At 72.5% G+C, this 56,626-nt stretch carries 52 protein-coding genes (1 of these 52 cut by a window edge); 25 read left to right on the top strand and 27 right to left on the bottom strand.

Features of this window, described 5'->3' with window-relative positions:
• The 7 genes from DEJ01_RS12070 to DEJ01_RS12040 form a co-directional block, all read right to left on the bottom strand.
• Nucleotides 1–243 carry the beginning of a cell wall metabolism sensor histidine kinase WalK gene (locus tag DEJ01_RS12070; RefSeq protein ID WP_111093103.1) on the bottom strand. 1,380 nt of this gene lie to the left of the window's left edge, so only the first 243 of its 1,623 coding nucleotides appear in the window; it begins with the start codon at nt 241–243; its stop codon lies beyond the left edge, outside the window.
• Nucleotides 240–962, bottom strand: a complete 723-nt coding sequence (locus tag DEJ01_RS12065) for a response regulator transcription factor (RefSeq protein ID WP_111093102.1) — start codon at nt 960–962, stop codon at nt 240–242. The genes DEJ01_RS12070 and DEJ01_RS12065 overlap by 4 nt, the downstream gene beginning before the upstream one ends.
• A gap of 35 nt (nt 963–997) precedes the next feature.
• Nucleotides 998–3,169: a glycosyltransferase family 39 protein gene (locus tag DEJ01_RS12060; RefSeq protein ID WP_258375705.1), complete on the bottom strand. Its 2,172-nt coding sequence runs from the start codon at nt 3,167–3,169 to the stop codon at nt 998–1,000.
• A gap of 476 nt (nt 3,170–3,645) precedes the next feature.
• Nucleotides 3,646–4,458, bottom strand: coding sequence for a fructosamine kinase family protein (locus tag DEJ01_RS12055; protein WP_111093101.1), 813 nt, complete (start codon nt 4,456–4,458; stop codon nt 3,646–3,648).
• 100 nt (nt 4,459–4,558) lie between these two features.
• Complete coding sequence (locus DEJ01_RS12050; protein ID WP_111093100.1) at nt 4,559–5,293, bottom strand: response regulator transcription factor; 735 nt, start codon at nt 5,291–5,293, stop codon at nt 4,559–4,561.
• Nucleotides 5,281–6,495 (bottom strand): sensor histidine kinase, encoded by a 1,215-nt coding sequence (locus DEJ01_RS12045; RefSeq protein ID WP_111093099.1) that lies wholly within the window; start codon nt 6,493–6,495, stop codon nt 5,281–5,283. The genes DEJ01_RS12050 and DEJ01_RS12045 overlap by 13 nt, the downstream gene beginning before the upstream one ends.
• Before the next feature lie 83 nt (nt 6,496–6,578).
• Nucleotides 6,579–7,427, bottom strand: a complete 849-nt coding sequence (locus DEJ01_RS12040; protein ID WP_071406548.1) for a LysR family transcriptional regulator — start codon at nt 7,425–7,427, stop codon at nt 6,579–6,581.
• A gap of 71 nt (nt 7,428–7,498) precedes the next feature.
• On the opposite strand from DEJ01_RS12040, the gene DEJ01_RS12035 reads away from it, so the two are divergent.
• The 3 genes from DEJ01_RS12035 (at nt 7,499) to DEJ01_RS12025 (ending at nt 10,974) form a co-directional block, all read left to right on the top strand.
• Entirely contained in the window at nt 7,499–8,404 is a 906-nt protein-coding gene (locus DEJ01_RS12035; protein WP_083404362.1) for a DMT family transporter, read from the top strand.
• Between the two features lie 71 nt (nt 8,405–8,475).
• On the top strand, nt 8,476–10,062 hold the full coding sequence (locus DEJ01_RS12030; protein ID WP_111093122.1) for a long-chain fatty acid--CoA ligase: 1,587 nt from the start codon (nt 8,476–8,478) through the stop codon (nt 10,060–10,062).
• Between the two features lie 42 nt (nt 10,063–10,104).
• Nucleotides 10,105–10,974, top strand: coding sequence for a UbiA family prenyltransferase (locus tag DEJ01_RS12025; RefSeq protein ID WP_111093098.1), 870 nt, complete (start codon nt 10,105–10,107; stop codon nt 10,972–10,974).
• 90 nt (nt 10,975–11,064) lie between these two features.
• Here DEJ01_RS12025 and DEJ01_RS12020 read toward each other — a convergent pair whose 3' ends face one another.
• The 3 genes from DEJ01_RS12020 to DEJ01_RS12010 form a co-directional block, all read right to left on the bottom strand.
• Complete coding sequence (locus DEJ01_RS12020) at nt 11,065–12,258, bottom strand: NAD(P)/FAD-dependent oxidoreductase (RefSeq protein ID WP_258375704.1); 1,194 nt, start codon at nt 12,256–12,258, stop codon at nt 11,065–11,067.
• 84 nt (nt 12,259–12,342) lie between these two features.
• The gene (locus DEJ01_RS12015) at nt 12,343–13,578 is read right to left on the bottom strand and encodes an acyltransferase (RefSeq protein ID WP_111093097.1); all 1,236 of its coding nucleotides are present in this window, start codon (nt 13,576–13,578) and stop codon (nt 12,343–12,345) included.
• A gap of 66 nt (nt 13,579–13,644) precedes the next feature.
• Nucleotides 13,645–14,217: a TetR/AcrR family transcriptional regulator gene (locus tag DEJ01_RS12010; RefSeq protein WP_111093096.1), complete on the bottom strand. Its 573-nt coding sequence runs from the start codon at nt 14,215–14,217 to the stop codon at nt 13,645–13,647.
• A gap of 93 nt (nt 14,218–14,310) precedes the next feature.
• On the opposite strand from DEJ01_RS12010, the gene DEJ01_RS12005 reads away from it, so the two are divergent.
• Nucleotides 14,311–15,225: an SDR family oxidoreductase gene (locus tag DEJ01_RS12005; RefSeq protein ID WP_111093095.1), complete on the top strand. Its 915-nt coding sequence runs from the start codon at nt 14,311–14,313 to the stop codon at nt 15,223–15,225.
• A gap of 324 nt (nt 15,226–15,549) precedes the next feature.
• Here the strand turns inward: DEJ01_RS12005 and DEJ01_RS12000 are convergent, their stop codons facing one another.
• The 3 genes from DEJ01_RS12000 to DEJ01_RS11990 all read right to left on the bottom strand — a co-directional run bounded on the left by DEJ01_RS12000 (nt 15,550) and on the right by DEJ01_RS11990 (nt 18,061).
• Nucleotides 15,550–16,848: an NAD(P)/FAD-dependent oxidoreductase gene (locus DEJ01_RS12000; protein ID WP_071406544.1), complete on the bottom strand. Its 1,299-nt coding sequence runs from the start codon at nt 16,846–16,848 to the stop codon at nt 15,550–15,552.
• 103 nt (nt 16,849–16,951) lie between these two features.
• Nucleotides 16,952–17,500 (bottom strand): dihydrofolate reductase family protein, encoded by a 549-nt coding sequence (locus DEJ01_RS11995; protein ID WP_027466037.1) that lies wholly within the window; start codon nt 17,498–17,500, stop codon nt 16,952–16,954.
• Nucleotides 17,501–17,521: 21 nt separating this feature from the next.
• Nucleotides 17,522–18,061 (bottom strand): hypothetical protein, encoded by a 540-nt coding sequence (locus DEJ01_RS11990; RefSeq protein WP_111093094.1) that lies wholly within the window; start codon nt 18,059–18,061, stop codon nt 17,522–17,524.
• A gap of 82 nt (nt 18,062–18,143) precedes the next feature.
• On the opposite strand from DEJ01_RS11990, the gene DEJ01_RS11985 reads away from it, so the two are divergent.
• Both DEJ01_RS11985 and DEJ01_RS11980 read left to right on the top strand, forming a co-directional pair.
• Complete coding sequence (locus tag DEJ01_RS11985; protein ID WP_146247605.1) at nt 18,144–18,917, top strand: alpha/beta fold hydrolase; 774 nt, start codon at nt 18,144–18,146, stop codon at nt 18,915–18,917.
• Nucleotides 18,914–19,717 (top strand): alpha/beta hydrolase, encoded by an 804-nt coding sequence (locus DEJ01_RS11980; protein WP_309147061.1) that lies wholly within the window; start codon nt 18,914–18,916, stop codon nt 19,715–19,717. The genes DEJ01_RS11985 and DEJ01_RS11980 overlap by 4 nt, the downstream gene beginning before the upstream one ends.
• An 88-nt stretch (nt 19,718–19,805) precedes the next feature.
• Here DEJ01_RS11980 and DEJ01_RS11975 read toward each other — a convergent pair whose 3' ends face one another.
• The 3 genes from DEJ01_RS11975 to DEJ01_RS11965 are packed head-to-tail and all read right to left on the bottom strand — an operon-like array spanning nt 19,806 to nt 22,894.
• Nucleotides 19,806–20,819 carry a LacI family DNA-binding transcriptional regulator gene (locus DEJ01_RS11975; protein WP_111093092.1) on the bottom strand — a complete coding sequence of 338 codons (1,014 nt, stop codon included), beginning with the start codon at nt 20,817–20,819 and terminating at the stop codon, nt 19,806–19,808.
• 27 nt (nt 20,820–20,846) lie between these two features.
• Nucleotides 20,847–21,875 (bottom strand): Gfo/Idh/MocA family protein, encoded by a 1,029-nt coding sequence (locus DEJ01_RS11970; protein WP_111093091.1) that lies wholly within the window; start codon nt 21,873–21,875, stop codon nt 20,847–20,849.
• The gene (locus tag DEJ01_RS11965; protein ID WP_111093090.1) at nt 21,872–22,894 is read right to left on the bottom strand and encodes a Gfo/Idh/MocA family protein; all 1,023 of its coding nucleotides are present in this window, start codon (nt 22,892–22,894) and stop codon (nt 21,872–21,874) included. Before DEJ01_RS11965 ends, DEJ01_RS11970 begins: the two co-directional genes overlap by 4 nt.
• A gap of 80 nt (nt 22,895–22,974) precedes the next feature.
• On the opposite strand from DEJ01_RS11965, the gene DEJ01_RS11960 reads away from it, so the two are divergent.
• Nucleotides 22,975–23,604 carry an SRPBCC family protein gene (locus DEJ01_RS11960; RefSeq protein ID WP_258375703.1) on the top strand — a complete coding sequence of 210 codons (630 nt, stop codon included), beginning with the start codon at nt 22,975–22,977 and terminating at the stop codon, nt 23,602–23,604.
• Complete coding sequence (locus DEJ01_RS11955) at nt 23,601–24,272, top strand: DUF4166 domain-containing protein (RefSeq protein WP_110864088.1); 672 nt, start codon at nt 23,601–23,603, stop codon at nt 24,270–24,272. Before DEJ01_RS11960 ends, DEJ01_RS11955 begins: the two co-directional genes overlap by 4 nt.
• Here the strand turns inward: DEJ01_RS11955 and DEJ01_RS11950 are convergent.
• Nucleotides 24,262–24,918, bottom strand: coding sequence for a CatA-like O-acetyltransferase (locus DEJ01_RS11950; RefSeq protein ID WP_111093089.1), 657 nt, complete (start codon nt 24,916–24,918; stop codon nt 24,262–24,264). The two genes, DEJ01_RS11955 and DEJ01_RS11950, sit on opposite strands and share 11 nt — an antisense overlap.
• A 41-nt stretch (nt 24,919–24,959) precedes the next feature.
• Here DEJ01_RS11950 and DEJ01_RS11945 point away from each other — a divergent pair, with 41 nt between their 5' ends.
• Nucleotides 24,960–25,517 (top strand): YbaK/EbsC family protein, encoded by a 558-nt coding sequence (locus tag DEJ01_RS11945; protein WP_071246993.1) that lies wholly within the window; start codon nt 24,960–24,962, stop codon nt 25,515–25,517.
• On the opposite strand, the gene DEJ01_RS11940 is transcribed toward DEJ01_RS11945, so the two are convergent.
• The 7 genes from DEJ01_RS11940 to DEJ01_RS11910 all read right to left on the bottom strand — a co-directional run bounded on the left by DEJ01_RS11940 (nt 25,498) and on the right by DEJ01_RS11910 (nt 35,974).
• Nucleotides 25,498–25,866 carry a VOC family protein gene (locus DEJ01_RS11940; protein ID WP_110860834.1) on the bottom strand — a complete coding sequence of 123 codons (369 nt, stop codon included), beginning with the start codon at nt 25,864–25,866 and terminating at the stop codon, nt 25,498–25,500. The genes DEJ01_RS11945 and DEJ01_RS11940 overlap by 20 nt on opposite strands.
• Before the next feature lie 19 nt (nt 25,867–25,885).
• Nucleotides 25,886–29,737, bottom strand: a complete 3,852-nt coding sequence (gene hrpA, locus DEJ01_RS11935) for an ATP-dependent RNA helicase HrpA (protein WP_111093088.1) — start codon at nt 29,735–29,737, stop codon at nt 25,886–25,888.
• A 39-nt stretch (nt 29,738–29,776) separates the two neighbouring features.
• Nucleotides 29,777–31,609, bottom strand: coding sequence for a thioredoxin domain-containing protein (locus DEJ01_RS11930; RefSeq protein ID WP_111093087.1), 1,833 nt, complete (start codon nt 31,607–31,609; stop codon nt 29,777–29,779).
• Nucleotides 31,610–31,700: 91 nt separating this feature from the next.
• A complete protein-coding gene (locus DEJ01_RS11925) occupies nt 31,701–32,231 on the bottom strand; it encodes an ATPase (protein ID WP_111093086.1) in 531 nt (176 codons plus the stop codon).
• Nucleotides 32,232–32,235: 4 nt separating this feature from the next.
• Nucleotides 32,236–33,303, bottom strand: a complete 1,068-nt coding sequence (locus DEJ01_RS11920) for an NAD(P)-dependent oxidoreductase (RefSeq protein ID WP_111093085.1) — start codon at nt 33,301–33,303, stop codon at nt 32,236–32,238.
• Between the two features lie 51 nt (nt 33,304–33,354).
• Nucleotides 33,355–34,215 carry a sulfurtransferase gene (locus tag DEJ01_RS11915; RefSeq protein ID WP_181438434.1) on the bottom strand — a complete coding sequence of 287 codons (861 nt, stop codon included), beginning with the start codon at nt 34,213–34,215 and terminating at the stop codon, nt 33,355–33,357.
• Between the two features lie 217 nt (nt 34,216–34,432).
• The gene (locus DEJ01_RS11910) at nt 34,433–35,974 is read right to left on the bottom strand and encodes an MFS transporter (RefSeq protein WP_027466052.1); all 1,542 of its coding nucleotides are present in this window, start codon (nt 35,972–35,974) and stop codon (nt 34,433–34,435) included.
• 171 nt (nt 35,975–36,145) lie between these two features.
• Between DEJ01_RS11910 and DEJ01_RS11905 the strand changes: the two genes are divergently transcribed.
• On the top strand, nt 36,146–36,808 hold the full coding sequence (locus DEJ01_RS11905; RefSeq protein WP_181438433.1) for a TetR/AcrR family transcriptional regulator: 663 nt from the start codon (nt 36,146–36,148) through the stop codon (nt 36,806–36,808).
• Between the two features lie 187 nt (nt 36,809–36,995).
• Here DEJ01_RS11905 and DEJ01_RS11900 read toward each other — a convergent pair whose 3' ends face one another.
• On the bottom strand, nt 36,996–38,627 hold the full coding sequence (locus tag DEJ01_RS11900; protein ID WP_111093082.1) for a dolichyl-phosphate-mannose--protein mannosyltransferase: 1,632 nt from the start codon (nt 38,625–38,627) through the stop codon (nt 36,996–36,998).
• A 121-nt stretch (nt 38,628–38,748) separates the two neighbouring features.
• On the opposite strand from DEJ01_RS11900, the gene rsmI reads away from it, so the two are divergent.
• The 4 genes from rsmI to rsmA all read left to right on the top strand — a co-directional run bounded on the left by rsmI (nt 38,749) and on the right by rsmA (nt 43,056).
• Nucleotides 38,749–39,570: a 16S rRNA (cytidine(1402)-2'-O)-methyltransferase gene (gene rsmI, locus DEJ01_RS11895; RefSeq protein ID WP_111093081.1), complete on the top strand. Its 822-nt coding sequence runs from the start codon at nt 38,749–38,751 to the stop codon at nt 39,568–39,570.
• Between the two features lie 134 nt (nt 39,571–39,704).
• Nucleotides 39,705–41,273, top strand: a complete 1,569-nt coding sequence (gene metG / locus DEJ01_RS11890; protein ID WP_111093080.1) for a methionine--tRNA ligase — start codon at nt 39,705–39,707, stop codon at nt 41,271–41,273.
• Nucleotides 41,270–42,202 carry a TatD family hydrolase gene (locus DEJ01_RS11885; protein WP_111093079.1) on the top strand — a complete coding sequence of 311 codons (933 nt, stop codon included), beginning with the start codon at nt 41,270–41,272 and terminating at the stop codon, nt 42,200–42,202. Before metG ends, DEJ01_RS11885 begins: the two co-directional genes overlap by 4 nt.
• 2 nt (nt 42,203–42,204) lie before the next feature.
• The gene (gene rsmA, locus DEJ01_RS11880) at nt 42,205–43,056 is read left to right on the top strand and encodes a 16S rRNA (adenine(1518)-N(6)/adenine(1519)-N(6))-dimethyltransferase RsmA (protein ID WP_111093078.1); all 852 of its coding nucleotides are present in this window, start codon (nt 42,205–42,207) and stop codon (nt 43,054–43,056) included.
• A 154-nt stretch (nt 43,057–43,210) separates the two neighbouring features.
• On the opposite strand, the gene DEJ01_RS11875 is transcribed toward rsmA, so the two are convergent.
• Nucleotides 43,211–43,951 (bottom strand): SDR family oxidoreductase, encoded by a 741-nt coding sequence (locus tag DEJ01_RS11875; RefSeq protein ID WP_111087864.1) that lies wholly within the window; start codon nt 43,949–43,951, stop codon nt 43,211–43,213.
• Between the two features lie 101 nt (nt 43,952–44,052).
• Between DEJ01_RS11875 and DEJ01_RS11870 the strand changes: the two genes are divergently transcribed.
• From DEJ01_RS11870 to DEJ01_RS11850, 5 genes are all read left to right on the top strand, one after another.
• Nucleotides 44,053–44,895 (top strand): helix-turn-helix transcriptional regulator, encoded by an 843-nt coding sequence (locus DEJ01_RS11870; protein WP_111030775.1) that lies wholly within the window; start codon nt 44,053–44,055, stop codon nt 44,893–44,895.
• 227 nt (nt 44,896–45,122) lie between these two features.
• Nucleotides 45,123–46,121: a RimK family alpha-L-glutamate ligase gene (locus tag DEJ01_RS11865; protein WP_111047263.1), complete on the top strand. Its 999-nt coding sequence runs from the start codon at nt 45,123–45,125 to the stop codon at nt 46,119–46,121.
• 86 nt (nt 46,122–46,207) lie between these two features.
• Nucleotides 46,208–47,248, top strand: coding sequence for an LLM class flavin-dependent oxidoreductase (locus DEJ01_RS11860; protein ID WP_071406522.1), 1,041 nt, complete (start codon nt 46,208–46,210; stop codon nt 47,246–47,248).
• A complete protein-coding gene (locus DEJ01_RS11855; protein ID WP_111093077.1) occupies nt 47,248–48,567 on the top strand; it encodes an O-acetylhomoserine aminocarboxypropyltransferase/cysteine synthase family protein in 1,320 nt (439 codons plus the stop codon). The genes DEJ01_RS11860 and DEJ01_RS11855 overlap by 1 nt, the downstream gene beginning before the upstream one ends.
• A 9-nt stretch (nt 48,568–48,576) precedes the next feature.
• Nucleotides 48,577–49,509, top strand: coding sequence for a 4-(cytidine 5'-diphospho)-2-C-methyl-D-erythritol kinase (locus DEJ01_RS11850; protein WP_111093076.1), 933 nt, complete (start codon nt 48,577–48,579; stop codon nt 49,507–49,509).
• Nucleotides 49,510–49,572: 63 nt separating this feature from the next.
• Here DEJ01_RS11850 and DEJ01_RS11845 read toward each other — a convergent pair whose 3' ends face one another.
• A complete protein-coding gene (locus tag DEJ01_RS11845) occupies nt 49,573–51,225 on the bottom strand; it encodes a glycosyltransferase family 39 protein (RefSeq protein ID WP_111047261.1) in 1,653 nt (550 codons plus the stop codon).
• Between the two features lie 95 nt (nt 51,226–51,320).
• On the opposite strand from DEJ01_RS11845, the gene DEJ01_RS11840 reads away from it, so the two are divergent.
• Genes DEJ01_RS11840 through DEJ01_RS11815 form a run of 6 tightly spaced genes read left to right on the top strand, consistent with a single transcriptional unit; the run spans nt 51,321 to nt 56,612 of the window.
• Nucleotides 51,321–52,379, top strand: coding sequence for a ThiF family adenylyltransferase (locus DEJ01_RS11840; RefSeq protein WP_181438432.1), 1,059 nt, complete (start codon nt 51,321–51,323; stop codon nt 52,377–52,379).
• Between the two features lie 59 nt (nt 52,380–52,438).
• On the top strand, nt 52,439–52,855 hold the full coding sequence (locus DEJ01_RS11835) for a molybdopterin-binding protein (RefSeq protein WP_111093074.1): 417 nt from the start codon (nt 52,439–52,441) through the stop codon (nt 52,853–52,855).
• Complete coding sequence (modA, locus tag DEJ01_RS11830) at nt 52,852–53,658, top strand: molybdate ABC transporter substrate-binding protein (protein WP_111093073.1); 807 nt, start codon at nt 52,852–52,854, stop codon at nt 53,656–53,658. The genes DEJ01_RS11835 and modA overlap by 4 nt, the downstream gene beginning before the upstream one ends.
• A gap of 3 nt (nt 53,659–53,661) precedes the next feature.
• Nucleotides 53,662–54,462 (top strand): ABC transporter permease, encoded by an 801-nt coding sequence (locus DEJ01_RS11825; protein ID WP_111093072.1) that lies wholly within the window; start codon nt 53,662–53,664, stop codon nt 54,460–54,462.
• A complete protein-coding gene (locus tag DEJ01_RS11820) occupies nt 54,459–55,499 on the top strand; it encodes an ABC transporter ATP-binding protein (RefSeq protein ID WP_258375702.1) in 1,041 nt (346 codons plus the stop codon). The genes DEJ01_RS11825 and DEJ01_RS11820 overlap by 4 nt, the downstream gene beginning before the upstream one ends.
• A gap of 12 nt (nt 55,500–55,511) precedes the next feature.
• Nucleotides 55,512–56,612: a calcium:proton antiporter gene (locus DEJ01_RS11815; protein ID WP_017888287.1), complete on the top strand. Its 1,101-nt coding sequence runs from the start codon at nt 55,512–55,514 to the stop codon at nt 56,610–56,612.
• The last annotated feature ends 14 nt before the right edge of the window (nt 56,613–56,626 follow it).

Below are 56,626 nucleotides of genomic sequence, written 5' to 3'. Positions count from 1 at the left end.
GGACGACGACCCCGGCGGCGGCCCGGAGGCCCCGCGCGGCGGTTCGGCCCCGTCCCGTCCGCCGACGGTCCGCATCGCCGCCGTCGACAGCTCCGCGTCGAGCCGGTCGACCAGGTACCCCCGGAAGGCGACGACGGTCACCGCCCCCACGACGACGTTGGTCGCGACGAGCAGCAGGGCCACGGCCGCCACGATCCGCCAGCGCAGCGACGGCACACGCCCGGTGCGCCCGAGGCGGCTCACGTCGCCGGCCGGAGCACGTACCCCGCCCCACGGACGGTCTGCAGCATCGGCTCTCGTCCGGCGTCGAGCTTCTTCCGCAGGTACGACACGTACATGTCCACCAGGTTCGACGACGTGCCGAAGTCCATGCCCCACACGCTCGCCAGCAGCTGCTCGCGGGACAGCACCCGGTTGGCGTTCCGGGCCAGGTGCCGCAGCAGCTCGTACTCGGTCGGCGTGAGCTCGATCCGGTCCCCGGCACGGCTGACCGAGCGGGCGTCCTCGTCGAGGCGGAGGTCCCCGACCACGACCTCGGCGCTCGCCCCGGCCGCGGCGACCCGGGCCGAGGTGCGCGCCAGGATCCGCGCACGGACGAGCAGCTCCTCGATGCCGAAGGGCTTGGTCAGGTAGTCGTCGCCGCCGCCGGTCAGCCCGGCGAGCCGGTCCTCGGGGGCGTCGCGTGCGGTGAGGAACAGCACCCGCACGCCGTCGCGGGCGTCGCGGAGCCGTTCGAGCACCTCGAACCCGTCGATGTCCGGCAGCATCACGTCGAGCACGATCACGTCGGGCTGGAACTCCCGGGCCGCGAACAGCACGTCGCGCCCGCGGTGCACGGACCGCACGGCCCAGCCGTCGCCCGCGAACGCCAGGGCGACGGCCTCGGCCAGGGCGTGCTCGTCGTCGACGACGAGGGCGCGGACGGGGGAACCGTCGGTGCGCTGCAGCGGGGCGGCGGGCATGTCCCGGAGCCTATCCACCGCGCCCTCGTCGCCGGTCACTCCGTGCTGCTCAGGTCGTAGACGGTCTGGCCGCCGACGGTCGTCGACTCGTAGTTCGCTGCGACCCACTCCTGGATCGCCGACGCGGTCGACGAGCCGCCGCCCATGCCGCCGCCGGAGCCGGACGACACGTAGTACCCGATGTCGCCGTCGGCGACGTACGCCTTGAACTGCGCGAGCGTCGGTGCCGGGTCGCTCGACCAGCCGCCGATCGCCATCACGGCGGTGTCGGTGTCGAGTTCGAGCTGCGCGGCCGACTGCGATCCGTTGACCGCGGCCGCCCACTTCGCGTCGGATGCCTCGAGCAGCTCCTGCAGGGCGGACGAGGTCGACGCACCCTCGCCACCACCCCCGGCCTGGAGGCTCGTCCCCGACCCACCCTCGGAGGTCGCGTCGTCCGTGCCGTCCTGCCCACTGCCCGGTGCCGTGCCGGACGTGCCGTCCGGCATCTCCGGCGCCTCGCCGGAGGCGCCCTCCGGCGGGGTCCCGCCGGGACCCTGCTGGGAGTCGGACGTGCTGTCGGAGCCGCCGTCGTCGGAGCCGGAGGTCGACCCACCCGGTCCGCCCGTGCCTCCCGGGAAGCCACCGGTGCCGCCGCCCATCCCACCGGAGCTGCTGCCCGCCGGACCGACGCTCGGGATCGAACCGGAGTGCGCGACGGTCGTCGTGGCGAGGGCGTAGGCGGTGGTGCCGGACAGGCCGAACAGGGTGCCGGCGAGGACGCCGACCGTGACGAGCCGGCGCAGCGACGGCACGCTGCCGATGACGATCAGTGCCGCGGACAGCAGCCCACCGGCGAGCATCACCCAACGCAGCCACGGCAGCCAGGTCGGGTTCTCGTTGAGGAGGCACCAGCCCCAGAACGCGGTCACGCCGATCATCGCAGCGAGGCCGAGGCGGCCGACGAACCGGGCTCGTGCGTGCCAGAGCAGGGCGCCACCGGTGCCGACGAGTCCGGCGATGGCCGGGGCGAGGGCGACCGTGTAGTACGGGTGGATCGTGCCGGACATGTACGAGAACACGAGGCCGGTGACCAGGAGCCAGCCGCCCCACAGGACCAGTCCGGCGCGTGCGGGATCGGCCAGGTGCCGACGGCCGACGACGACCAGCCCGACGACCAGGGCGATGAGCGCCGCGGGCAGGAGCCACGAGATCTCGAGCCCCATCTCGGACGAGAACAGGCGGTTCAGGCCCGTCGAGCCGCCGAACGAGCCTCCGGCGGTGCCGCCGGTCGTGCCGCCGCCTCCGCCGCCGTTGCCCGAGCCTCCGAAGATCCGGCCGAGGCCGTTGTAGCCGAACACCAGGTCGAGCACGGTGTTGTTCGTCGAGCCGCCGATGTAGGGGCGGGACTCGGCGGGCCAGAGCCACACTGCGACGACCCACCAGCCCGCGGCCACCACGAGGGAACCGGCGGCGACGAGCAGACCGATCACCCGTCGGCCCCAGCCGGTGCGGGCGGCGAACAGGTAGACGAGGCCGAAGGCGGGCAGGACGAGCAGGCCCTGCAGCATCTTCGTCAGGAACGCGAACCCGAGGGCGACCCCGGCGAGCGCGATCCACTTCCAGCTGCCCTTCGGCAGCGCCCGCACCGTGCAGTACGCCCCGGCGGTCATCAGCAGGACGAGCAGGGCGTCCGGGTTGTCGAAGCGGAACATCAGCGCCGCCGCCGGGGTCGCTGCCACGACGAAGCCCGCGAGCAGCGCGCCGACGTTCGCGGTGGTGGCACCGAGTCGGGCCAGGGTGCGGCGGACCGTGCCCCAGACCAGGGCGACGGAACCGACGGCCATCAGCGCCTGGGGGAGCAGCAGGCTGGTGCTCGAGAAGCCGAACAGCCGGGCCGACAGCACCATCACCCACAGTGAGGCGGGTGGTTTGTCGACCGTGATGAAGTTCGACGAGTCGAGGGAGCCGAAGAAGAACGCCTCCCACGACTTCGTGCCGGCCTGCACGGCGGCGGCGTAGAAGCTGTTGGCGTACCCGGAGACGCTGAGGTCCCACAGGTACACCACGGCGGTCACGGCCAGGAGCGCCCAGAACGCCGGCCGGAGCCAGCGGGCGTCCTCGCGCTCGCCGAGGAACAGCCGGGCGAGGGGTGGGCGGCGCCGATCCCGCGCGGCACTGCGCGCGGGGTCGCGTCGGTCGGTCACGGGTATCGGGTACGTGGTCATGTCGATGAGCATCCGGGGCGTTCCCCGACTGCTGCACTGCGCCGGCTATGCGCGGGCTAAGGACGCACGGTGCGCGGTTGGCCGGCGGGCGGCGGCGCGGCGCACGGTGCGCTGTTGTTCGGTCCGTGCGGGGTCGCCTGCTCGGTGCGCGGTTGTAGCGCTGCACGGTGCGGGCAACCCCGCACGGGTTGAGCGAGGCAGCACGGTGCGCGGTTGGCCGGCGGGCGGAGGCGCGGCGGGCGGCGGCGCGGCGCACGGTGCGCTGTCGTTCGGTCCGTGCGGGGTCGCCTGCTCGGTGCGCGGTTGTAGCGCTGCACGGGGCGGGCAACCCCGCACGGGTTGAGCGAGGCAGCACGGTGCGGCGCCGGCACCGGGGCGGGCAACCCCGCACGGGCTGAGCGAGGCCGCACGGTGCGGCGCCGGCACCGGGGCGGGCAACCTCGCACGGGTTGAGCGAAGCCGCACGGTGCGAGGGGTCAGGCGTACCGCTGCGCTGCTCGGAGTGCGGCCCCGGAGTACGAGCCGCCGAACAGGAACACGTGCAGCAGCAGCGGCGCGAGCTGGTGGAGCTCGACGCGCTCCTGCCAGCCGTCGGCCAGCCGTGACTCCCGGTCGTAGGCGGCGAGCACCGTCTCGAGCCGGGGGAGCCCGAACAGCCCGAGCAGTGCCAGGTCGGTCTCCGCGTGCCCGCCGTGGGCGATGGGGTCGATGAGCACGGCGCCGGTCGGTTCGGACGAGTCCGTCGGCCAGAGGACGTTGCCGGCCCACAGGTCACCGTGCAGGCGAGCGGGTCGGTCCCCGACGAGCGCGGGCTGGGGCGACCCGAGCGTGCCGTCCTGCACGCGTGCGGCGACCCGCTCGAACACGGCGGCCTCGGCGTGGTCGAACCCACCGGCGTCGACGATGCGGCGGACGAAGTCGCGGATCCGGTACTCGGCGAAGAACTCGCCCCAGGTCGCCGGTGCCTGCTCGGCCGTGACGAACGGCGTGCGCGAGCGGCCCATCCGCAGCGCCGCACCGCGGGTCCAGCCAGCGGGCGGTGCACCCCAGTGGTCGGCACCGGCCGCGTGCGTGTGCGCGAGGGAGCGGCCGAACCGCTCCGCCTGGGCCGCGGTGGGGGAACCGTCGGAGATCAGCTCGAGGTCGAGCACGGTCGGGCCCGGACGCCCCAGCACGCGGGCGATGCGGGTGCCGCCGGTGTCCTCGGCCTCGGCGAGCCAGGCGAGTCCGGCGGCTTCGGCTGCCGCTTCGTCCGCGGTGGTGAACGTCTTCACGTGCGTCTCGGCCATCGGTCCATCCTGCCGAGGGGGCACCGTCGACCGTTCAGCCGACGATCACCCGGCGACCCGGCGACCCGGCGACCCGGCGATCCGGTCGCCCGGCGCCCGGTCACGCGCTCGGCTCTCCCCGCCGGGCCGCGTGCACCACGAGTGCCAGCTGCACCCGGTTCTCGACGCCGAACTTCTCGTACACGTGCCCGACGTGCGTCTTCACGGTGGCCAGGCCCACGTACAGGTCGGCGGCGATCTGCGCGTTGGACGCCCCGTTCGCCACGGCGAGTGCGACCTCCCGCTCCCGCTCGGTCAGCAGGGCGAGCAGCCGGCGTGCCTCGGTGTCGTCCGCAGCGGCATCGACCGGTGGCCCGGCCGGTGCGCCGCCCGGACCACCGGCCGCCTGGCCCGAGCGGGGTCCGGCCGCGAACGCGATGACCCGGTCGAGCACGGACGGGGACAGGATCGAGCGCCCGGCCGCCACGGTCCGCACGGCCTGCACGAGTTCGTGCGGCGGGGTGTCCTTGAGCAGGAACCCACGGGCGCCGGCCTGCAACGCTCCGAGCACGAGGTCGTCCCCCTCGAAGGTCGTCAGCACCAGGACGGCCAGGTCGGGTCGGCGGCGCAGTTCGCGTTCGGTGGCGACGAGTCCGTCGCACCGGGGCATCCGGATGTCCATGAGCACGACGTCGGGCGCGGTCGACGCGATGACGCCCTCGGCCTCGAACCCGTCGCCCGCCTCGCCCACGACCACCAGGCCGTCGTCGCCGCTGAGCAGCATGCGGAGCCCGACGCGCACGAGCTGGTCGTCGTCGACCAGGACGACGCGGACGGGAGCGGTCACGGAGTCCACGGCAGCACCGCCTCGACCACGTGCACGCGTCCGTCGTCGCTGCCGGCGCGGAAGCTCCCGCCGACGAGCCGGGCGCGTTCGGCGAGCCCGCGCAGGCCGTGCCCGGCGGTCTTCCCGGACGCGTCCGCGTGCGCAGGTCCGTCGGTCAGCGTGTTCGACACCACCACCCGGACCCCGGGACCGGGGACGGTCTCGACCACCACGTCGACGGGTTGTCCGGGGGCGTGCCGACGGGCGTTCGTCAGCGATTCCTGCACGATCCGGTAGGCGTGCCGGCCGACTGCCGTCGGCACTGCTGCGCCGTCGGTGTCGACGCGCGCCCGGACGGTCGCACCGCCGGCACGTGCCTGGTCGAGCAGGGCGGGCAGGTCGACGAGCGTCGGCTGCGGAGGCGCGGTGCCGGTCACCTCGTCGCCGCCGGTCGCCGCGGGGTCGCGCAACACCCCGAGGACGTCGCGCAGGTCGGTGAGCGCGGAGTGCGCCTCGGCCCGCACGACCCCGGCCGCCGCGGCGGTCTCGTCGGGGGTGAGCCCCGGGCCGCGGTACTCGAGGGCACCGGCGTGCAGCGCGACCAGGGACAGCCGGTGGCCCAGGACGTCGTGCATCTCGCGGGCGATGTGGGCGCGCTCCTGCTCGCGGGCACGGTCCTCGCGCAGCTGCTGGTCGCGTTCGAGCAGAGCCGCGCGCTCGCGCAGGGACAGCAGGAGCGCCCGGCGCTGCCCGATCGCGATGCCGATGACCACGAGCAAGGCGATGCCGACGACGCCCGCGATCAAGATCTGCCAGAGCGGCATGTCGTCGGCCGGGGGCGCCAGGACGACGTCGTAGAGCACCGTGGCACCGAGCAGCACCGCACCGGCGACGGCGAGCTCGACGGCCCGGCGCCGGGTGGCGAGCGACACCGTGGCGATCGCGGCCGCCCCGACCGCCAACGTCGACACCGAGCTGAGGGCACCGATGACGACGGTGATCACCAGCGGTGCCCGGTGCCGGAACGGCAGGAGGACGAGGGCGGCCAGACCGGCACCCACGTCGCCGAGGATCAGTGCGCCGACGTGCAGGTCGCTCCACCCACGGGTGTCCATCGTAGGCCACACGAGCCCCGCGGTGAGCAGCCCGGTCAGGGCCGCGACGGCGACACGCCAGGTCTGGGACCACACACGCTGCCCGAGCGGCACGGCGGGGAGCGCGGTCGAGGTCATGCTCCGAGCCTAGGGAGCCGGGTCGACGAGCGGATCCGCCGAAGGTCGGAGGTCGGAGGTCGGAGGTCGGAGGAGCCCCCGTCTCAGACCGCGTCCACCAGGGCTCGTGCCAACGGGTGCCATGCACGGGACGACGGCCCGCTCAGCACCAGGGTCCGTTCGAGCCGCCGGGCCATCGGGATCATCACGAGGTCGGGCGGCAGCATCCCGCGGCCCAGGGTCGGCACGATCGACACACCCTCGCCCCGCTGGATCATCCCGAACATCGTGCTCATCTCCCGCACCCGGTGGGCGTACCGGAACGGCCGGCCGTCGAGTTCGTGGAGCTTCTGGATCTGGTACTCGCAGCCACCGCCGCCCGCCACCAGACCGTCCTCGTGCAGGTCGTCGAGGGTGAGCGCGGGCAGCTCGGCGAGGGGGTGGTCGCGGCGGATCACGGCGGCCATCTCGTCCCGCGCCACGACCACGCCGCCGTCGGGCACCGGCGAGGGGTCGACGAGCACGGCGGCGTCGACGGTGCCGGCCTCGAGCCACTCCGGCATCTCGTCGTCGTCCCCCTCGTAGACCTGCACGTCGACGTCCGGCAGGGTCACCGCCCACAGCTCGCGGAGCCGTGGCAACAGGCCCTGGCAGACGGTGGGGACGGCCGCGAGGCGCACGGTGCCGCGCGCCGTGGCGGGCCGGACCACCGCCTCCAGGGCTTCGACCGAGGCGAGCACGCTGCGGGCGTGGGCCAGCAGGCGGTCGCCCAGCGGTGTGGCGGCGGCGACCGTGCCGCGGCGCACCACGGGGCCGCCGACCTCGCGTTCGAGCCCGGCGACGGCGTGGGACACCGCGGACTGCCCGACGCCCAGCGCGGCGGCCGCTGCGGTGAAGGACCCGGCGTCGAGCGTGGCGACGAACGCGCGCAGTTGCTGGACCGAGACGGTCATGCGTCCTCCTCATGGCGGCATGAGTGACATGCGTTTGCCGCATGTCACCCGGTGGTCCGACACTAGGCCACGTGAACGCCCTCCTCTACGCCCTCGTCGCACTGACCTGGGGATCGAGCTTCCTCTTCGCGAAGATCGGACTCGACGGTCTCGCCCCGCAGCAGGTCGCCACCGTGCGGACCGTGCTCGGTGGGGTCACGCTGGTCGTGGTGCTCCTGGCGACCCGTCGCCGGTGGCCCCGGGAGCCGCGGACCTGGGCGCACCTGGCGGTCGTCGCGGTGTTCCTCAACGCGGTGCCGTCGTCGCTGATGGCGTGGGCCGAGCAGACGGTGCCGTCCGGGCTCGCGAGCATCTACAACGCGACGACGCCGATCATGACGCTGGCCGCACTCGCGGTGCTCGTGCCGTCCGAACGGCTGCGCGGACGGCAGGTGCTCGGGATCGTGCTCGGCATCGTCGGGGTGCTCGTGCTGGTCGGCCCGTGGGACGTGCTGACCGACCCGGAGGTCCTGGCGAGCGTGCCGGGGCAGGTCGCGCTGCTCGGCATGACCGCGTCCTACGGCATCGGGCTCGCCTACCTGCGCCGGGTCGCCGTGGCGAGCGCGTACGACCCGGTCACGCTGGCGACGGTCCAGCTGACGCTGGCCTCCGGGATGCTCCTGCTGGTCGCGCCCGTCATCGCGACCGGTCCGGTGCAGCTGGACGGGAGGATCGTGGCCGCGATGATCGCACTCGGTTGCGTCGGCACGGGGCTGGCCTACGCCTGGAACACCCGGCTCGTGCAGGCGTGGGGCGCCGGTCGCGCCTCCACCGTCACGTACCTGACGCCGGTGGTCGGGGTGGCGCTCGGTGTGCTCGTGCTGGGGGAGCGGGTGCGGTGGAACGAGCCCGTCGGCGGACTCGTCGTCCTGCTCGGGATCGCCCTGGCGTCCGGGGTGCTCCTCCGTCGGCGGGAACCCGCGGCGTCCGCCGCCTGACCGGTCCGCCGGGTCGAGCCGTAGGATCGGCGGTGACGACGACGAGGTCGTCGACGAAGACGGAGACCGGCATGCACGACACCCACACCACCCGCGCGACCGCGTCGGTCGCAGCGATCCTCGCCGAGTCGGCGGCACGCTACCCGGACGACGTCGCCGTCATCGTGGGCGACGTCCGCACGACCTACGCCGAGCTGTGGGCGCAGACCCTGGCCTACGCCGGGGCACTCCGCGCGCGGGGCGTGACCGAGGGGTCGAAGGTGGCGATGCTCGTGCCGAACGTCGCGGACTTCCCCCGCGTGTACTACGCCACGCTGGCCCTCGGCGCGGTGGCCGTGCCCGTGCACGCGCTGCTGAAGCGCCGCGAGATCGAGTACGTCCTGCGCGACAGCGGCGCGACGCTGCTCGTCTGTGCTGCCCCGCTGCTCGGTGAGGGTGCCGCCGGTGCCGAGCTCGCCGGGGTCGACGTCGTCACCGTGCTCGCACCGGCGACGACCGACGACGGGTCCGCGGCCGGCCCCGACCGACTCGAGGCCCTGGCCGCGCAGAGCGAACCGCTCGACACCTACGTGCCGCGGCACCCGTTCGACACCGCCACGATCCTGTACACGAGCGGCACCACCGGCCAGCCCAAGGGTGCCGAGGGCTCGCACTTCGCGCTGCTCGAACAGGTCAACACGAACCTGATGACGACGTTCGACATGCACCGCGGGGACGTCCTGCTCGGCGCCCTGCCGCTGTTCCACACGTTCGGGCAGACCTGCACGATGAACACCGGGTTCCGGACCGGCGCGACGCTCGTCATGCTGCCGAAGTTCGACGGTGACACGGCGCTCGCCGCGATGGTCGAGCACGGCTGCGGCATCTTCATGGGCGTCCCGACGATGTACATGGCGCTGCTCGACGCCGCGACCCGGTCCGAAGCCCGTCCGACGCTCCGGTACGCGATCTCCGGCGGGGCCTCGCTCCCGCTGGCGGTGCTCGAGCGGTTCCAGCAGGTCTTCGACGCGCCGATCCACGAGGGGTACGGGCTGACCGAGACCTCGCCGGTCGCCACCTTCAACCACGTCGGGCAACCGCCGCGGCCCGGCACCATCGGCACCGCGGTGTGGGGCATCGACGTCGAGATCGCCGACCCCGAGGTCCGCGACGCGATCGTCATGCTGCCGCACGGCGAGATCGGCGAGCTCGTCATCCGCGGGCACAACCTGATGAACGGGTACCTCGACCGGCCCGAGGACACCGCCGAGGCCATCGTCGACGGGTGGTTCCGCACCGGTGACCTGGGCACGAAGGACGACGACGGGTACCTGACGATCGTCGACCGCACGAAGGACATGATCATCCGCAACGGCTACAACGTGTACCCGCGGCAGGTCGAGGAGGTCCTCGCCACCCACCCCGACGTCGCGATGGCCGCGGTGTTCGGCGTGCCGCACGCCGTGCACGGGCAGGAGGTCGAGGCCGCGGTGGTCCTGCACGCCGGCGCGTCCGTCGAGCCGCAGGTCCTGGTCGACTTCGTCGCCGCCGAGATCGCCGCGTACAAGTACCCGCGGGTGGTGCACGTCCTCGACGCGCTGCCCCTCGGCCCGAGCGGCAAGGTGCTCAAGCGCGAACTCGTCGACCGGTTCAGCGTCGAGGTGACGGCGGTTCCGTGATCCGCCCCACGACCGCGCAGGGGCGATCCGTACGCTGACCGGGTGACCGCCAGCCGCACCCCGTCGACCGCGCGTCTGCTGTTCGCGTCGTCCCACCCCGGACCCACGGTCACCGTGACCGTCCTCGCCGCGGTGATCGCCGCCGCCGTGGGGCACTCCGTGTGGCTCGTGGTGCTGGTGGCGCTGACGGTCGTCGCCGGGCAGCTGTCCATCGGGCTCGCGAACGACTGGATCGACGCGGACCGCGACCGGGCCGTCGGGCGGAGCGACAAGCCCGTCGCCCGCGGCCTCATCGCCGTCGGCACCGTCCGCACCGCCGCCTACGTCACGGCCGGGATCGCCGTGGTGCTCTCGCTGTTCCTCGGGCCGGTCGCCGCGGTCGCGCACCTCGTGCTGGTCGCCGCCGGGTGGGCGTACGACGCCGGGCTGAAGCGTTCGGTGTGGTCGGTGGCGCCGTTCGTCGTCGCCTTCGGGCTGCTGCCCGTCGTGTCCGTCGCGGCCGGGCCCGAGGGACAGTGGCCGGCGTGGTGGGCGATCGCCACGGGGGCCGTCTTCGGGATCGCCATCCACTGCACCAACGTGCTGCCCGACCTGGTCGACGACGCCGCCACCGGGGTGCGGGGCTTCCCACACCGGCTCGGGCTCCGCGGCGCGGGGATCGTCGCGTTCGCCTCGCTCGTCGTCGCTGCAGCGCTGGTGCTCGGCGGACAGGTGCTCGGCGACGACCCCGTGCAGGGGCTCGGGGTCGTGCTCGCGGTCCTCGGTGCCGTCGTGGTGGCCGTGCTCGCCGTCGTCGGCGTCCGGTTGGTGCTCGCGGGGCGGGCGTCACGCACCCTGTTCCGGCTGGTCATCGCGTCGTCCCTCGTGCTCGTCGTCGAGCTCGGCTTCGCGGGCGCGCGACTCGTCGCCTGACGACGCGGAACAGACTGCGCGACTGCGCGACTGCGCGACTGCGCGACTGCGCGACTGCGCCGGTGCGCCGGTGCGCCTGGACGCGAGCCGTCAGGCCCAGCGCATCGCGTAGAGCCGGGCCAGGCCGTGCGCGGTCGGCAGGGACAGGGCGGTCCGGAGCAGCGCCTCCCGGCCGGTCGCCGTGACGGGGCCGAGCGGACGGCCCAGTGCCATGTTCGCCTCGGCCTGCCGAGCCGCGCGGCGGGCGGCTGCCTGGCGGCGGGCGGCGTAGCCCGGCCACGGCCCGGCCGTGCCGGTGCGGACCGCTCCGGCGAGCAACGGCGCGAGCTCGGCGGCGTCGAGCCACCCCAGGTTCATGCCCTGCCCGCCGATCGGACTGATCTCGTGGGCGGCATCCCCGACGAGCACGGCTCGGCCGACGCCCACGCGGTCGGCGGTGCGGCGGCGCACCCGGAAGCCGCTGGTCATCGAGCAGGTCGCGGGGTCGGGGACGACACCGGTGCGCTCGGCGACGAGTGCGGCCAGGCGTGCGACGACCGCGGGGTCCGGCGTGCCCGTCCAGCTGCCCTCGGCCGAGGCGAACGCGTCGTCGTCCGGCACCAGGGCGACGTACCGGCGACGCGCACCCGGCAGTGGGAAGGACTCGACGACGCCGTCCGGGCCCACGTCGACCAGCGCGGCCGACCGGGCCGACGGTGCCTCGGGGTCGGCGAAGTCGCCCATCACGTAGCGGTCGGGGTACTCGCGCCCGGACGTGCCGATGCCGAGCAGGTCGCGGACGGCGCTCCGGGCACCGTCGGCCCCGACGACGAAGGCCGCACGGACCGTCACGGTGTCGCCGTCCGGTCCGGTCCCGGTGGCGTCGACGTGGTCGGGGTGCCGGGACAGCGCCGTCAGGGTGGTGCCGGTCCGCAGGGCGCTCGGTGCGCTGGCCCGGAGCCGGTCGCGGAGCAGGGACTCGGTGCGGTGCTGGTCGAGGGTGGCCACGTACGGGTGGGTCGGCGACGCACGGTCGAAGCGCAGGGTGCCCAGGGTCCGGCCACGGCTGCGGGCCACGCCGGCATGCACCAGTGACGCCTCGGCGAGCACCGCGGTGTCCAGGCCGATCGCGGCGAACGCGTCGAGGGATGGCGGGTGGATGCCGATGGCCCGCGAACCGGTCGGCGGCTCGGCCCGTCGTTCCCACACCCGGACGTCGACGCCCCGCGCCGCCAGGAGTGCCGCCAGGAACAGCCCGACGGGGCCGCCGCCGCCGACGAGGACGTCGACGCGTTCGATGGGCACGGAGTGAGCCTACGGTGACCGATCGCCGCGGCGTTCAGTGAGCAGAAGGCGTCGGGTCAGCGGGCCGTACTCGACACCTTCTGCTCACCCGATGCGCTGCGCGAGCGCGGGCGGGACCGCGGGCGCTGCGGCATCGCGACCCGCTCGGACCCGTGCGCGGAACCGCTCGACGGGCACCTCGACGGCGTACGCGGCTCCGATCGACACGATCACCACCGCGCCGACCAGGCTGACCGTGCCCCACGGGCCGATCGCGAAGGTCCCGAGCAGCGCGATCACCAGCGGGTGCCAGAGGTACGCCGAGTACGACACCCGGCGGCCGAACCACGACACCGGCGTCCAGGCCAGGGCGGCGGACACGGGGGAGCGGACCGAGACCAGCCCGCCGATCGCCACCGCCGCGATCAGCCCGGTCAGCGGGAGCACGATGCCGAACGTCGACGCGTGCTGCGTCCAGTCGTCGTCGATCCAGAGGAGCACCCCGACCAGCAGCACGAGACCGAGCCAGGTCGCCACGTGCCCGAGGACCCCGGCGGCCCGCACGCGCACCCGTTCGTCGTCGAGCAGCAGGGCCAGCCCGCAGCCGATCGCCAGCGGCACGACCCCGAGCACGGGCGAGAAGTAGACGTCGGGCGTGGCACCGCCGCTCGGGCTGCGGTAGCTCGCCCACGACGACGCCGACGCTCCGACGACCAGGACCCCGAGCCCCGCCAGGAGCCAGCGACGGCGGGCCCGGAGTGCGGCGAGCAGGACCAGCACCGGCGGCCAGACCAGGTAGAACTGCTCCTCCATCGACAGGCTCCACGTGTGCGCGAAGACGCCTTGCGAGGTGTCCCAGAAGGCGCGAAACAGGTTGCCCGTGTAGGTCAGCGCGATGAACGCCGCTTCGCCGGACTGCAGCGAAGCGCCCTTGTAGTCACCGACCCAGTTCCAGAGCAGGAGCCCGACGACGACGAACGCGAGCAGTGCCGGGTACAGGCGGAGCAGCCGCTTCACCCAGAACGAGCCGAGGCGCACCCGACCGGTGCGACGCCGTTCGCCGAGCAGCAGCGTCGTGATGAGGAAGCCTGACAGCACGAAGAACACCGTCACGCCGATGAAGCCGCCCTCGAACTGCGGCACGTGCAGGTGGTACAGGACGACGATCAGGATGGCGAGGGTCCGGAGTCCGTCGAGCGCGGGTGCGCGGTGCGTCAGCGGGGGTGGCGGAGCCTGCTGCGTGCCTGCTCCGGAGTGCGCCGGAGTGCGCCGGGGTGGCCGTGCGGTGCGGTGCTGTGGCTGCGCCTGCGTCGGCGCGTGGGTCAGCGTGGTCGTCGCCATGGTCCCTCCCCGCGCTGCTCGGTTGTGTGTCGCCGACCAGGGTCCTCCTCGCGGGTAAGAGGAGTCTCAACGAGCGGGGCGCACCAGGCTCGTCAGCGCATCGAGTCGCTCGTGCGCGATCGCGGCGAACGGGCGGTCCTCGCCGGGTGCGATCCACTGGGCGAACGACAGGTGGAACACGGTGACCGCGGCCTCGGCGGCCATCGTCGCGACCGGCTCCGGCACCCCTCGCTCACGCAGGACCTCGCCGAGGCGGGCCTTCAGGGTGGCGAGCTTGCCGAGTTCCCGCTCCCCGAGGGCCGCGTTCGCGTCGATGATCTGCTGGCGGGCACGGGACCATGCCCGACGCTCCTCGGGGAAGAAGTCGGCGCTGGCGTCCAGTGCGAGGCGGATGAGGTCGAACGGCGCGGTGCCCTCAGGAGCGGCGGTGATCGGGTCGACGAACATGGCGAGGAATCCGTCCTGTCCCGCGAACAGCACCTCGGGCTTGTCGGCGAAGTGCCGGAAGAAGGTGCGCTCGGTGACCTCAGCCGCCGCCGCGATCTCGGCCACCGTCGTGCGGTCGTACCCCTGCTCGGCGAACAGCTGCAGGGCGACCGCCTGGAGACGCGCGCGGGTGCCGGGTTGCCAACGAACCATCCCCGCAGTCTACTGATGACAGTAACTGACATCGAGTGTACGGTGATGTCAGTTCATGACATCAGGTTGTGGACACTGCGGAAGGGAACGCTCATGCACGTGTTCGTCACCGGAGCCTCCGGCTGGATCGGCTCACACACCGTCGACGACCTGCTCACCGCCGGTCACGTCGTCACGGGGCTCGCTCGCTCCGACGCCTCGGCCGCGGCACTCGCGGCGAAGGGCGTCGAGGTGCTCCGCGGCGACCTCGACGACCTGGACGTGATCCACCGTGGTGCCGCGGAGTCCGAGGGCGTCCTGCACCTCGCCAACAAGCACGACTTCGCGAACCCGGCGGTGTCCAACGCCGCCGAACGCGCATCGATCGAGACGATCGGCGGTGCGCTCGCCGGCAGTGATCGTCCGTTCGTGTTCGCCGCCGGGGTCGCCGGGCTCGCCTCCGGGCGTCCGGCCACCGAGGCCGACCCCAACCCGTTCGTCGGTCCCGACGCTCCGCGCGGTGGCGGCGAGAACCGCGGCTTCGACTTCGTCGAGCAGGGCGTCCGCGCCGTCGCAGCACGCTTCAGCCCGACCACGCACGGCACGGGGGACCACGGCTTCGTCGCGTACATCGTCGCCACCGCCCGGCAGCATGGGGTTTCCGCGTACATCGGCGAGGGCACCAACAGCTGGTCCGCCGTGCACGTCACGGACGCCGCGCGGCTCGTGCGGCTCGGCCTCGAGCAGGCACCGGCGGGCACACGGATGCACGCCGTGGCGGAGACCGGCATCCCCACCCGGGCCATCGCCGAGGCCATCGGTGAGGGCCTCGGGCTCCCCGTCACCTCGATCGACCCTGCCGACGCGCCAGCGCACTTCGGGTTCATGGCGTCGTTCTTCGGCATGGACATGTCCGCCACGTCCGAGGCGACGCGCGAACTGCTCGACTGGCAGCCGACCGGTCCGGGGCTCCTCGAGGACATCGCCGCCGGCGCGTACTTCGACGTCCGGGTGGCGTCGGCCGGCTGACGTCGCGCGACGTCGCGCGACGTCGACAAGGTCGTTCGTTGCACGCGCGCGCTGTTGCGAAGCGCGCGCAGCGACGATGTCGCTGTCGTACGACAGCGACATGGTCGTTCCGCGTCGGCCGGCCCCCGCGGTACGCACCACGCGTCGGCGCCAGCCCCGCGCACGACGCGCCGGCCGGGAGGCCCGTGGCCGGCCCGCACCGCGCCTCCAGGCCGTCGCGCCCCGCGTCCACCGCACGCACACCGTGAGCAGGAACGGTCGGGTCCGACGTGCGGACCCGACCGTTCCTGCTCACGAAGCGAGCGTGCGAGCGAACGCGCGCGGCTACTCGGCCTTCTGCAGCTGCCAGGGGTCCGGCTCGCGGTCGCCGTTCGGGCGCACCGGGCGCACGTCGCCGACGATCGGGATCGAGCGCTTCCGCATGAACCACACGTAGCGGACGAAGAAGTGCGTCAGGGTCGACATCCGGTTGCCGGCGCCGAGCAGGCTCGTGATGTGCACGAACACCCAGGCGAGCCAGGCGACCGGGCCGACCATCGTGATCCCGCCGCGCAGCTGGGCGACCGCGGCGTTCGTGCCGATCGTCGCCATGGTGCCCTTGTCGAAGTACTTGAAGCGCTCGGTGGCCTTGCCCTCGAGCAGGCGCACGATCTGCCGCGCCGAGTGGCGTCCGCCCTGCAGCGCGGGCTGGGCGAGCTGGGCGAGGGCGTCGTCCTGCGCGGCGATGTCGCCGGCGGAGAAGATCCGCTCGGCGCCCTTCACGCTCAGGTCGTCGTTCACCTGGATGCGGCCACCGTGGGTCTGCGGCAGGCCCCAGCCGGAGACCTCCTTGTGGGCGGCGACGCCGGTCGCCCAGATCACCTGCGACGCGGGGATGAACTCGCCGTCGGCGGTCATCACGCCGTCGCGCTTGACCTCGGAGACGCCGGTGTTCAGCCGCAGCACGACACCGCGCTTGCGGAGCACCTTGGCGGCGTAGCGGCGCAGGCGCGGGGCGAACGGCTTGAGGAGCTCGCCGCTGCGGTGCACGAGCGTGATCGAGATGTTGCCGCGTTCGATCTCCGGGTACGCGCCGACGAGTGCCTGGTCGCGGAGCTCGGCGAGCGCGCCGGCCATCTCGACACCGGTCGCACCGCCACCGACGATCACGATGCGGATCTCGTCGGGGCCCTGGTTGGCCGCCGCTTCTTCGAGCCGGGTGAACAGCTCGTCGCGGATGCGGAGTGCCTGCGAGCGGGAGTACATCGAGTACGCGTACTCGTACGCACCGGGGGTGCCGAAGTAGCTCGTGTTCACGCCGTTGGCGAGGATCAGGTAGTCGTAGTGCAGGTGCTCGCCGTCGGACATCTCGGCGATGCGCTCGTCGGTGCGGATGCCGGTGAGCAGGCCGTGACGGAACTCGGCGTTCGACTGGCGGGCCCGGAGCGAGCGCAGGAAGTACGTCACGTCGCCGGCGTTCAGTCCGCCCGTTGCCACCTGGTACATCAGGGGCTGGAACATGTTGTAGACGTGGCGGTCGACCAGGGTCACCCGGACCGGCGCGTCGGCGAGCTCCCGCATGGCGGCCACACCGGCGAATCCACCGCCGACGATGACGACGTGCGGGCGGGTGTCCTGGGTCATGCTTGCTCCGGTGTTCCTCGGGTGCGGATGGTCACCCACGAGGGTACGCGCGGTTTGCCGGGGCGCATGACGGGCAGAGGCCGGGAGGCCCGTGGTGCGTCCGTCAGGCGTCGAACCGCCCGTAGGTGTTCAGCACGTTCCCCTTGCTCGTCACGGTGCTGTCGACCAGACGCAGGCGCGTGGGCGGGTCGGTCGGTTCGAACAGTCGCCGGCCACGGCCGGCGATCGCCGGGTGGATCATGAGCTGCAGTTCGTCGAGGACCCCGGCGAACAGCAGGCTGCGGACGAGCGTGACACTGCCGCACACGGCGATGTCCGCCCCGTCGCGCTGCTGCAGGTCGCGCACGAACGCGGGAACGTCGCCGGGGATCCGCGTGCTGTTCTGCCAGGTCAGGTCGTCGCCGAGCGTGGTGGAGGCCACGTGCTTCTCGATCGGGTTGATCCACTGCCCGAAGGGGTCCTCCGGGTGGGCGGGCCACCACTCGGACCACTCGAGGTAGCTGTTCCGGCCGAGCAGCACGGTGTCGGTGCGGGCCATGAAGGCACCCATCGCCGCGCCGAGCTCGTCGTCGAAGCTGTCGTACTGGAACTCGTAGGGGTCCTGCACGACGCCGTCGACCGACGTGAACAGACCGGCAGTGGTCTTCCGCATGGGACGGATCGTACCCGCCGGTCAGCTCCCGGTGCCGTCGGTGCTGCTGCCGTCGCTCGTGCCGTCGCTGCTGCTCCCGTCGCTGCTGCCGGAGCCGTACCCGGGGGCCTGACCGGTGCCATTGCCCGGGAACCGGTTCGTGCCGGGCACCTGCGTGGTCGACTGCGTCCGGTCCGCACCGATCGCGTGGCCGATGGCGAACCCGACGCCTCCGCCGACGAGCAGCGCGGCGAGCCCGACGATCGCGGCGAGGAGCGGCCAGAACCACGGGGGCTTCGGGCCGGTGCTGCGGCGGTTGGTCGGGCTCGCGGCGCCGGCTGCGGCTCCGTACCAGGGGGTGGCGCCGTTCGGGGCGGTGGAGTCCCAGCCGCCCGGGGCGCCGGCGCCGGCGTCCGCACGGTACGGCTGCTGCTGCTGCTGTGGTTGTTGCGGCGCGGGGGCGTCGAGCGTGGAGGTCGACGTCGGGGTCGGGGCGGCGCCCCAGCCGGTCGGCGTCGTCGCCCGGTTCGCCGGGTCGGAGCCGTCCGGTCCGTGGCCGTTGGTGGGAGTGGTGTCGCTCATGCCAGGAGTGCACACGGCCCGGCTATGCACAGCCGATGACGAGGCTGACCCGGTGCTGCGAACCGCCGCGTAGCCTCGGCTCGTGCGCGCTGCTGTGGAGACCGTCCGGATCGACGGGTTGCCCGTGCGCCTGCACACCATGGCGGCGCGAGAGCCGGTCCGCGACGACACCGACCCCACCGTCGTGTTCGTCCACGGCATCGGGATGTCGCACCGGTCCTTCGCTCGGTCGCAGCGCGCCGTCGCCGCCGAGCACCGCACGATCAGCGTCGACCTGCCGGGGTTCGGCTGGCTGCCAGCGGCCGGTCGTCGGCTGCCCATCGAGGAGCTCGGCGACGTGGTCGTGCGGGCGGTCCGCCACCTGGTCGACGGCGACCTGGTGCTCGTCGGGCAGTCGATGGGTGCCCAGGTCGTGGTCGAGTCCGCCCGGCGCCACCCGGAGACCGTCGCGGCGATCGTGCTCGTCGGTCCGGTGATCGACTCCGAGCGGCGATCGCTCCCGCTGCAGGCGCTCGACCTGGGCCGCGACGGGTTCGTCGAGGGGGTCCGGATGAACGGCGTTCTCGTCACCGACTACCTGCGGAGCATGCGGCAGTACACGCGTGAGCTCGGGCCGATGCTCCGCTACCCGACCGAGCAGACGATCACCGAGGTGATGCAGCCCGTCCTCGTCGTCCGCGGCACCCAGGACCCGATCGCGCGGCAGGACTGGTCGGCTCGGGTCGCGGCCGCTGCGCCGAACGGCACCTTCGTGGAACTGGCCGGCCCGCACCACGTGCAGGAACGGCAGCCGGACGCCTTCGCACGCCTCCTCGAGACGTTCCGCAGCGCCGAGCGCCTGGAGGGGCTGCGATGACCCGGCCGACCACGTCGGGGACGGAGGCGGCGCGGACGGCGCGATCCGGGCCTCCAGGCCGTGTCCCGCTGGTGCGACGCGCGTGGTGGGCCGCACTCGACTGGGGGTACGCCGCCAGGTGGCAGGTCCGGAGCCTCGGGCCGACCACCGCGGACGACTACCGGACCGGCGCCGGGCAGCCCGTCGTCGTGGTGCCCGGCGTCTACGAGACCTGGCACTTCATGCGGCCGCTGATGGACGCGCTCCACGACCGGGGGCACCCGGTGCACGTGCTGCCCGTCCTGCGGCACAACCTGCGGCCCGTGCCCGACTCGGCGCGCGAGGTGATCGCGACCCTGGAGGAACAGGACCTGCGGAACGTGCTCGTGCTCGCGCACAGCAAGGGCGGGCTCATCGGCAAGTACGCGATGACGCAGCTCGACCAGCACGAGCGGATCGACCGGATGGTCGCAGTGTCGACGCCCTTCGCGGGGTCCGTCTACGCGCGGCTCGCGCCGGTGCCGCACCTGCGGGCGTTCCGGGCGGCCGACCCGGTGCTGGCGGGGCTGGCACGGGAACTCGACGCGAACGCGCGGATCACCTCGGTGTACGGGGTGTTCGACACGCTCATCCCCGAGGGGAGCGAGCTCCAGGGGGCGACGAACGTGCGGCTGCCGGTGGGTGGGCACTTCCGGATCCTCGGTGATGCGCGGACGCGGTCGGCGGTGCTGGCGGCGGCGGCGGACCCGGGCGGGGGCGGCTCCGGGTCTGGCGGCGCTGGCGGCGGCTCCGGCGGCGGTGCTGGCGGTCTTTCGCGCTGACCGACACTTCGTGGGCGCGCGGCCGCGTGAGGTGTCGGCCAGCGCGAAACGGCGCGGCGGCCGCAGCGGCAGCGGCGCGGCAGCCGCGTCAGCGCGGGCGGTCGGCGACGCTCGCGCGCTCGACGATCCGGTGCGGCACGACGACGGTCTCCGGCGCGGCACTGCGGTCCGCGATCCGCCGGGTCAGCAGGTCGAGCGCCGCCGTCGCGAAGGCCCGACGGTCGAACGACACCGTGCTGAGCGACGGGATCGCGTACGCGGCCGCGTCGACGTCGTCGAACCCGATGACGCTGACCTGCTCGGGAACCCGGACCCCGCGGGCGGCCAGGACGTGCAGCACCCCGAACGCGATCGAGTCGGTGAAGGCGAAGACGGCGTCGGGCAGGTGGTGCTCGTCGAGCCAGGCCGCGAAGGTCGTCGCCGCGGAACTCGTGGTCCACGACGGCAGCGGGACACGGAGCGAGGGATCGGGCGTGATGCCGGCGGCGGTGAGCGCGGCGGTGTACCCGCGTTCCCGGAGCTCGCTCGTCGCCGTCGCGGCGCCCTCGGGTGACGCCCCGACGATCGCGATGCGCCGGTGCCCGCGGGCGATGAGGTGTTCGGTGACCTGCTCGGCCGCCGCACGGCTGTCCACGTGGACCTGGTCGACGTGCTCGGGCTCGACCTCGCCGATGACGACGGTCGGCGGCAGCCCCTCGGTCGAGGCCAGGACGCTCGCGCTGAGCGACACCGGGTTGAGGATCAGCCCGTCCACCAGGTGTGCCCGGGCACGGGAGACCAGTTCGCGTTCGCGGGCCGGGTCGTTGCCGGTCTGCTCGAGCTGCACGACCCAGCCGCGTTCGCGGGCGAGTTCCACGAAGGACTGCGCGAGTTCGGCGGAGTAGGCGCTGCCCATCTCCGGCAGCGTCAACGCGATGGCTCCGGAGCGGCCGTTCCGGAGCCCGCGGGCGGACAGGTTCGGCACGTAGTCGAGCTCGGCGACCGCCCGCTCGACGCGTTCACGGGTCTCCGGGCGCACGACCACGCCGCCGTTGACGACGTTGGAGACGGTCTTCGGGGACACCCCGGCGAGGGCGGCCACGTCCCGCACGGTTGCGCGCATCGGGACGAGCGTAGCGCGGGGCGGTGCTCAGTCCGCGACCTGCACCGGCACCGTCCTGCCCGTCCGCACCGACTCCTGCGCCGCCAGCACGATCGACAGCGTCCGGAGTCCGACCCCGACGTCAGGCTGCGGCTGCTCCCCGGACTCCACGGCCGCCAGGAACGTCCGGAGCATCGGCACGTCGTGGTCGGGTCCGTACCGGAGTTCGATCGGCCGGCCCCCGACCGCCTCGAGCCCCCGAGCAGCCGCCCCGAAGAAGTCCACCGACACCGTGCCACCGGTCCCGGCGACGTCGAGCGTCAGCCCGCCCCACACCGGCGACGTGTCCGGTCGGCTCCACGAGCAGTCGATCGCCGCGATCGTGCCGTCGTCGTAGGTGATGGTCACCAGCCCCGCGGTCTCGGCGTTCGCGCGGTCCGCGTGCAGCACCCGGTTGGCGACGGCGGTGACCGACACCGGCGCCGCTCCGGTCAGCCCGTCGATCAGGTCGGCGACGTGCACGACGTGGTCGACGAGGGCGCCGCCTCCGCTCAGTCGGACGTCGGTGAACCAGTCCCGGGCGATCGGGAGCATGCCGTTGTTCGCGCCCCGCACCGAGAACACCGTGCCGAGTGCGCCCGAGTCCCGCGTCGCGCGCAGCCGGTCGAACGCCGAGGCGAAGCGCACCGGGAACGCCATCATGAGCAGCACCCCGGCGCGGTCCACCGCATCGCGGATGGCGAGGCCGTCCTGCCACGAGGTCGCGAGCGGCTTCTCGCAGAGCACGTGTGCCCCCGCTGCCGCCGCGAGCTCGACGAACTCTCGGTGCCGCGCGTTCTCGCTCGTGACGATCACGGCGTCCGGGCCCCAGGCGAGCAGCTCGTCCACGGAGTCCGCGTACCCGGCGCCGAGCGCGCGTGCCAGTTCGGCGCCGCGCAGGTCGCCGAGTTCCGTCCCCGTCGAGGTCCCGCCCGGGTCCGTGCCGCGCACCTCGACGTCCGGCATCGCCGCCAGGGCACCGAGGTAGCTGATGGCGTGCGTGTGGGCGAAGGAGAGCACCCCGACCCGGAGCGTCACCGCGACACCTCCACCGGCTGGCCGGACTCGATCGAGGCGATCGCCGCGTTCGCGATCCGCACCGCAGCGATGCCGTCGTCCACGGTCACCCGGGGCGGTGCACCACCGTCGAACGCGGCGAGGAAGTCGGCGAGCTCCAGCGCGTACGGGTCGTCCGCCGGGTCGACCGTCGGCAGGAAACCGTCCACGGAAGCCGGTGCCGCCAGGTCACTCCGGGTGTCCTCCTCGGCCCGGGACGAGTGCGACAGGCTGCCGAGCGTCCCCGTCACCGAGTACTCGGTCGTGAAGGCGAGGTGCTGCGGCCCCCACAGCCCGGCGACGTGGCTGATCGCGCCCGACTCGTGCGTGAGCAGGACGTGCGCCGCCTCGACCGGCTCCGCCTCGGAACCCGCGCGGACGCTCACCGCCGAAACCCGGGTCACCTCGCCCGCCACCCAGCGCGCGATGTCCAGGTCGTGGATCATCTGGTCCATCACGATCCCGCCCGACAGGGCGCGGTCGCCGAACCAGGGGACGTGGGTGGGGAAGGCACCGGACCGCGAGAACCGCAACACCGCCAGGTCGCCCAGGAGGCCCGTGGTCGCGGCCTCGTGCAGGCGCGCGTACGCGGGGAACCAGCGCACCACCTGGGCCGGGTAGAGCTGCACGCCTGCGTCCGCAGCGCGCGCCGCCAGGTCCGCCGCGTCCGCGTCGGTCCGGGCCAGGGGCTTCTCCGAGACGACGTCCTTGCCGGCCGCGATCGCCGCACGGACCACCTCGGCGTGGGCGTGCGTCGGGACCACCACATCGACGACGTCGACCACGGCGAGCAGCTCGTCGAGGCTGCCGGCGACGGTGATCGTGCTGCCCTCGGCCCGGGCGGTGTCGGTGAACGCGGCGACGAGTTCGTGGGCGCCCTCGCGAGCGTGCACCACCACGTCGCCCAGGCGGAGCAGCCCGGGCAGGTGGGCGACCGAGATGCCGCCCGCGCCGACGAGCCCGATGCGTTTGCGGGCGGGGGAGTCCGACTGCGACGTCATGGGGTCAGCGTAGGAGATGCGGTGGGACGGCGGGGTTCGCCAGCGGTGACCGGTTGCCAGTGGTGTCCTACGCTCGGGGTGTGGGCAACCGGGGCATCTACGTCGAGACGATCATCGACGCGGGCGTCGAGCGGGTCTGGGAAGCGACGCAGGATCCGCGACAGCACGTGCGGTGGGACGTCCGGTTCTCCGAGATCGTCCCGGAACCGGCCGACGCCGACGGAGCAGCCCGCTTCACGTACGTCCGACGGTCCGCCGTGCACGACGTCCACGGCACGGGCGTGAGCCTCGGCGAGCGACTCCGGTCGGACGGCACACGGACGTCGGCTCTGCGCTTCTCCACCCGGGACCGCCTGTCGCCGATCCGACACGGTCGTGGGTACTGGAAGTACGTCCCGACCGAGGACGGCCGCACCCGTTTCATCACGGGGTACGACTACGACCCGGGATGGGGGCCACTCGACGTGGTCGTCCGGCCGCTGCTCGGTTGGGCGACTGCATGGAGCTTCGACCGGCTCCGCGTCTGGCTGGAAGGCGGCGGCGACCCCGAGACCTGGCAGTTGGCGAGTGTGCTGCAGGTGTGGCGCCGGGGCCGGCCACGGGCCTCCCGGTCGTCACGAGCACCGCGTGGGGGCACCCGACGAGGCGACCACCTGCGCGACGCGCCCGCGACCCTCGCCGTCCTGCCGGACCCGGCGGAGCAGCGATGACCTCGGTGTTCCGAGCGGCGCTCGGCGCAGACTTCCACCGACTGCACCCGATGATGCAACGGCGCTTCGACGTCGGCTTGGATGCCGCCGAAGCGTGCATCGGGCGCGGGGTGATGACCTCCATCCGCCGGGGTCCGTGGTGGACCGTTCCGTTCCTGCAGATCGGGCGGCTCCGGAACATCCTGGTCCCCGACGTCGGCGACGACGTGCCCTTCACCATCGAGAACTACCCCTACCGGGACGCTCACGGACGCGAGACCGTCACCTTCGTCCGCACCTACACGACCCGCCCGGGGCGCACCGCGCGCTTCGACGCCACGATGGTCCTCGTCGGTGGGCGGGTGCTCGACTACCTCGGTTCGCACCAGCACCTGGCGGTGGACCTCGACCTCGTCGTCGACGACCGGGGTGGGCTGGTGCTCACCTCGGACGCCCAGCGCTTCTACGAGGGGCCGATCGCCTTCCGGTTCCCGATGCTCTTCAGCGGCCGGGCGACGTTGCACGAGTACTGGTCCGACGAGGACGAGTCGTTCCACGTCGACCTCGAGGTGCGCAACGCGCTGTTCGGGTTCTTGTTCGGCTACCGCGGGACCTTCACGTGCGAGTGGGTACCGGCAACGGACGCACCCGACCGCCTGAAGCCCCGCCGGACCGAACTCAGGACCTGAGCCACGAGGGATCGGCGAAGAGCTCCTCGAGCTCGCGCAGCAGCCGGGTCGTGTGGAAGCCGTCGGCAGCCGCGTGGTTGACCTGCAGCGCCAGCGGCAGCCGCGTCCGGTCACCAGCGGTCCGGTACCCGCCGAGCGTGATGATCGGCAGCAGGTGGTCCCAGCCGTCGCGCACCTGGAGCGAGAAGCCGGTGAACGACGCCCCCGGCAGGGTCGAGACGTCGAACACGTTGCCGGGCCGGTCGTCCTGCGGGAACATCCGCGTGTCGTCCCGGTACTCCGTCATCGTCGACACCGCAGCGTCGTGGAAGGTGCCGAAGTCGTCGTCGTACGGCACGACGAGGGCGGAGAACGTCTCGGTGTCCGCGTGGAACACGGTGAACATCGGGTGGACACGGTCCCACACGGCGGGGGAGCCGTCGTCCAGCAGCTGCATCCGGAACTCGTCGTGCCGGTTCACCACGGTCGCGATCGCCCAGAGCTGCGACGCGTAGGTCCGACGGCCGGTCGCTCGGACGCGCTCGACGAAGGCGGTGACGTCGAGTTCGACGGTCACCTCGTACGCGCAGGGCACCCGGCGCCGGTAGTGCTCGAAGTGCTCCCGGCGGGGCCACTGGTCGACGTCGATCGCCCGGAGTTCGGTCATGGCTCCACCCTCGTGCGGGATCGCTTCCCTACGGTGGAGCCATGCCGACGCTCGAACGTGTTCCCGCCCTGGTCGCCACCGGATTCCTCGCGATCCCCGTCGCCGAAGCCCTCGTCGCGTTGCCGACCGAGGTCGTCATGAAGATCGAGGGGGCCCCGATCGACGCGGACCTCGCCGACACGGCCGCGTTCTCGGAGGCGTACGGCTACCCGCTGGCCGGCGGCGCGAACTGCATCGTCGTCGCGGGGAAGCGCGGCGACGAGGTCCGCTACGCCGCCTGCGTCGTCCTCGCATCCACGAAGCTCGACGTGAACCGCGTCGTGAAGCAGCTGCTCGACGTCCGGAAGGCGAGCTTCGCCCCGATGGACGAAGCGGTCGAGCTGACCGGCATGGAGTACGGCGGCATCACCCCGATCGGGCTGCCGTCGTCGTGGCCGCTCTACATCGACGCGCGCGTCCTCGACGCCCCCGAGGTCGTCATCGGCGCCGGGCGCCGCGCCGCGAAGCTGTTCCTGCCCGGCGCAGCACTCACCGCACTGCCGAACGTCACCGTGGTCGAGGGCCTGGCGACCGAACCGGTCAGTCCGACGGCCGGATGAGACAGAACGGGTGCCCCGCGGGGTCGAGGTAGACGCGGAACGTCTCCGTGCCCGACCCCGTGGCCGTCGCACCGATCGCGAGCACCGCGGCCTCGCCGTCGTCGAGGTCGTCGACCTTCACGTCGAGGTGGCTCTGCTGCGGCACCGCCTGGCCGGGCCACTCCGGCGCCCGGTAGTCGTCGACCTGCTGGAACGCCAGGATCGGACGGTGGTCGGTGAACGGGAGGGCGAGCTCCGCCCAGTCCTCGTCGAAGCCGACGATCTCACCGCCGAGCAGCTCGGCGTAGAAGCGGGCGAGGGCGCGGGTGTCCGGGCAGTCCAGGACGACGACGTCGAGTGTGCCGATCATGGCCGACACGGTAGACCCATCAGCGTGCGGCGGTCAGGGCCTTCGTGATCCGCTGCAACGAGACGGTCTCAGCGGTCCCGAGTTCCTGCGCGAACAGGCTCAGCCGGAACTCCTCGAGCATCCACCGAGCGTGCACGAGCTCCGGGTGCGCCCCGACCGCGGGCGGGAAGGTGCCGCCGGCGTCGGTGTAGCGGTCGGTCGCCACGGTGACCTCGCGCATCCAGGTCGCGTCTCGTCCGGGGTTCTGCAGCAGTTTCTGCACGCGCGCCTCGATGCCCTGCAGGTACACGCGGATGCGACGCAGCCGGTCGAGCCCCGCGACGGCGACGAACCCGGGGAACACCAGGCGCTCCATCTGCTGCCGCATGTCGCTGAGGGCGGCGAGCAGCGACATCGAGTTCGCCTGCTTGAGTGCCCGTTCGGCGGAGCGCTGCGCTGCCAGGACCGCCGCGACCTCGGACACGGCGGTGAACATCGTGTCGACGACGGAGGCCGACACCGCATCGCGGACCGACTCGAACTCGGCCTTCGTGAAGACGAGGCCGTCCGGGTGGGCCCGACGGATGCCGGCGTCGACCACGGCGGCCAGGACGTCGTCGAACAGCGCGGCGGTCGACGGGTAGGGGCTGGCGGCGAGCGCGAGCTTCTCCTGCGCGGTCAGGTGCGACTGGATGTACGAAACGGGCGACGGCACCGCGTGCATCACCAGACGGCGGACCCCGGCAGGCATCCGGACGACCCGGTCCGACGGAGTGGCGAGCAACTGCACGCCGACGGTCGCCTTCGGACCCGTGCCTTCCTCGACCAGGGACGGGTACGCGCGGATGACGCCGCCCGCCTGCTTGGTGTCGAGGGTCTGCGGCAGGTCCTGGTCGGGCCAGGCGGTGAGTCCGGACTGTTCCAGCGGGCGACCGGCACCGGCGGACGCGACGCGAGCCGCGCCTCCTGTCCGTCCTGCGCCCTTCGCCGTGGCGGAGGCGACGCTCTGCTGGGTCCGGTCCTTGAGCTTGGTCTGCAGGGCCGACAGGTCCTTGCCGGTCTCGACCCGGCGACCACGCTCGTCGACCACGGCCCACGTCGGCAGCAGGTGCGCGGGGACGCGGGACAGGTCGAAGTCGGACTCGGAGACCGGGACGTAGGTCATGCGCTGGATCGCCTTGGCGAGGGTGGCGCGGAACGACTCCGTCGGCTCGGTCGGGGCATCGTCGGGGAGCTCGGCGACGATCTTCTCGGCCCAGTCCGCAGCGGGCACGACGTTCTTGCGGATCTGCTTCGGCAGCGACTTGATGAGCGCGGTGACGAGTTCCTTGCGGAGGCCGCGCACCTGCCAGTCGAAGCCCTCTTCACGCATCCGGGGCAGGAGCGCGAGGGGGACCTGCACGCTGACGCCGTCGTCCTGTGCGCCGGGCTCGAAGCGGTACTGGATGGCGAGACGCTGATCGCCGCTCCGCCACTGGGTCGGGTACTCGACGTCGTCCTCGGCGGCCTCGGCCGCTGATTCGTCCAGCAGGTCCGACCGGCGCATCGTGAGCAGGTGCGGCTGCTCACGGCGGGTGGTGCGCCACCACCCCTCGAAGTCGCGGGTCGTGGCGACGTCGGTCGGGATGCGGGCGTCGTAGAACTCGTAGACGTTCTCGTCGTCGAGCAGGATGTCCCGGCGGCGGGTGCGTTCCTCGAGCTGCTCGAGTTCCTTGCGGAGCTTCCGGTTGGCGCGGTCGAAGGCCTGCTGCGATTCCCACTCACCCTCGACCAGGGCGTGCCGGATGAAGAGCTCGCGGGAGTGTTCCGGGTCGATCCGCGAGTACTGCACGCGGCGGCGCTGCACGATCGGGACGCCGAACAGGGTCACGCGCTCGTAGGCGACGACCGCCCCCTGCTTCTTCTCCCAGTGCGGCTCGCCGTAGGTGCGCTTGAGCAGGTCACCGGCGAGCGGCTCCACCCAGGCGGGGTCGATCCGGCCGACGGTCCGAGCGAACAACCGGCTCGTCTCGACGAGTTCGGCGGCCATCACGGCGTCCGGCTGCTTCTTCGCGAGCACGCTGCCCGGGAACACCACGAACCGGGTGTTCCGCGAGCCCAGGTAGTCGCGCTTCTCGCGGTCGCGCAGCCCGATCTGGCTGAGGAGTCCGGAGAGCAGCGCGCGGTGCACGGCGTCGCCGTCGTCGGAGCGGGCCTGCCCGACTCGGACGTCGACCTGCTTCGCGGCACGGGAGAGCTGCCGGTACAGGTCCTGCCACTCGCGGATGCGCAGGTAGTTCAGGAACTCGGCCTTGCACAGCCGGCGGAACGCGCTCGACGACAGTTCCTCCTGCTGCTCCTCGATGTGGTTCCAGAGGTTCAGCAGGGTCAGGAAGTCGCTCGTCGGGTCGGCGAAGCGGGCGTGCAGCTGGTCGGCGTGCGCGCGCTTCTCGAGGGGGCGCTCGCGGGGGTCCTGGATGCTCAGGGCGCTGACGATGGCGATGACCTCGCGCCCGACACCCTGCCGCCCGGCCTCGAGCACCATCCGACCGAGCCGGGGGTCGATCGGCAGCCGGGTCAGCTGTCGCCCGGACTTGGTGATGCGGCCGTCCTTGTCGACGGCGCGGAGCTCGCGGAGCAGGTCGAGGCCGTCCTTCACGCCCCGGCTGTCCGGCGGTTGCAGGAACGGGAACGACTCGATGTCCCCGAAGCCGAGCGAGATCATCTGCAGGATCACCGCGGCGAGGTTCGTGCGGAGGATCTCGGGGTCGGTGTACTCGGGGCGTCGGCCGAAGTCGTCTTCGGAGTAGAGCCGGATCGCGATGCCGGCACTCGTGCGGCCCGCTCGACCGGAGCGCTGACTGGCGCTGGCCTGGGAGATCGCCTCGATCGGCAGGCGCTGCACCTTGGCCCGCGGGGAGTACCGCGAGATGCGTGCCGTCCCGGTGTCGATCACGTACTTGATGCCGGGCACGGTCAGTGAGGTCTCGGCGACGTTCGTGGCGAGGACGACACGACGGCGGATGCCCGGGGTGTGCCGGCGCTCGAAGACCCGGTGCTGGTCGGCGGCGGACAGGCGGCCGTACAGCGGCAGGACCTCGGTGCCCGGGTAGCGCTTGCCCTCGATCGCGTCCTGCGCGTCGCGGATCTCGTTCTCGCCGGACAGGAACACGAGCACGTCGCCCGGGTCCTCCTGCGCCAGCTCGTCGAGGGCGTCGGTGATGCCCTGCAGGGTGTCGCGGTCGTCGGCTGCGTTGCCGCTGTCGCCGGTGCGGGAGTCCGACTCGTCGTCGGCGTCGTCGTCCTGGTCTTCGGCGACGAGGGGGCGGTACCGGATCTCGACCGGGTAGGTGCGGCCGGACACCTCGATGATGGGGGCGTCGTCGAAGTGCTTCGAGAACGACTCCGGGTCGATCGTCGCACTCGTGATGATGAGCTTCAGGTCGGGGCGACGGGGCAGCAGCCGCTTCAGGTAGCCCAGCAGGAAGTCGATCGTCAGGGACCGCTCGTGCGCCTCGTCGATGATGATCGTGTCGTACCGCTTCAGGTCGCGGTCGAAGTGGATCTCGTTCAGCAGGATGCCGTCGGTCATCAGCTTCACGCGGGTCTCGGAGCTCACCTTGTCGGTGAACCGGACCTGGTAGCCGACGAGCCCGCCGAGCTCCCCGCCGCCCAGTTCTTCCGCCACACGCTCGGCGATGGTCCGCGCCGCGATCCGGCGGGGCTGGGTGTGCCCGATGTGCTCACGACCGAGCTCGAGGCAGATCTTCGGCAGCTGCGTCGTCTTGCCCGAGCCGGTGGCCCCGGCGACGATGACCACCTGGTTGTCACGGATGGCGGCCGCGATGTCGTCCCGCCGCTGCGAGACCGGCAGTTCGGGCGGGTACGTGATGACGGGCAGCGGAGAAGACATGAGCATTCCAGGATACAGGCGCGCCGGGCGGGAGGCGCGTCAGGCGATCTGCTGGGCCAGGGCGTCCGCCGACCGGGACGGCAGTTCGCACACCCGGTCGTGGCAGACGTACGCGGCAGGGTCGAGCACGTCGCGTCCCTCGAACACCGAGAACCCCGCCTCGGCCCAGTCGCGTGCCTGCTCCGGCGTCGTGGTGGCGACGACCGTACCGGGGCGCCGACCACGGTGTGCCACGGCCCGCATCGGGTCGTCGGTGCCGCTCGTGACGACGACGATCTCGCGCGACGGCCGTTGCAGGGCGAGGGCGACACCGAGGGCATCCGCGTGACCGAGGGGTCGCTCGGTCCCGGTGCGGGCGCGGTCGGCGATGAGTCGTGCCGCGGCGACCCGCAGTGCCTCGTCGCCCGTCAGCGCCCCGAGCGTCGCGGCGGCCGACGCCAGCGCCACGGTGCCGGACCGCATCGCCGTCTGCGGCTGTTCGCCCGTGGCCGTCCCCGCTGCGGCCAGCACCGGGTCGACGTCGAAGCGCTCGGCCAGGCCGTCGTCGACGAGCGAGCGTGCGACGGTCGCGTAGGAGACCTCGCCCGTCACCAGGGCCAGTTCGAGCAGCCCTTCGGCGAGCAGTCCGACGTCCTCCACGGTGGCCGGAGCAGAGGACGCCCCGCGCGGTGTGCTGGACCGCACCGTCACGTGGCCGTCCTGCACGTGGGCGGCGAGGACCGCGTCGGCCGCGCCCCGCGCGAGCGCGACGAGTTCCGGGTCGCCGTGCCGTGCGCCGGCGATCGCGAGCCCCCGGATCGCCAGGCCGTTCCAGCCCGTGAGCACCTGGTCGTCCAGCGGTGGCGGGTCGAGCTGGGCGCGCTCGGCGATCGGCCGGCGGTACCACTCGCCCTCGACCCGACGGCCGTCGATGGTCGACTCGCTGTCTTGCGCGGCGACGAAGGCCCCGTCGGCACGGCGCAGGGTGTCGCGGAGGAAGTCGGCGATGCCGCGGGCCTGTTCGGCACCCGCGATCGCGAGCAGCCCCGCGTTGTCGTAGAGCATCCGTTCGTAGTGCGGCACGCTCCAGTCGCGCTTGGTTGCGTACCGGAAGACGCCGCCGTCGGCGTCGGTCAGCTCGGACGCGCGGATCGCGTGCAACGACCGGTCGAGCAGCCCGTCGGCCTCGGCGTCGCCGTCGGCCGCCGCGTCGGCGAGGAACTCGAGCAACGGTGTGCTCGGGAACTTCGGCGCGCCGCCGAAACCGCCGTAGGTGGTGTCCTCTGCCTGGGACAGCTGGTCCGTGACGGCCCGGATGGCATCGACGGACGGGAGGCCCGGGTCGGCTCCGGCACCGCCCTCGCCCGAGCGGGCGGTCGCGTCCGCCACGGCACCCTGCCGGATCGCCGTCGCGATGGCCGACGCGTTCGCGTCGACCTCGTGCCGACGCTCGGTCCAGGCGTCGAGCACCGCGGCCAGGATCTGCCGGAACGCCGGGACCTGCCCGACGGGAGTGGGTGGGAAGTACGTCCCCGCGAAGAAGACGTGGCCGTCGGGCGTCAGGAACGTCGTCAGCGGCCAGCCGAGCTGTTGCGTGAACGCACTCGCCGAGGCCATCAGGCTCGCGTCGACGTCCGGCCGTTCTTCGCGGTCGACCTTCACCGACACGAAGTCCCGCCGGAGCAGCTCACCGATCTCCGGGTCGGCGAAGCTCTCACGCGCCATGACGTGGCACCAGTGGCACGTGGCGTACCCGACCGACACCAGCACCGGGACCCCGCGCTCGCGCGCTTCGGCGAACGCCTCGGGACCCCACTCGCGCCAGTCGACAGGGTTGTCGGCGTGCAGACGCAGGTAGGGGCTGACCGAGGTGCCGAGGCGGTTGTCGTTCATGGCTCCAGCGTGCCCGCCCCCGACTGGGCGGACCACCGCCCGGGGACAACTGTGGACGGAAGGCCCGCTCTGCACAGGCCGTGCGGGGAGATCAGCGCTCGAGCCACCCTGTGATCGACGCGAGCCGTGCGGCCACCTGGGCGGGGCTCTGGCCGTCGGTGTCCACCCGGGTGACCGTGTCCGCGGTGGCCGAGTCGAGCCTCCCGGCCGTCCGCGTGCTGTGCGCGAGCTGCGCCTGCGGGACCGCGCCACCCGCTCGTCGTGCGAGCCGGTCGGCGGTCGCGCCGTCGGATGCGCGGAGCAGGACGACGCGCACCAGCGGATCGTCGCCCATCGCCGCAGCGAGGCGCTCGTGCTCGAGCACGGACACGGTGTTCGTGTAGACGAGCCGGTGGTGCCCGATCGCCCGGTAGCCGGCCCAGATCGTGGCCAGGTTCCGCTCGGCCAGGTGGGCCTCGGGGTGTTCGACGTGCGGTGCCGGGTGCGCGAGGTCGAGCAGGTCGCCCTCGATCACCGCGTGCCGGACGTCCGCCGCGACGAGCAGGTCGTGCAGGGCCTCGGCGGCGGTGGATTTGCCCACGCCGGAGCGCCCGCCGATGAACAGGACCTCGGACCGGGGCACCGTGTCAGCCCAGGTTGAGGGAGAGGAGTGCGAGTGCGGCGTCCTCGGGGCCGTAGTCGAACATGTGCTCCCAGAACGGGTCGTCGGCCCACGGGACGTCGCCGTCGGCGGGCGTCGCGTGGGCGGTCTCGACCAGCCATGCCAGTTCCGGGGCGACGGCGGTCGCGAACTGCGGCGGTTCCCAACCCAGGGCGCGTGCCGCCGTGGTGTCGAGGACGAACGGCGGTCGTGACGACCACGGCGTGCCGCCCACGAACGCGGGCGCGTCCTCGTCGAGCAGGACCTCGTCGAACCGGTGGTCCAAGTGTCCGGCGATCGTCCGCACGATCTCGAGCGCGGTCGGGGCCGAGGCGTCCGCGACGTTGAGGATCCGGCGGTCCGGCGCGTCCGCGACGAGCCGGACGAGCGAACCGATGCCGCTCGCCGCCGTCGTGTGGTCGACGCCGCGGCCGTGGTCGGCGAGCAGGATGCGCTCCCGGCCGTCGAGCACACGGCGGACGACGAACCACTCCCGCGGGCGGCCGATGCCGACGCCGTACACCTTCGACGGGCGGAGCACCGTGACCGGGGCGCCGTGGTCGAGCAGGACCTGCTCGGCCGCCACCTTCGCGGCGCCGTAGCCGTCACGACTCGTCGGGTCCCCGTCGCCGGCGGTGACGGTCGGCTGGATCTCGGTGACCGCGCCGCCGAACACCGGCTTGTCGAGCGAGTTCGCGTGCCGTCCCTGCTCGTCGGCGTACACCGACCTGGACGAGACGAAGACCGTCGAGCCGACGTCGTCGAGGAACGGCAGGAGCTGCTGGGCGTCGTCGCGCGTCGCACCGACGGTGTCGACGAGCAGGTCGGCTCCGGGGCGGAGCAGGTCGCGCAGGACGGACCGGTCGCGGCGGTCGCCGGACGTGAACGTGGCGCCGGAAGCGGTCAGCGCATCCGCTGCGGGGCCGCCTCGGCGGGCGAGGACGTCCACCTGCCAGTCGTCGCCGCCCCTGCCCGAGGCGTCGAGGAGCTCTCGTGCGACGGCTGAGCCGATGCCGCCGGTGCCGCCGAGGATGACCGCGCGTCTGGTGCTCATGGTGCAACGGTAGTGCGGCCCGGCGCGGCCGTCGTTCCGCGATCGGTTCCGTCAGGAGGCGAGCTGCTCGTGCCGCCACCAGTCGGCCAGCGAACCGTCGTAGACCTTCACCCGGTCGTGTCCGAGCACCGTCAGGGCGAGGGCGTCGACGCACGCGGCGCTGCCCACCCCGCAGTACGTGACGATCTCGTCGGCACCGATCACCGCGGCGAAGGCCCGCTCGAGCTCGGCGCCGCGCAGGTACGCGTTCGTCTCGGGGTCCACCAGGGTGTCCGCCGTGATCGGGGTGCTGCCCGGCACGATCGGCGGGTGGTCGTCGCCGAGGGCCGCCCAGGGCGCGGCGAACACCAGGGATGCCGGCTCTTCGCCGGAGACCGCACGGGTGACGCGATCGTGGTCGGCCCAGAGCGCACGTTCTTCGCCGGCCAGGAACGCACCGGCATCGGGGTCGGACGGCGTCGCGCGAGTGTGGAGCGCGCCCACGCGGACCGGGCGGCCCTCGTCGCGCCACTTCGTGAAGCCGCCGTCGAGCACCGCGACGGAGTCGAAGCCGAACGAACGGAAGATCCACCACAGGCGTGCCGACCACTCGCCGACGCTGTCGTCGTAGACCACCACGGTCGAGGTGTTCGTCACGCCCAGCTGTGCCGCGGCGACCTCGAAGCGCTCGGCGCCGGGGCGAGTGAACGGGACGTCGGCGTCGGCGGCGGAGAAGTCGTCGATCAGGTCGGCGAAGCGGGCGCCGGGCACGTGGCCGCGCTGCTCGTGGGCGTCCCGACCGGGGAGCCAGGTGGTGTCGAACCCGGCCCCGACCGTGTGCACCGAGGCGTCGAGCACGACGAGCTCGTCAGCACCGAGGTGGTCTGCGAGCCACTGCGTCGACACGAGTGGTGAGGTCAGGACGGGGGCCATGTCGCACACCATAATCCGCACCCCTGACGTGGGCCAGGGACGTGGACACACGGCGCAACCGCAGGCACCGAGTGCGTGCGCATCGATCGACGATGCACGCGTCGTTCGACAGGTGGATCGTCGTGGAACGGGTGTCGCCGCCCCGCAGCCCCACACGCACGACGGCCCGCCCCGGCAGAACCGGAACGGGCCGAAGACGCGGAGCGAACCGCCAGCGTCAGTGCGCTGCGGCGGGGATGCTCCCGGTCGTGGCGGACCCGGCACGGGCGAGCCGCTCGACCCGCACCGACTGCCGGTTGATGAGCAGTCCGCCGGCCAGGGCGACGAGCACGAGCACGCCGGCCGAGATGCCGAACGCCACGTGGTACCCGTCGAGCGTCGCCTGGGCCTGCTGCAGCTTGGTCGGGGCGGCGGTCAGCCCGGACAGGCTGTTCGACACCACGTCGGCGAAGATCGTCGACAGCAGCGCCGTACCGATCGAGCCACCGATCTGCTGCATGGTGTTGACCGTCGCCGAGGCCACACCGGCGTCGGCCCGGGCGACCCCGGTCGTCGCGGTGTTCATCGCGGACGAGAAGATCGTGCCCATGCCGAGGCCGATCACGATCAGCGCCGGCAGGACGGTGCCCGCGTAGGAGCTGTCCAGGTCGGTGCGGAGCAGCAGGAGGAGCCCGGTCGCGGCGACCAGGCCACCGGCGAAGATGAGCACCTTCGGCCCGACGCGCGGCAGCAGGCGGCCACCGATCTGCGTCGCCGAGATCATGATCGACAGCGGCATCGGCAGGAACGCGAGACCGGTCTGCAGCGAGCTGAACCCGAGGGTCTGCTCCAGGTAGTACGTCAGGAACAGGAAGATGCCGAACATGCCGATCGCGACCAGGCCGATCGCGATGAACGAGCCGCCGCGGTCACGGTCGAGCACGACGCGGAGGGGCAGCAGCGGGTGGGCGACGCGGGTCTCGATGAACACGAACGCGGCGATCAGCACGACACCGCCGGCGAGCATGGCGATCGTGACGGGGGAGTCCCAGCCGTTCGTCTCGGCGTTCGAGAACCCGTAGACGACGCCGACCAGCCCGAGCGTGATGGTGATGACGCCGAGCACGTCGATGCGCGGACGCTCGACCTTCGGCGGCTTCTCCATGAAGACGAGTGCGCCGATCACGCCGAGCACGGCGAAGACGACGTTGACGTAGAGGCACCAGCGCCACGAGGCGTACTCGGTCAGCACGCCGCCGAGCAGCAGGCCGATGGCCGCACCCGAGCCGGCGATGGAACCGAAGATGCCGAACGCGCGACCGCGTTCCTTGGGGTCGCGGAACGTGGTGGTCAGCATGCCGAGCGCGGACGGGGCGAGCAGCGCGCCGAAGACACCCTGCAGTGCGCGGGCCGCGACGAGCAGGCCGAACGAGTCGGCGAGGCCACCGAGCACCGAGGCGACGGCGAATCCGACGAGCCCGATGATGAAGGTGTTCTTGCGCCCGAACAGGTCGCCGAGACGACCGCCGAGCAGCAGCAGCGAACCGAAGGCCAGCGAGTACGCGGTGACGATCCACTGCCGCTGGTCGGTGCCGAAGTCCAGGTCGGCCTGGGCCGAGGGCAGGGCGATGTTCACGATGGTCGCGTCGAGCACGACCATCAGCTGTGCGAGGGCGATGACCGCCAGGGCGATCCAGCGGTGGTTGCTCTTGGCGGGGGTGGTGCCCGGAGTCGTGGGTGCTGTCCCGGTGGGGGTCGGCACGGTGTGTTCTGCCGTCACGGCAGCCTCCTTCGAGAAGGTTGGAGGGTGGGGTGGAGGTGCGCGCCGTCGGGCACTCCCGAGATGTGGTGGTGACGAAACCGGATGCGATGCATCCGTTTGTGGTCAGTGTAGACCGAAACGGAAGGAGGGCATCCACTTGTTCCCAGAAAGTGCAACTACGGTCGGATCGTGAGCACCACCGAGTCCGCGTCCGACCTCGAGCGACCGCTGCGCGCCGACGCAGCGCGCAACCGCGAGCTGATCCTGCAGACGGCACGCAAGTGCTTCGCGGAGCGCGGGCTCTCCGTCACGTTGAACGACATCGCGCACGAGGCCGGCGTCGGGGTCGGCACCGTCTACCGACGGTTCGCCGACAAGGACTCCCTGATCGAGGCGCTGCTCGCCACCAAGTTCGAGGCCATGAACGACGCCGCAGCGCGCGCCGCGGACGTGTCCGACCCGCGCGAGGCGCTCCGGGTGTACCTGATGGGCGTCTTCGCGTTCCGTGCACGCGACCGAGCCCTCGCCGACGCCATCGTCCGTGCCGGCAAGGCCCGTCCGTCCATCGTGCAGGAGCGCGACCGGCTCGAACGCCAGGTCGCCGCGATCATCGGCCGCGCCGAGACCGCCGGCGTCGTCCGCCCCGGCTTCGACTACCGGGACCTGCCGATGCTCACCGCGATGGTCGGTGCGGTCGCCGACGCCACCCGTGAGCACGACCCTGATGCCTGGCGCCGCTACGCGGAACTCCTGATCCAGGGCGTCCTGCCTGGCGCGGACGACACCGCGCCGATGCTCGGCGACCCGCTGGACCGCGAGTCGATCGAGCGCGCGCTGCACGCGCAGTCCTGACCACGGACGGACTGGCGCGGACCGCTCAGCGGTGACGCGAAGCGTCACGCGGGCCGCGCCGACCGAGCTTGCGAGGGAGGTGTGGCGGCGCCGCCACGGGCCTCCAGTCCGGCGGTGGTCGCCACCAGAGCGCCCAGCGCGACGGACGCGACCAGACCGGCCGGACCTGCCAGCCCTGCCGGACCGGCTACAGCCAGCTGGGGATCCAGTAGTGCGACCGGACGAAGTCCCACGGCACCTGCATCGCCGTCCACATCGGGTACCAGTAGACCGAGGCCAGCACGACGACGCCCAGGTACACGCCGACCCACAGGATCGCCCGCGACCGTCGTGACCGTTCGTCGCTCCGCCTGCCGAGCACCAACCCGATCGCGGCGGCCAGCGCCATCACCATGTAGGGCTCGAAGGCGATCGTGTAGAACTGGAACACCGTTCGGTCGACGTACATCAGCCAGGGCAGGTACCCCGCCGCGACGCCGAGCAGGACGAAGCCGTACTCCCACTTCCGACGCAGGACCCAGAGCACGAGCAGCGCCACCGTCGCGATGACCGAGGCGTACCAGATGAACGGGTTCGCGATGCCGGTGATCGCCTCGCCGCAGCGGTTCGCCCAGCAGCCGTCCTGCCCGGCGTCCGTGCCGACGTAGAACATCGACGTGGGGCGCTGCATCACGAGCCAGAGCAGCGGGTTCGCCTGGTACGAGTGCGGGGTGTGCAGCCCGATGTTGAAGGCGTAGATCTCCGACTGGTAGTGCCACCAGTTCTGCAGGCTGTCCGGCACCCAGGCGAGCAGCCCGGTCCAGCGGTCGCCGCCCGAGGACAGCCAGTTGCGGTCCCAGCCGTCCTTCGACACGAACCAGCCGGTCCACGACGCCACGTAGGTCACCGCGGCGATCGGCACGGTCAGCAGGAACGACACCGGTGCCTGCTGCAGCAGCGCGCTCGACGACCAGAACTCCACCCCGGCGCGGCGGCGCATCATCATGTCGCTCAGCACGGAGTACACCGCGAAGAACGCCAGGAAGTACATCCCCGACCACTTCGTCGCCGCCGCCAGCCCGAGTGCCAGGCCCATCGCGAACAACCACGGGCGCCACCAGAACACCGGCCCCCACAGGGTGGTCCGGCCCGCGGCGGCGCGGGCGGCGACCCACTCGTCGAGCCGCCGTTGACCGTGCCGACGGTCGAGCAGCAGCGCCCCGAACCCGAGGATGACGAAGAAGGTCAGGATGCCGTCGAGGAGCGTCACCCGCGACATCACGATCGCCTGCCCGTCGATCGCGAGCAGGAACCCGGCGAGCGTGCCGATCATCGTCGAACGGAACAGCGACCGGGCGATCACGGCGGTGAGGAACACCGTCGCGATGCCGAGCACGGCCACCGTGAAACGCCAGCCGAACGAGTTGTCCGCCCCGAACAGCAGCATCCCGAGGCCGATGAGGTACTTGCCGAGCGGCGGGTGCGCGATGAACTCCGCGGCACTCGTGAAGACGTCCGTCTCACCGCGGACGAACCGGTCGTCCGTCGTCGGGGCGCCGTCCCCGCTCGGGTTCGCCGGCCAGGTGCCCTCGTACCCGAGGTGCACGATCGACCAGCCGTCCTTGACGTAGTACGTCTCGTCGAACACGAGCGAGTGCGGGGTGCCGAGGTTCACCAGCCGCAGCACGGCGGCGAGGAGCGTCACCGCGAGCGGACCCGTCCACCGCCACACGGCGACGCGCTGCGACGTGGAGAGCACCCGCCCCCACCAGTCGTCCAGGCGCGAGCCGACCGGCCCGTCGGGCACGGCCGTGCGGTCGTCGGTCAGCTCGCTGGTCATCGCTGAGCATCCTACGGATCGACCACATGTCCCCGCTGCGACGGGGCTGCTCGCGCCGACGCAGCCGCCCCGCGGCCGCCCCGGGGCCGCGCTGGCGTCGCGGTGCGGGGACAATGGGTGCGTGATCGTCCTCGCAGCAACGCCCATCGGCAACCTCGGGGACGCCTCGCGCCGTCTCGTCGAGACCCTCTCCAACGCCACGGTCGTCGCGGCGGAGGACACCAGGACCGCCATCCACCTGATGCGCGCCCTCGGCATCGAGAACCGTCCGCGGCTCATCGCCCTGCACGAGCACAACGAGCGGGCGAAGGCGTCCGAGGTCATCGAGCTCGCCCGCGACGAGGACGTCGTGGTCCTGACCGACGCCGGCATGCCCGCGATCAGCGACCCCGGCTTCCCCCTCGTCGAGGCCGCCGCGGCCGCCGGGGTCACCGTCACCGCCCTGCCCGGGCCGTCGGCCGTGCTCATGGCGCTCGCCGTGTCCGGGCTGCCCACCGACCGCTTCACCTTCGAGGGGTTCCCGACCCGCAAGGCCGGCGAGCGCCGCCGGGCGTTCCAGGCGCTGGCGGGGGAGCAGCGGACGATGGTGTTCTTCGAGTCGCCGCACCGGCTGGCCGAGACCCTGGCGGACATGGCCGTCGGGTTCGGGGACGACCGACGCGCCGCGGTCTGCCGTGAGCTCACGAAGCTGTACGAAGAGGTCCGCCGTGGGCCGCTGGACGAACTCGTCGCGTGGGCGTCCGAGGGTGTCCGGGGTGAGATCTGCATCGTCGTCGCCGGCGCCGCGGAGGCCACGGAAGAAGCCACGCTCGACGACGGGGTACGCCTGGTGCTCGAGCGGGTGGCCGCCGGCATGCGCATGAAGGAGGCCGCCGCGGCGGTCGCGGACGCGACCGGGCTGTCGAAGCGGGACCTCTACGAAGGGGCGCTCGCGGCGCGCTGAGCGGGGCTCGTCACGTTCGCATCCGCCGGTCTGGAGGCGCGGGGCGGGCCCGTCACGGGCCTCCCGGACCCGGTTCTCCACAGTCCACCGCCGCACGCGTCATCAGGGTTCGGTGCGCCCGTAGGATGGTCCGCATGTCCGCCGGGTCCTCGTTCAGCATCACCACGCCGATCTTCTACGTGAACGACGTGCCCCACATCGGGCACGCCTACACCGAGGTCGCCGCGGACTTCCTCGCGCGCTGGCACCGGCAGCGCGGTGACGACACCTGGCTGCTCACCGGAACCGACGAGCACGGGCAGAAGATCCTGCGCACCGCCTCGGCGAACGACGTCTCGCCCAAGGAATGGGCCGACCGGCTGGTCAACGACGCCTGGAAGCCACTGCTCGACACGGTCGACGTCGCGAACGACGACTTCATCCGAACCACCGACGAGCGGCACGAGCGCGGCGTGACGGCGTTCCTGCAGAAGCTGTACGACGACGGCTTCATCTACGCCGGTGAGTTCGAGGGCTTCTACTGCGTGGGCTGCGAGGAGTACAAGCAGCCGAGCGACCTGGTCGCCGGGACCGGTGCGTACGAGGGCCAGCAGGTCTGCGCGATCCACTCGATCCCGGTCGAGGTCCTGGCTGAGCGCAACTACTTCTTCCGGATGTCCGACTTCGAGCAGCGCCTGCTCGACCTGTACGAGTCGAACCCGCTGTTCATCCAGCCCGAGAGCGTCCGCAACGAGATCATCTCGTTCGTCAAGCAGGGGCTCCGCGACCTGTCGATCTCGCGCTCCAGCTTCGACTGGGGCATCAAGATCCCCTGGGACAGCGACCACGTGCTGTACGTGTGGTTCGACGCCCTGCTCAACTACGTCACGGCGCTCGGCTACGGCACCGACGACGACGAGGCCTTCAAGCGCCTCTGGCCGAGCGTGCACATCGTCGGCAAGGACATCGCCCGCTTCCACGCCGTCATCTGGCCCGCGATGCTCATGGCCGCCGGGCTGCCGGTGCCGGAGCGCGTCTTCGGCCACGGCTGGCTGCTCGTCGGCGGCGAGAAGATGTCCAAGTCGAAGCTGACCGGCATCGCGCCGTCCGAGATCACGGACACGTTCGGGTCCGACGCCTTCCGCTACTACTTCCTGCGCGCCATCACCTTCGGGCAGGACGGCAACTTCAGCTGGGAAGACATCTCGGCGCGCTACCAGGCCGAGCTCGCGAACGGCTACGGCAACCTGGCGTCGCGCCTGGTCGCCATGCTGCAGAAGTACTGCGACGGCGAGGTCCCGGAGCTCGGTGCGCTGACCGAGTCCGACCAGGCGATCGACGCCCTGGCCGTCTCGGTCACCGAGCGTGCCGACGCCGCCATCGCCGCCTTCGCCCCGCACGAGGCGATCGCGAGCGTGTGGGAGCTCGTCGACGCCCTGAACGGCTACATCACCGAGCAGGCGCCCTGGGCCCTGGCGAAGGACGACGTCAACCGCGAGCGCCTCGGCACGGTCCTGACCACCGCGCTCCGCGGCCTCGGCACCGTCACCGTCCTGCTGTCCCCGGTCATGCCGAAGGCGACCGAGAAGCTCTGGGCCTCGATCGGCGCCGGCGGGTCCGTCGCCGAGCAGCGGGTCGACCGCGCGTACGAGTGGCAGGGTGCGTCGCACGTGGTGCCGCTCGAGAGCGGGCTGTTCCCCCGGATCGAGCAGGTCTCCGCGTGACCGACGCCGAGTCGCACGTCCGGTCCCGCGGGGACGGGGGGTCCGGTGGCTCGAAGCGCGACCTGACGTACCCGCCGCTGCCGCAGGCGCTCGTCGTGCCGGTGTACGACAACCACACCCACATGGAGATCGCCGACGGTGTCGGCGACGGGGGTGACGGTCCCCTCGAGTACCGCGAGCACCTCGACCGTGCCTCGAGCGTCGGCGTGCGCGGTGTCGTGCAGGTCGGCACGGACCTCGCCACCTCGGAGTGGTCCGCGTCGATCGCCGCTCGGGAGCCCCGGGTCCTGGCGGCCGTCGCGCTGCACCCGAACGAAGCGCCCGTGCTGCAGGAACAGGGGCTGCTCGACGAGCACCTCGCCGGCATCGAACGGCTCGCCGCGCTGCCGCGGGTCCGGGCGATCGGTGAGACCGGTCTCGACTTCTTCCGCACCGGCGAGGACGGCCGCGACGCCCAGGTCCGTTCGTTCGAGGAGCACATCCGCATCGCGAAGGAGCACGACCTCGCGCTGACGATCCACGACCGTGACGCGCACGACGCCGTGGTCGAGGTCCTCGACCGCGTGGGTGCCCCGGAGCGGACCGTCTTCCACTGCTTCTCCGGCGGCCCGGACCTCACCCGGCTCTGCGCGGAGCGCGGCTGGTACATGTCGTTCGCCGGCACCGTGACGTTCAAGAACGCCGCACTGCTGCGTGAAGCCCTGGTCGTCGCCCCGCGGCACCTGATCATGATCGAGACCGACGCACCGTTCCTGACGCCCACCCCGTTCCGTGGTCGCCCGAACGCGCCGTACCTCATCCCGCTCACCCTGCGGTCGATGGCGGAGACGCTGGGCACGGACGCCTCGATGCTCGCGGCCCAGATCGCCTCGAACACCGAGCTCGTCTACGGCGCGTGGGACGCCGAGCCCGTGACGGTGGACGAGTAGTCGTGGGCGCACTGCTCGGCCCGGCGGAGATCCGGGAGCTCGCGGCCGAACTCGACGTCACCCCGACGAAGAAGCTCGGCCAGAACTTCGTGCACGACGCCAACACCGTGCGGCGCATCGTGTCCGTCGCCGGTGTGACCCCGTCGGCACGGGTGCTCGAGATCGGGCCGGGGCTCGGGTCGTTGACGCTCGGGCTCACCGAGAGCGGCGCCCCCGTCACCGCGGTCGAGATCGACAAGCGCCTGGCCGCCAAGCTCCCGTCGACGGTGTCGTCGATGCAGCCGGACGCCAGGCTGACGGTCGTGCAGCAGGACGCCATGACCGTCGCCGCCGCGGACCTCGACGTCGAGCCGACGCACCTCGTCGCGAACCTGCCGTACAACATCTCCGTGCCGGTGCTGCTGCACCTGCTCGCGACCTTCCCGTCGATCGAGCGGTCGCTCGTCATGGTGCAGGCCGAGGTCGGGTACCGGCTCGCCGCCGGTCCGGGCAGCAAGGTCTACGGTTCGCCGAGCGTCAAGGCCGCCTGGTACGGGTCGTGGAGCACCGCCGGGTTGGTGAGCCGTCAGGTCTTCTGGCCGGTGCCGAACGTCGACAGTGTCCTGGTGGCGTTCGACCGGCACGAGCCCCCGGGTGACGAGCTCCTGCGGTCGCGGGTGTTCACGCTGGTGGACGCGGCGTTCCAGCAGCGGCGCAAGATGCTGCGGCAGAGCCTGTCCGGGGTGCTCGGTGGCAGTGCGCACGCGTCCGAGGTCCTGACGGCGGCGGGTATCGACCCGACCGCCCGCGGTGAGGCGATCGGTGTGGACGACTTCGTGCGGCTCGGGCGGACGGTCCTGGCGGCTGCGGAGTAGTTCCTTCTCACGCCTGGCGCCGGGTGCGCAGCTGGCGCGTCGCCTGCGGGCCAGCTGACCGCGATGGTGCGAGGTTCCGTGGTCGGTGCGAGCCGAAGTGCCTCGCACCGAACACGGAACCCCGCACTTCACGGACGTCGGCCGACCACCCGGGTCAGTGCTCGCGGGACGCCATCATCTCGAGGATCTGCTGGTGGTTGCCGTTCCGCTCGGCGAAGCGCAGCGGGTGCACGTTCTGCACCAGGATCTCCGGGGCAGCGCCGGACTCGATGAGCGCCATGACCTCGTCGGCGAAGGCGTCGAGCGGCATCCCACCGAAGTCGGCGCCGCCCATCAGGTCGGTCATGACGGCCGGCGGGGCGAGCTCGAGCACCTCGAGCGACGACCCCACGAGCTGCTGACGGAGGGCCTGCGTGTAGGCGTGCACACCGGCCTTCGTCGCGCTGTACGTCGGTGATGCGGTGAGCGGGACGAACGCGAGACCGGAGGTGACGGTCATCAGGGTGGCCGAGGGCTGGGCGAGCAGGTGCGGCAGGAACGCGTCGATGAGGCGGATCGTGCCGACCAGGTTCGTCTGGACGAGCTCGAGGGCGTCGTGGATGTGCTCGGGGTCGCGGAGGTCCTCGTCGCGCATGATCCCGGACATGGTGATCAGGGCATCGAGCGACGGGTACGCCTCGAGCACCGAGGTGGCGGCGGCTTCGATGGACGCCGCGTCGGCGACGTCGATCTGCACGGTGCCGAAGCCGTGCTCGGTAGCGAGGGAGTCGAGGAGCGCCTGGCGGCGGCCGCCGATGACGACGGTGCTGCCGGCGGCCTGCAGGCGCTGGGCGAGCGCGAGACCGATGCCCGAGGTCGCGCCGGGGATGAAGACGGTGGAGTTCGTGATGTCCATGACCACCACGATGCTCCGTGGACAGGGTCGCAACCAGAGCGCGGTCATCGGGGGATCGGCGATCCCTGGCACCCGTGCAGGAAGCGGACGACAATCGACCCATGGACCGTGCCGCGCTCGCCGACTTCCTCCGCCGTCGCCGCGAGCTGCTGCGCCCCGAGGACGTCGGTCTCGGGCAGGGTCCACGACGCCGGACCCCGGGGCTCCGCCGCGAAGAGGTCGCTGCCCTCGCCGGCATGTCCGTCGACTACTACACGCGACTCGAGCAGCAGCGCGGACCGCAGCCGTCCGAGCAGATGATCGCCGCGATCGCCCGGGCCCTGCGGTGCAGCCTCGACGAGCGCGACCACCTGTTCCACCTGTCCGGGCAGAACGCCCCGACCCGGATGCACCGCGCCGACCACGTCGACCCGGCGATCCTGCGGGTGCTCGACCGGCTCGAGGACACCCCGGCGATCGTCGTCAGTCACCTGGGCGAGACCCTGGTCGAGAACCGGCTCGCGGCGGCGCTCCTCACCAGTTCGGTCGGCTTGCCGGGCAACCGCCGGTACCAGGCGTGGCGGTGGTTCGTGACGGGTGAGGAGCTCACGAAGTACGCACCCGAGCAGCACGAGCGGCTGGGTCGGGTGGTGGTCGCGTCGCTCCGGGCGGCCGTCGGGCTCGCGGGTCCGGGTGACCGCCGGGCGACGGAACTCATCGCCGAGTTGCAGACGCGCAGTGCCGAGTTCCGCGACCTCTGGGCCAAGCACGAGGTGGCCACGCGCTGGTCGGACAACAAGACCATCGTGCAGCCGGAGCTCGGCCGCATCACCGTCGACTGCCAGGTGCTGCACACCGACGACCAGGCGCAGGCCCTGCTGCTCTTCACCGCGCCTCCAGGATCAGAGGACGCGCAGAAGCTCGAGCTCCTCGGCGTCGTCGGACAGCAGACCTTCGCCGGCTGACACGGCGCACGGTGCGGGTTCGCTCGGCTCGTGCGAGGTTGGTCGACCCCGCACGGTGCGCGGTTGGTGAGCCCGTGCATCGTTGACCGCTCGGTGCCGCCCTACAGTCCGCCACCGAGCGACCAACCTCGCACCGACCGAACAAGCGCGCACCGTGCCCCCCCCCGAGAAGCAACGCCACGTCACACACTTGGGCACGTGCGGTATACCGTGCCTAGGGTGGGGGCGTGAGCACTCCGCGCGTGTACGTCATCCACGAGAACCCCGAGTGGTTCCCCCCGCTCGCCGCTGCCTTCGAGGCCGAGGGCGTCCCGGTCGAGGAGATCCTGCTGACCGAGGGGCAGATCGACCTCGCGGCCGAGCCGGCCCCCGGCGTCTACTGGAGCCGCATGTCCGCGAGCTCCCACACCCGCGGCCACGAGCACAGCAAGGAGTACACCCGGGCGATCCTCGGCTGGCTCGAGCGTGCCGGCCGCCAGGTCGTCGGCGGCAGCCACGTGCTCGAGCTCGAGGTGTCGAAGGTCGCGCAGCACGGTCTCCTGCAGCAGGCCGGGTTCGACGTGCCCCGCACGACCGCCGTGTTCGGCACGACGACGCTCAAGGACGCCGCCCGCACCTTCACCGACGGGCAGGACGTCCCCTTCATCACGAAGCACAACCAGGGCGGCAAGGGCCTGGGCGTGCGGCGGTTCGATTCGCTCGCCGAGTTCGACGCCTACGTCGACAGCCCCGAGTTCGAGGCCCCGGTCGACGGCATCACCCTGCTGCAGGAGTACCTGACGGCCCGCGAGCCCTTCATCACCCGCGTCGAGTTCGTCGGCGGCGAGTTCGTGTACGCGGTCCGCGTCGACACCAGCGCCGGCAGCTTCGAGCTCTGCCCCGCCGACGCGTGCGAGGTGCCCCAGGTCATCGCGGGTGCTGTCTGCGACGTCCCCGGCACCGAGACCGCCGGTGCGCCCCCGGCGTTCGCCGTCCGGACCGAGATCACCGCCGAGCACCCGCTGGTCCAGCAGCTCCGCACGTTCCTCGCCGACCAGCGCGTCACCATCGCGGGCGTCGAGTTCATGGAGACGACGGACGGCCGCACCGTCGTCTACGACATCAACACGAACACGAACTACAACCCCGCGGTCGAGGAGTCCGCGCCGGCCTCCGGCCCGCGCTCCATCGCGAAGTACCTCGGTGGCCTGCTGGCAGCGGAGTACGCGGCGCAGCTCACGGCCTGAGAACGCAAGAACCACCGGACTGGAGGCCCGTGGCGGGCCCGCCACGGGCCTCCAGTCCCCTTTCCCACACCCCCCAAGGAACCCACGTGCGATTCGGATACTGGACCCCGCTCTTCGGCGGCTGGCTGCGCAACGTCGACAACGAGAACATGCCGGTCACCTTCGACTACGTGAAGCGCCTGGCGCAGCGCGCCGAGCGGATCGGCTTCGACCTGACGCTCGTGCCGGAGCTCAACCTCAACGACATCAAGGGCACGGCGGCGCCCTCGCTTGAGGCGTGGTCGCTCGCGGCGGCGATCGCGGCGACGACCGAGCGCCTGGAGATCATGGCGGCGATGCGTCCCGGGTACCACCTGCCCGCGGTGACGGCGAAGCAGGCGGCGACGATCGATGACATCTCGTGCGGCCGGTTCACCTTCAACGTCGTGAGCGCCTGGTGGGCGGAGGAGGCGAAGCAGTACGGCGGGATCTTCTCGGAGCACGACGACCGGTACAAGCGCACCGCGGAGTTCGTCGAGGTCATGAAGGGCCTGTGGCGCGAGACCCCGTACTCGTTCTCGGGCGAGTACTACGACATCGAGAACGCGCACCTCGAGCCGAAGCCCCGCGTGACGCCGCGCATCTACGCCGGTGGGGAGAGCGAGGCCGGCAAGGCTGCGATCACCGGGTACGCCGACGCCTACGTCACGCACGGCGGCACGGTCGAGGAGCTCCGCGCGAAGATCGACGAGATGAAGCAGCGCCGCGTCGACGCCGGCCTGCCGCCGTTCGAGGCGTTCGGCATGGCCGCGTACGTCATCGTGCGCGAGACCGAGGAAGAGGCGCAGGCCGAGCTCGCCCGGATCACCGACGTGCAGCACGGCAAGGCGTACGAGTCGTACCAGGACTTCATCTCGAAGTCGCAGCTCGAGCACGTGCCCTCGCTCGAGGACTACTCGGTGTCGAACCGCGGCCTGCGCCCCGGGTTCGTGGGCACGCCGTCGCAGGTGGCCGACCGCATCCGGGAGTTCGAGGACGCCGGGGTCGACACGCTCCTGCTGCAGTTCTCGCCGCAGCTCGAGGAGATGGACCGGTTCGGCGAGCAGGTCATCCCGCTCGTCCGGCAGTCGGTCGGGGCGCAGTCCTGATGGGTGCCGCGCCGACCAACGCCGAGGACGGCTGGGCGTTCGAGACCCGCCAGATCCGCGCCGGCTTCAAGGCCGACCCGGGGTGGGGCGCGAACGTGCCGCCGATCGCGCAGAGCGCCGCGTACGTGTACCCGTCGGGGGAGGACGCCGCCGCGCGCTTCATGCTCGACGCCCCCGGCCACACCTACACGCGGGTGAACAACCCGTCGGCGGCAGCACTCGAACGCCGGATCGCCGACCTCGAGGGCGGGATCGGTGCGCTGGCGCTGGCGTCCGGGCAGGCGGCGACGTCGCTGGCGGTGCTCGGTGTCGCACGCGCCGGTGACCACGTGGTGTCGAGCGCCTCGCTGTACGGCGCGACCTACACGCTGTTCGCGTCGACCCTGCGGGACCTCGGCATCACCTTCACGTTCGTGCAGGACCCGACCGACCTGTCCGAGTGGGCAGCGGCGGTGCGTCCGGAGACGAAGGCGTTCTTCGGCGAGTCCATCCCGAACCCCCGCGGGGACGTCCTGGACTTCGCCGGGGTGGCCGGGGTCGCACACGAGGCCGGTGTGCCGCTCATCGTCGACAACACCATCGCGACGCCGTACCTGGTGCGCCCGATCGAGCACGGCGCCGACATCGTCGTGCACTCCGCGACGAAGTACCTGGCCGGACACGGCAGCGCCATCGCCGGGCTCATCGTCGACAGCGGGAACTTCGACTGGGCAGCGCACGCCGACGCCTACCCGCAGCTCGCAACGACCGAGCAGTCCGGGTTCGCGAACACGAACTTCGCCGAGAAGTTCGGGCGGCGGGCGTTCATCCAGCGCACCCGATCGAAGCTGTCCGCCGACCTCGGGCCCGCGATCGCACCGTTCAACGCGTTCCTGGTGCTGCAGGGCATCCAGACGCTGTCGCTCCGCATGGACCGGCACGTGTCGAACGCCGCCACCGTGGCGAGCTGGCTCGACGCCCACGACCAGGTCGAGCACGTGCACTACGCCGGCCTGCCGGACTCGCCGTGGCACCACCTGCAGCAGCGCTACGTGCCGAAGGGGCCGTCGGCCGTGCTGTCGTTCGACCTGGCCGGCGGGGTCGCCGCGGGCCGACGGTTCGTGGCTGCCCTCGAGCTGTTCGACCACGTCTCGAACCTCGGGGACGTCCGATCGCTCGTCGTGCACCCGGCATCGACCACCCACGTGCAGATGACCTCCGCCGAGCGAGCGGCCGCCGGGGTGGGGGACGGCCTCATCCGCCTGTCGATCGGCCTCGAGCACATCGACGACATCACCGCGGACCTGGCGCGGGGGTTCACGGCAGCCGCAGCGGGATAGGTTGGGCGCATGACCACGTTGGCCGCACCGACCCGCGTGCGGACGCGCGCCCCCGGCAAGATCAACGTGTTCCTGTCCGTCGGGGCGCTGCAGGACGACGGCTACCACGACGTCGCCACGGCGTACCAGGCGGTGTCCCTGTACGAGGACGTCACCGCCGAGGCCGCCGACGACTTCTCGGTCACCTTCACCGGGTCGATCGACACGAGCACCGTGCCGGTCGACGAGTCGAACCTGGCCATCCGTGCGGCCCGGCTCGTGGCCGACGCGGCCGGACACCGCGGTGGGGTGCGGCTGACCATCGACAAGCAGGTGCCCGTCGCCGGCGGCATGGGCGGTGGCTCCGCGGACGCCGCGGCGACCCTGCTCGCCGTCGACACGCTCTGGGGCACCGCGCTCGGTCGCGAAGAGCTGCTCCGGCTCGCCGCGCAGCTCGGCGCCGACGTGCCGTTCGCCTTCGCCGGCGGCACCGCCGTTGGTACCGGCCGCGGTGACGAGCTGAGCCCAGCGCTGGCCAAGGGCGAGTTCCACTGGGTCCTCGCCCTGAGCGACGACGGGCTGAGCACCCCGGCCGTCTACCGTGCGCTCGACGAGCACCGGGAGCGGTACCGCGCCGACATCTCCCCGGCGCCGTCGCACCCGGTGGTCGAGGCGAACGTGCTGCAGGCTCTGCGCGCGGGCGACCCCGACCTGCTCGCCGACTGTGTGCACAACGACCTGCAGGCACCGGCCATGCGCTTGCAGCCCCGGCTCGCGGCGACGCTGGAGCTCGGCGAGAAGTCCGGTGCCCTGGCCGGCCTGGTGTCCGGCAGCGGACCGACCGTGGCGTTCCTGGTCGGTGACCGTGACGCCGCGCTCGAACTGCAGGTCGAGCTCAGCGCCGCCGGCCTCGTCGCACTCCGCGCCACCGGCCCGGTGCACGGCGCACGCGTGGTGCACTGACCCGACGCCCCGGCGAAGCCGACGGCGGTTGGACCGTCACCGTCAGCGGCTGGACCGCCACCGTCAGCGGCTGTACTTCCAGAGGATGACCGTGCCGGTGTGCCAGTAGCGCACGACGTGGAACCCCTCGGCCACGAGCGTGTCGGTGACCTGCGGGCGGATGTTCCGTGACTTGCCGCCGACGAACCACACGGTGTCGATGCCGGAGATCCGCTGGGGCACCGTCGTCGCGATGTCCCCGTTGACGTTCCAGAGCTGCCCGCGTTCGGCACCGGTCTCGGCGACGGCGAGGTCGCGCATCCCGGTGAAGGCCTCGGGGTAGGAGTCGGCGATGACCTGCGCGGTGGTGCCCGGGTGCTCCCAGACACTGCCGAAGACGACGCCCTCGTTCTGGTCGGTGCGCCGGTCCCGCTCGCGCTCGATGATCGCCGCCGCGTTCGCCCAGTGCGAGTCCTGCTTGGCGTGGGGCAGCCGGACGATCGTGCTCGTCGGTGCCGACACGAGCAGCATCCCGACGACCGCGAGCGCCAGCCACCGCCGGGGTCGGATCGCCGTGATCGCCAGGCCGATGAGCAGCGCGACGAACGGCAGGCTCAGGCTGGCGTACTTCGGGGAGTACAGGTGCTCCCCGGCCGCGGTCGCGCCGACGAGCAGTGCGGTGGGCAGGATCGTCAGGGGGACGGCGACGCGCACGGCCTGCATCCGCAGCAGGTCACGGGCGGCGGGGGAGGGGCGTCGGGTGGCCCGGACGGCGAGCACGACGCCGACGATCATCAGCGCCCACCCGAGCACCGCGTACGGCCAGACGGCACCGAACCAGGCGGTCGCGACGACCTGGCGCACGGTGGCCCACCCGACGCCGGTGATCCAGCCGACCTGCTTGGCCTGCCCTGCCGCGAGGACGATGAACGGCGACACCACGAGCGCGGCCCCGACGGCGGCGACGCCCCAGCGCACGAACGCGGCGCGGTCGACCATCGGCGCGACCACCGGACCGCTGCGCTGCGAGAGCACGGCGTCGCGACGTGCGGCACGGTCGGCGACGGCGGTCCAGAGGAGCACGACCCCGTGCGCGACGACGGCCAGGGCCAGGTAGACGTTGAACAGCACGGCCACCACGGCGAGCAGGCCGTAGACGACCCACCACCGGGTCGCGTGGTGCCCGGTCCGGGTGCGCCGGACCGCGGTGATCCCCACGAGGGTCAGCGCGACGGCGAACGTCGTGACGGTGGCGTACGGGCGCCCCTCGGTGCCGGCCCAGGCGACGCGCGGCAGGACCAGGAACACGATCCCGGAGACGACGCCGAGCCGCACCCCGCCGAGACGACGGCCGAGCGCGACGACGAGGCCGGCGGAGACCCCGATGGCCAGCGCGCTCGGGAACCGCAGCGTGAACGGCGAGTACCCGACGAGCGTGAACCAGACGTGCATCACGGCGTAGTACAGGCCGTGGACGGCGTCGACGTTCTGCAGTTCGGCCCAGAGCGCCGGCCAGCTGCGCTGTGCGCTCGCGATGGTCGCAGCCTCGTCGTACCAGACCGACGGCACCCAGCTGAAGGCCGCTGCGACGACGACGCCGAGCGCGCCGACGGTGATCTCGGGGGTCCGTGCGAGGGCTCGGACAGCCGCCACGACGAGCCCCAGCGAGCGCGCGCGCACCGACGCGTCCGACGTCGTGCGTCGGACCGGGACGGTACCGGTGCGCGGGGAACTCACGCCCGCGACCGTACCGATCTGCTCTGGGGATCCGCCGCGTCCGGGCGCTGAACTCTCACATGCAGGAGTTCGGTGCGACGGGCCAGAATGACGGGATGGAACCCCTCGTCGCCCCCGCCGCCGCGCTCTCCCCGGGGCGGACGCAGCTCGGTTCGCGGACCGCCGCGCTCGCCGACGTCGGGGTCACCGGGCTGCGACGCCTGGCCACATCGCGCATCCTCGTCGTCGGGGCCGGCGGGCTCGGTGCGCCGGTGGTCGCGTACCTCGCCGGGATCGGTCGGCTCACGGTGGTCGACCCCGACGTGGTCGACGCTTCGAACCTGGCCAGGCAGACGCTCTTCACCGCCGCGGACGTCGGCTCGCCGAAGGCGCAGGTCGCGGTCGCCCGGGCCGTCGCCGTCGACCCGGAACTCGACGCGGTCGCCGTGGTCGGGTCGTTCACGCCGGACCTGGTCGCCGGACACGACGTCGTGGTCGACGCCGCCGACTCGGTCGTGGTCACCCGGGCCGTCTCGGACGCCTGCGCCGTTGTCGGCGTGCCGTTCGTGTGGGGCACCGTGCTCGGCCACGACGGGCAGGTCAGCGTCTTCCGCGACGCCGGGCCGGACGGCGTCGACTTCCACGACCTGCACCCCGACGCGCTGCCCGACGAGGGCTCGTGCGCCCTCGACGGCGTGGTCCCCGCACTGTGCGGTGCGGTCGGTGCGGTGATGGCAGGACAGGTCTTCGCGTTGGTCACCGGCAGCGGCGACCCGCTGCTCGGACGCGTGCTGACCGTCGACGCCCGCCGGTGGCGCTGGACGGAGAGCCCCGTCCGCCGCGGGCCCGCCTCGCGTCGACCGGCGCCTGCCCCTGGTGCCTCCGCGACGCCGCGCATCGCGCCGTCCGCCCTGGCCGCCAGGGTGGCGGACCCGTCGGACCCGCTGGTCGTCGTCGACGTCCGGACCGACGAGGAACGCGCGGCCGGCGTGGTCGCCGGTGCCGTCACCGACGACACCGGTGCGGACGAGGTCGTCGTCTACTGCGCACGCGGACCCCGTGCGGACGCGTGGGCGGCGCGGCAACCGGCCGGGAGGCGCGTGACGGTCCTCGACGGCGGCTTCGAGGCCTGGCGTCGCGAGGGGCTGCCCGTGGCGATCGAGCACCGGTCCTGACCCAGTCCGGTCACCTCCACCGCCTCTGCCGCCGCATCCGCGGATAGGATCGGTGGATCATGACGCAACTGCGGGTACGGGACGCTGCGGCCTTCCTCGGGATCAGTGACGACACCGTTCGTCGGCTCGTCGACGGCGGCACCTTCACCCGTGCCACGGACGACGCTGGGCGAGCCGTGGTCGACGGGCACGAGGTCGCCGCGTACGCGCGGGAACGCAGCTCCGAGCTGACCGACCCGGGGTCCGCGGTGAAGAGCTCGGCGCGCAACCGCTTCGTCGGGATCGTCACCGACCTGGTCGTCGACACCGTGATGGCGCAGGTCGAGCTGCAGTGCGGCCCGCACCGCGTGGTGTCCCTGATGAGTGCCGAGGCCGTCCGTGACCTGGGGCTCGAGGTCGGGTCCGTCGCGGTGGCGTCCGTGAAGGCCACGATGGTCGCGGTCGAGGCACCCGCCCACCAGGAGGACCCCCGATGATCCGTCGATCCCGCTCGCTGCTCGTGCCCTTCGCCGTCGTGGCGACGCTCGGCCTGTCGGCGTGTTCCACCGCGGACGCTCCGGCGGGGTCGTCGTCGTCCTCGTCGTCGAGCGCGGACACCGAGGAGTCGGGGTCGATCACCGTGTTCGCGGCGGCGTCCCTCCAGAAGACGTTCACCACGCTGGGCAAGCAGTTCGAGACCGCGAACCCCGGTGCCTCGATCCGGTTCTCGTTCGCCGGCTCGAGCGATCTCGTCACCCAGATCCAGAACGGTGCCCCCGCCGACGTGTTCGCGTCCGCCGACGAAGCGAACATGGCGAAGCTGTCGTCGACCGACCTGGCGAGCGGTTCGCCGTGGGACTTCGCGACGAACGTCCTCGAGATCGCCGTCGCACCGGGCAACCCGAAGGGCATCGCGAACCTCGACGACCTGACGGCTCCGGGCGTCCAGCTCGTCACGTGCGCCGCCCCGGTGCCGTGCGGTGCCGCGACGGCGAAGGTCGAGTCCGCATCGGGCGTCGATCTCGAGCCGGTCAGCGAGGAGCAGTCCGTCACCGACGTGCTCGGCAAGGTCGAGTCCGGGCAGGCCGACGCCGGACTCGTCTACGTGACGGACGTCCGAGGGGCCGGGGGCAAGGTCGACGGCGTCCCGTTCGACGAGTCGGGCAAGGCCGTCAACACGTACCCGATCGGCGTGCTCCGGGAATCCCAGGACCCGGAGCTCGCGCGGGCGTTCTCGGAGTACGTCCGCTCCGCCGCCGGGCAGCGCGTGCTCGCCGACGCGGGCTTCGGGAAGCCCTGAGCCGTGGCTCCGCGCGCTGACGGACGGCCGCCGGTCGCGTGGTGGCTCCCGCTGCCCGCGGTGCTCGGCGGGCTGTTCGTCGTCGTGCCGGTGCTCGCGATGCTCGGCCGGGTGGACTGGTCGTCGTTCGTCGGGCTCGTGACCTCCACCGCGTCACTGACCGCACTCGGGCTCAGCCTCGGCACGGCGCTCGCGGCCACGGGCGTCGCGTTCGTCCTCGGGTACCCGCTCGCCGTGCTGTTCGCGCGGTCGCGGTCGCGCTGGGTCGGCGTCGCACGTGCCGTCGTGCTCCTGCCGCTCGTGCTGCCGCCGGTGGTCGGCGGTCTCGCCCTGCTCGCGGCCTTCGGTCGGCTCGGGGTGGTCGGGGCGTTCCTCGACGACCACGGCCTGCACATCGCGTTCACCACGACGGCGGTGGTCATCGCGCAGACCTTCGTCGCGATGCCGTTCCTGGTGTCCTCGGTCGAGGGGGCGCTCCGCGTCGAGGGCGACCGCTACGAGCGGGTCGCCGCGACCCTGGGTGCCGGGCCGACCCGGACGTTCCTGACCGTCACGACGCCGCGGGTCCTGCCCGGCATCGTCTCGGGGCTCGTGCTCTGCTTCGCCCGGGCGCTCGGCGAGTTCGGTGCCACCCTGACCTTCGCCGGCAGCCTGCAGGGGGTCACCCGGACCCTGCCGCTCGAGGTCTACCTGCAGCGCGAGGTCGACCCGGACACCGCGGTGGCCCTGGCGGTCGTGCTCGTCGTGGTGGCCGTCGTCGTCATCGGGGCCTCGTCGTTCCGCGCCCGCGGAGCCCTGGCGTGACGGCCGAGGGTGCGGTGGGCGTCCGGGCGCACGTCGTCGTCGGGACGCGGGACGTCGACGTCGCGATCGAGGTCCGCGCGGGGGAGTGCCTGGCCGTCATCGGGCCGAACGGTGCGGGCAAGTCGACGGTGCTCGAGGCCCTGGCCGGGCTGCTGCCGATCGACGCCGGCCGGATCGAACTCGACGGGGTGTACGTCTCGAGCCCGCGGCACACCCTGCCCGCACACCGTCGCCGGATCGGACTCGTCGCGCAGCGGTCCGACCTGTTCCCGTTCCTCGACGTCGTCGGGAACGTCGCCTTCGGGCCCCGTGCGGCCGGAGCCGGTCGCGCCGCGGCCCGGCAGCTCGCCCGCGACGCGCTCGACGCCGTCGGGGTCGCCGACCTGGCCACGCGCGACCCACACACGCTCTCCGGTGGACAGGCGCAGCGCGTCGCGATCGCCCGCGCGCTCGCCACCGACCCGGCGGTGCTGCTGCTCGACGAACCGACCTCGGCGCTCGACGTCGGCGCGCAGGACGAGGTCCGCGCGGCACTCCGGACCGCCGTCGCCGGTCGTCCCGCCGTGCTCGTCACGCACGACCCGGTCGAGGTCGTCGCGCTGGCCGACCGCGTCGTCGTGCTCGAGGGCGGCCGGGTGGTCGAGCAGGGCACCCCCGCGGCCGTTCTCGGTCGTCCGACGAGTGCGTTCGCCGCGACGTTCTCCGGACTCGCGCTGGTGCGCGGGACCGCCACCAGGGGTGGGATCGCGATCGACGGCGGGGGCGAGCTGGCGTCGGGGGCGCACGCCGTGCCTCCCGGCCGGCCCGCCCTGGCCGCCTTCCACCCGACGGCCGCCGTGCTGACGCGGGACGGTGCCGGGGCCGCGCGCACCGTCTCGTCGCTCGAACCGCGCGACGGACTGGTGCGGGTGCGGGCCGGTGACCTGGTGGCGGACCTGACGCTCGCGCGGCTGACCGCGCTCGGGATCGCCCCCGGCGACGCGGTGCGCATCGACGTCCCCGCGGCCGAGGTGGCGGTCTACGCGCCCCGCGGTTGAGACAATGGTCCGATGACCTCCTGGTTCCCCAAGGTGTGGCCCGTGGCCACGCCGATCCTGGCGGCCGTCGTGCTCGCGTTCTCGTACGGCCGCTACGGGCTCGGCACCGCCGTGGTGGTCGTCGTCGCGGTCGTGCTCGCGGTCACGGTGCTCGCAGCCGTCCACCACGCCGAGGTCGTCGCGCACCGCGTGGGGGAACCCTTCGGCTCGCTCGTGCTGGCCGTCGCCGTGACGATCATCGAGGTCGCCCTCATCATCTCGCTGTCGAGCTCGGGCGGTGCGCAGGCCGAGACCCTGGCGCGCGACACGGTGTTCTCGGCGGTGATGATCACGATGAACGGGCTGGTCGGCCTCGCGATCCTGATCGGGACCCTGCGGCACAACACCGTGCGCTTCAACCAGGAGGGCGCCAGCGCCGCGACCATGACGGTGGCCGCGCTCGCCGTGCTGACCCTGGTGCTGCCGACGTTCACCACCGGCACCGACGACGCGTCCTTCACGGGGACGCAGCTGGTGTTCGTCGCGATCGCGTCACTGGTGCTCTACGGGCTGTTCGTCGTCACGCAGACCGTGGCGCACCGCGACTTCTTCCTGCCGGTCAACCGTGCCGGCGGGGTGCTCGTCGAGTCCGAGGACGCCCACGCCGCACGCCCGTCCGGGCGCACCACGATGGTGTCGCTCGGGCTGCTCGTCGTCGCGCTCGTCGCCGTGGTCGGGCTCGCCAAGGTGGAGTCGCCCGCGATCGAGGCCGGGGTCGCCGCCGTCGGGTTCCCGCCGTCGTTCGTCGGTGTCGTGATCGCGCTGCTCATCCTGCTGCCGGAGGGCATCGCCGCGTCGAAGGCCGCCGCACGGAACCGGATCCAGACGAGCCTGAACCTGGCGATGGGGTCCGCGATGGCGTCGATCGGTCTGACGATCCCGTCGATCGCGGTCGCGTCGCTGTTCATGCCGGGGACGCTGCTGCTCGGGCTCGGGCCGTCGCAGATCGTGTTGCTCGCGCTGACGATCGTCGCGGCGGTGCTCACCGTGCTGCCCGGTCGTGCCACGCGGCTGCAGGGTGGGGTGCACCTGGTGATCTTCGCCGCGTTCATCGTGCTGTCCGTCTCGCCGTAGGGCGGGGTGGGGGC

This window comes from Curtobacterium sp. MCLR17_040 (assembly GCF_003234735.1).
In the GTDB taxonomy this organism is placed as follows: domain Bacteria; phylum Actinomycetota; class Actinomycetes; order Actinomycetales; family Microbacteriaceae; genus Curtobacterium; species Curtobacterium flaccumfaciens.
The sequence above is the reverse complement of the archived record's forward strand: the minus strand, read 5'-3'. Positions and strand labels throughout refer to the sequence as shown.

Bases quoted from the DNA above. Each gene is read 5' to 3' on its own strand.
- DEJ01_RS12065 (WP_111093102.1), bottom strand. From the start codon at position 962: ATGCCCGCCGCCCCGCTGCAGCGCACCGACGGTTCCCCCGTCCGCGCC.
- DEJ01_RS12060 (WP_258375705.1), bottom strand. From the start codon at position 3,169: ATGACCACGTACCCGATACCCGTGACCGACCGACGCGACCCCGCGCGC.
- DEJ01_RS12055 (WP_111093101.1), bottom strand. From the start codon at position 4,458: ATGGCCGAGACGCACGTGAAGACGTTCACCACCGCGGACGAAGCGGCA.
- DEJ01_RS12045 (WP_111093099.1), bottom strand. From the start codon at position 6,495: ATGACCTCGACCGCGCTCCCCGCCGTGCCGCTCGGGCAGCGTGTGTGG.
- DEJ01_RS12040 (WP_071406548.1), bottom strand. From the start codon at position 7,427: ATGACCGTCTCGGTCCAGCAACTGCGCGCGTTCGTCGCCACGCTCGAC.
- DEJ01_RS12030 (WP_111093122.1), top strand. From the start codon at position 8,476: ATGCACGACACCCACACCACCCGCGCGACCGCGTCGGTCGCAGCGATC.
- DEJ01_RS12015 (WP_111093097.1), bottom strand. From the start codon at position 13,578: ATGGCGACGACCACGCTGACCCACGCGCCGACGCAGGCGCAGCCACAG.
- DEJ01_RS12010 (WP_111093096.1), bottom strand. From the start codon at position 14,217: ATGGTTCGTTGGCAACCCGGCACCCGCGCGCGTCTCCAGGCGGTCGCC.
- DEJ01_RS12005 (WP_111093095.1), top strand. From the start codon at position 14,311: ATGCACGTGTTCGTCACCGGAGCCTCCGGCTGGATCGGCTCACACACC.
- DEJ01_RS12000 (WP_071406544.1), bottom strand. From the start codon at position 16,848: ATGACCCAGGACACCCGCCCGCACGTCGTCATCGTCGGCGGTGGATTC.
- DEJ01_RS11995 (WP_027466037.1), bottom strand. From the start codon at position 17,500: ATGCGGAAGACCACTGCCGGTCTGTTCACGTCGGTCGACGGCGTCGTG.
- DEJ01_RS11990 (WP_111093094.1), bottom strand. From the start codon at position 18,061: ATGAGCGACACCACTCCCACCAACGGCCACGGACCGGACGGCTCCGAC.
- DEJ01_RS11980 (WP_309147061.1), top strand. From the start codon at position 18,914: ATGACCCGGCCGACCACGTCGGGGACGGAGGCGGCGCGGACGGCGCGA.
- DEJ01_RS11975 (WP_111093092.1), bottom strand. From the start codon at position 20,819: ATGCGCGCAACCGTGCGGGACGTGGCCGCCCTCGCCGGGGTGTCCCCG.
- DEJ01_RS11965 (WP_111093090.1), bottom strand. From the start codon at position 22,894: ATGACGTCGCAGTCGGACTCCCCCGCCCGCAAACGCATCGGGCTCGTC.
- DEJ01_RS11955 (WP_110864088.1), top strand. From the start codon at position 23,601: ATGACCTCGGTGTTCCGAGCGGCGCTCGGCGCAGACTTCCACCGACTG.
- DEJ01_RS11950 (WP_111093089.1), bottom strand. From the start codon at position 24,918: ATGACCGAACTCCGGGCGATCGACGTCGACCAGTGGCCCCGCCGGGAG.
- DEJ01_RS11945 (WP_071246993.1), top strand. From the start codon at position 24,960: ATGCCGACGCTCGAACGTGTTCCCGCCCTGGTCGCCACCGGATTCCTC.
- DEJ01_RS11940 (WP_110860834.1), bottom strand. From the start codon at position 25,866: ATGATCGGCACACTCGACGTCGTCGTCCTGGACTGCCCGGACACCCGC.
- hrpA (WP_111093088.1), bottom strand. From the start codon at position 29,737: ATGTCTTCTCCGCTGCCCGTCATCACGTACCCGCCCGAACTGCCGGTC.
- DEJ01_RS11930 (WP_111093087.1), bottom strand. From the start codon at position 31,609: ATGAACGACAACCGCCTCGGCACCTCGGTCAGCCCCTACCTGCGTCTG.
- DEJ01_RS11920 (WP_111093085.1), bottom strand. From the start codon at position 33,303: ATGAGCACCAGACGCGCGGTCATCCTCGGCGGCACCGGCGGCATCGGC.
- DEJ01_RS11915 (WP_181438434.1), bottom strand. From the start codon at position 34,215: ATGGCCCCCGTCCTGACCTCACCACTCGTGTCGACGCAGTGGCTCGCA.
- DEJ01_RS11900 (WP_111093082.1), bottom strand. From the start codon at position 38,627: ATGACCAGCGAGCTGACCGACGACCGCACGGCCGTGCCCGACGGGCCG.
- metG (WP_111093080.1), top strand. From the start codon at position 39,705: ATGTCCGCCGGGTCCTCGTTCAGCATCACCACGCCGATCTTCTACGTG.
- DEJ01_RS11875 (WP_111087864.1), bottom strand. From the start codon at position 43,951: ATGGACATCACGAACTCCACCGTCTTCATCCCCGGCGCGACCTCGGGC.
- DEJ01_RS11870 (WP_111030775.1), top strand. From the start codon at position 44,053: ATGGACCGTGCCGCGCTCGCCGACTTCCTCCGCCGTCGCCGCGAGCTG.
- DEJ01_RS11855 (WP_111093077.1), top strand. From the start codon at position 47,248: ATGGGTGCCGCGCCGACCAACGCCGAGGACGGCTGGGCGTTCGAGACC.
- DEJ01_RS11850 (WP_111093076.1), top strand. From the start codon at position 48,577: ATGACCACGTTGGCCGCACCGACCCGCGTGCGGACGCGCGCCCCCGGC.
- DEJ01_RS11840 (WP_181438432.1), top strand. From the start codon at position 51,321: ATGGAACCCCTCGTCGCCCCCGCCGCCGCGCTCTCCCCGGGGCGGACG.
- DEJ01_RS11835 (WP_111093074.1), top strand. From the start codon at position 52,439: ATGACGCAACTGCGGGTACGGGACGCTGCGGCCTTCCTCGGGATCAGT.
- modA (WP_111093073.1), top strand. From the start codon at position 52,852: ATGATCCGTCGATCCCGCTCGCTGCTCGTGCCCTTCGCCGTCGTGGCG.
- DEJ01_RS11815 (WP_017888287.1), top strand. From the start codon at position 55,512: ATGACCTCCTGGTTCCCCAAGGTGTGGCCCGTGGCCACGCCGATCCTG.